Origin of the sequence: Micromonospora sp. NPDC051141, from assembly GCF_044455765.1 — a bacterium.
Classification (GTDB): domain Bacteria; phylum Actinomycetota; class Actinomycetes; order Mycobacteriales; family Micromonosporaceae; genus Micromonospora.
The window spans coordinates 1-54,952 of record NZ_JBITFD010000023.1 but is presented as its reverse complement, the minus strand read 5'-3'; the positions used below and the strand labels follow the sequence as shown (position 1 = coordinate 54,952).

55 protein-coding genes and 1 pseudogene (1 of these 56 cut by a window edge) are annotated in these 54,952 nt (G+C 72.2%); 25 read left to right on the top strand and 31 right to left on the bottom strand.

Annotated features, from left to right (window positions below; translation table 11 throughout):
* Nucleotides 1-1,547, top strand: partial view of a bifunctional phosphoribosylaminoimidazolecarboxamide formyltransferase/IMP cyclohydrolase gene (purH, locus tag ACIA6B_RS30665; RefSeq protein ID WP_396778715.1) — the 3' portion only. 25 nt of this gene lie to the left of the window's left edge; only the last 1,547 of its 1,572 coding nucleotides appear in the window; the start codon falls outside the window, past its left edge; its stop codon occupies nt 1,545-1,547.
* Between the two features lie 306 nt (nt 1,548-1,853).
* The gene (locus tag ACIA6B_RS30660; RefSeq protein WP_396778714.1) at nt 1,854-2,453 is read left to right on the top strand and encodes a hypothetical protein; all 600 of its coding nucleotides are present in this window, start codon (nt 1,854-1,856) and stop codon (nt 2,451-2,453) included.
* A 132-nt stretch (nt 2,454-2,585) separates the two neighbouring features.
* On the opposite strand, the gene ACIA6B_RS30655 is transcribed toward ACIA6B_RS30660, so the two are convergent.
* The 6 genes from ACIA6B_RS30655 to ACIA6B_RS30630 form a co-directional block, all read right to left on the bottom strand.
* On the bottom strand, nt 2,586-3,614 hold the full coding sequence (locus ACIA6B_RS30655) for an ABC transporter ATP-binding protein (RefSeq protein ID WP_396778712.1): 1,029 nt from the start codon (nt 3,612-3,614) through the stop codon (nt 2,586-2,588).
* Nucleotides 3,598-4,635: an ABC transporter ATP-binding protein gene (locus ACIA6B_RS30650; RefSeq protein WP_396778711.1), complete on the bottom strand. Its 1,038-nt coding sequence runs from the start codon at nt 4,633-4,635 to the stop codon at nt 3,598-3,600. The genes ACIA6B_RS30655 and ACIA6B_RS30650 overlap by 17 nt, the downstream gene beginning before the upstream one ends.
* Nucleotides 4,636-4,642: 7 nt before the next feature.
* Complete coding sequence (locus ACIA6B_RS30645) at nt 4,643-5,599, bottom strand: ABC transporter permease (protein ID WP_107158965.1); 957 nt, start codon at nt 5,597-5,599, stop codon at nt 4,643-4,645.
* Complete coding sequence (locus tag ACIA6B_RS30640) at nt 5,592-6,530, bottom strand: ABC transporter permease (protein ID WP_396778709.1); 939 nt, start codon at nt 6,528-6,530, stop codon at nt 5,592-5,594. The genes ACIA6B_RS30645 and ACIA6B_RS30640 overlap by 8 nt, the downstream gene beginning before the upstream one ends.
* A gap of 90 nt (nt 6,531-6,620) precedes the next feature.
* Nucleotides 6,621-8,219 carry an ABC transporter substrate-binding protein gene (locus ACIA6B_RS30635; protein ID WP_396778708.1) on the bottom strand — a complete coding sequence of 533 codons (1,599 nt, stop codon included), beginning with the start codon at nt 8,217-8,219 and terminating at the stop codon, nt 6,621-6,623.
* Between the two features lie 17 nt (nt 8,220-8,236).
* The gene (locus ACIA6B_RS30630) at nt 8,237-8,401 is read right to left on the bottom strand and encodes a hypothetical protein (RefSeq protein WP_396778706.1); all 165 of its coding nucleotides are present in this window, start codon (nt 8,399-8,401) and stop codon (nt 8,237-8,239) included.
* Between the two features lie 64 nt (nt 8,402-8,465).
* On the opposite strand from ACIA6B_RS30630, the gene ACIA6B_RS30625 reads away from it, so the two are divergent.
* Both ACIA6B_RS30625 and ACIA6B_RS30620 read left to right on the top strand, forming a co-directional pair.
* Nucleotides 8,466-9,329: a bifunctional methylenetetrahydrofolate dehydrogenase/methenyltetrahydrofolate cyclohydrolase gene (locus ACIA6B_RS30625; RefSeq protein WP_396778705.1), complete on the top strand. Its 864-nt coding sequence runs from the start codon at nt 8,466-8,468 to the stop codon at nt 9,327-9,329.
* 99 nt (nt 9,330-9,428) lie between these two features.
* The gene (locus tag ACIA6B_RS30620) at nt 9,429-10,379 is read left to right on the top strand and encodes a malate dehydrogenase (RefSeq protein ID WP_281937947.1); all 951 of its coding nucleotides are present in this window, start codon (nt 9,429-9,431) and stop codon (nt 10,377-10,379) included.
* 187 nt (nt 10,380-10,566) lie between these two features.
* Here the strand turns inward: ACIA6B_RS30620 and ACIA6B_RS30615 are convergent, their stop codons facing one another.
* Nucleotides 10,567-11,349, bottom strand: a complete 783-nt coding sequence (locus ACIA6B_RS30615) for an MBL fold metallo-hydrolase (RefSeq protein ID WP_396778703.1) — start codon at nt 11,347-11,349, stop codon at nt 10,567-10,569.
* 100 nt (nt 11,350-11,449) lie between these two features.
* Between ACIA6B_RS30615 and ACIA6B_RS30610 the strand changes: the two genes are divergently transcribed.
* On the top strand, nt 11,450-12,667 hold the full coding sequence (locus ACIA6B_RS30610; protein WP_396778701.1) for an NADP-dependent isocitrate dehydrogenase: 1,218 nt from the start codon (nt 11,450-11,452) through the stop codon (nt 12,665-12,667).
* Nucleotides 12,668-12,964: 297 nt separating this feature from the next.
* Here ACIA6B_RS30610 and galT read toward each other — a convergent pair whose 3' ends face one another.
* The 4 genes from galT to ACIA6B_RS30590 form a co-directional block, all read right to left on the bottom strand.
* A complete protein-coding gene (galT, locus tag ACIA6B_RS30605; protein WP_281937942.1) occupies nt 12,965-14,038 on the bottom strand; it encodes a galactose-1-phosphate uridylyltransferase in 1,074 nt (357 codons plus the stop codon).
* Entirely contained in the window at nt 14,035-14,823 is a 789-nt protein-coding gene (locus ACIA6B_RS30600; protein WP_396778699.1) for a DeoR/GlpR family DNA-binding transcription regulator, read from the bottom strand. Before ACIA6B_RS30600 ends, galT begins: the two co-directional genes overlap by 4 nt.
* Nucleotides 14,824-14,967: 144 nt before the next feature.
* Entirely contained in the window at nt 14,968-16,497 is a 1,530-nt protein-coding gene (gene cysC / locus ACIA6B_RS30595; protein ID WP_396778697.1) for an adenylyl-sulfate kinase, read from the bottom strand.
* Nucleotides 16,498-16,610: 113 nt separating this feature from the next.
* Entirely contained in the window at nt 16,611-17,222 is a 612-nt protein-coding gene (locus tag ACIA6B_RS30590) for a DM13 domain-containing protein (protein WP_396778696.1), read from the bottom strand.
* A gap of 143 nt (nt 17,223-17,365) precedes the next feature.
* Between ACIA6B_RS30590 and ACIA6B_RS30585 the strand changes: the two genes are divergently transcribed.
* Genes ACIA6B_RS30585 through ACIA6B_RS30570 form a run of 4 tightly spaced genes read left to right on the top strand, consistent with a single transcriptional unit; the run spans nt 17,366 to nt 20,820 of the window.
* Entirely contained in the window at nt 17,366-18,280 is a 915-nt protein-coding gene (locus ACIA6B_RS30585; protein WP_396778694.1) for an ABC transporter ATP-binding protein, read from the top strand.
* Nucleotides 18,273-19,154, top strand: coding sequence for an ABC transporter permease (locus ACIA6B_RS30580; protein ID WP_281937936.1), 882 nt, complete (start codon nt 18,273-18,275; stop codon nt 19,152-19,154). Before ACIA6B_RS30585 ends, ACIA6B_RS30580 begins: the two co-directional genes overlap by 8 nt.
* On the top strand, nt 19,151-20,110 hold the full coding sequence (locus ACIA6B_RS30575; RefSeq protein ID WP_107158991.1) for an ABC transporter ATP-binding protein: 960 nt from the start codon (nt 19,151-19,153) through the stop codon (nt 20,108-20,110). The genes ACIA6B_RS30580 and ACIA6B_RS30575 overlap by 4 nt, the downstream gene beginning before the upstream one ends.
* Nucleotides 20,110-20,820 carry an ABC transporter permease gene (locus tag ACIA6B_RS30570; RefSeq protein ID WP_396778691.1) on the top strand — a complete coding sequence of 237 codons (711 nt, stop codon included), beginning with the start codon at nt 20,110-20,112 and terminating at the stop codon, nt 20,818-20,820. Before ACIA6B_RS30575 ends, ACIA6B_RS30570 begins: the two co-directional genes overlap by 1 nt.
* A gap of 94 nt (nt 20,821-20,914) precedes the next feature.
* On the opposite strand, the gene valS is transcribed toward ACIA6B_RS30570, so the two are convergent.
* Both valS and ACIA6B_RS30560 read right to left on the bottom strand, forming a co-directional pair.
* A complete protein-coding gene (gene valS, locus ACIA6B_RS30565) occupies nt 20,915-23,479 on the bottom strand; it encodes a valine--tRNA ligase (protein ID WP_396778690.1) in 2,565 nt (854 codons plus the stop codon).
* Nucleotides 23,476-23,769: a hypothetical protein gene (locus ACIA6B_RS30560; protein ID WP_396778688.1), complete on the bottom strand. Its 294-nt coding sequence runs from the start codon at nt 23,767-23,769 to the stop codon at nt 23,476-23,478. The genes valS and ACIA6B_RS30560 overlap by 4 nt, the downstream gene beginning before the upstream one ends.
* Before the next feature lie 481 nt (nt 23,770-24,250).
* On the opposite strand from ACIA6B_RS30560, the gene ACIA6B_RS30555 reads away from it, so the two are divergent.
* The 3 genes from ACIA6B_RS30555 to ACIA6B_RS30545 all read left to right on the top strand — a co-directional run bounded on the left by ACIA6B_RS30555 (nt 24,251) and on the right by ACIA6B_RS30545 (nt 26,105).
* Nucleotides 24,251-25,018, top strand: coding sequence for a DUF5753 domain-containing protein (locus ACIA6B_RS30555; protein ID WP_396778686.1), 768 nt, complete (start codon nt 24,251-24,253; stop codon nt 25,016-25,018).
* The gene (locus ACIA6B_RS30550) at nt 25,015-25,209 is read left to right on the top strand and encodes a DUF397 domain-containing protein (RefSeq protein ID WP_396778684.1); all 195 of its coding nucleotides are present in this window, start codon (nt 25,015-25,017) and stop codon (nt 25,207-25,209) included. Before ACIA6B_RS30555 ends, ACIA6B_RS30550 begins: the two co-directional genes overlap by 4 nt.
* 221 nt (nt 25,210-25,430) lie before the next feature.
* Entirely contained in the window at nt 25,431-26,105 is a 675-nt protein-coding gene (locus tag ACIA6B_RS30545) for an HAD family hydrolase (RefSeq protein WP_396778682.1), read from the top strand.
* Nucleotides 26,106-26,346: 241 nt separating this feature from the next.
* Here ACIA6B_RS30545 and ACIA6B_RS30540 read toward each other — a convergent pair whose 3' ends face one another.
* Genes ACIA6B_RS30540 through ACIA6B_RS30525 form a run of 4 tightly spaced genes read right to left on the bottom strand, consistent with a single transcriptional unit; the run spans nt 26,347 to nt 32,008 of the window.
* Nucleotides 26,347-28,200 carry an ABC transporter ATP-binding protein gene (locus ACIA6B_RS30540; RefSeq protein ID WP_396778681.1) on the bottom strand — a complete coding sequence of 618 codons (1,854 nt, stop codon included), beginning with the start codon at nt 28,198-28,200 and terminating at the stop codon, nt 26,347-26,349.
* Nucleotides 28,197-30,011 carry an ABC transporter ATP-binding protein gene (locus tag ACIA6B_RS30535; protein WP_396778679.1) on the bottom strand — a complete coding sequence of 605 codons (1,815 nt, stop codon included), beginning with the start codon at nt 30,009-30,011 and terminating at the stop codon, nt 28,197-28,199. The genes ACIA6B_RS30540 and ACIA6B_RS30535 overlap by 4 nt, the downstream gene beginning before the upstream one ends.
* A gap of 36 nt (nt 30,012-30,047) precedes the next feature.
* Nucleotides 30,048-30,560, bottom strand: coding sequence for a methylated-DNA--[protein]-cysteine S-methyltransferase (locus ACIA6B_RS30530; RefSeq protein WP_396778678.1), 513 nt, complete (start codon nt 30,558-30,560; stop codon nt 30,048-30,050).
* Complete coding sequence (locus ACIA6B_RS30525; RefSeq protein ID WP_396778677.1) at nt 30,557-32,008, bottom strand: AlkA N-terminal domain-containing protein; 1,452 nt, start codon at nt 32,006-32,008, stop codon at nt 30,557-30,559. Before ACIA6B_RS30525 ends, ACIA6B_RS30530 begins: the two co-directional genes overlap by 4 nt.
* Before the next feature lie 209 nt (nt 32,009-32,217).
* On the opposite strand from ACIA6B_RS30525, the gene ACIA6B_RS30520 reads away from it, so the two are divergent.
* Nucleotides 32,218-32,694: a hypothetical protein gene (locus ACIA6B_RS30520; RefSeq protein WP_396778675.1), complete on the top strand. Its 477-nt coding sequence runs from the start codon at nt 32,218-32,220 to the stop codon at nt 32,692-32,694.
* Between the two features lie 53 nt (nt 32,695-32,747).
* Here ACIA6B_RS30520 and ACIA6B_RS30515 read toward each other — a convergent pair.
* Nucleotides 32,748-33,566 (bottom strand): annotated as a pseudogene (locus tag ACIA6B_RS30515) (EamA family transporter); the annotation flags it as partial.
* Nucleotides 33,567-33,658: 92 nt separating this feature from the next.
* Between ACIA6B_RS30515 and ACIA6B_RS30510 the strand changes: the two are divergent.
* From ACIA6B_RS30510 to ychF, 3 genes are read left to right on the top strand one after another with little or no spacing between them, the layout of a single operon-like run.
* A complete protein-coding gene (locus ACIA6B_RS30510) occupies nt 33,659-34,189 on the top strand; it encodes a MarR family winged helix-turn-helix transcriptional regulator (RefSeq protein WP_396778673.1) in 531 nt (176 codons plus the stop codon).
* Nucleotides 34,190-34,219: 30 nt separating this feature from the next.
* The gene (locus ACIA6B_RS30505) at nt 34,220-34,972 is read left to right on the top strand and encodes a Type 1 glutamine amidotransferase-like domain-containing protein (protein ID WP_396778671.1); all 753 of its coding nucleotides are present in this window, start codon (nt 34,220-34,222) and stop codon (nt 34,970-34,972) included.
* Nucleotides 34,973-34,992: 20 nt separating this feature from the next.
* Entirely contained in the window at nt 34,993-36,078 is a 1,086-nt protein-coding gene (gene ychF / locus ACIA6B_RS30500) for a redox-regulated ATPase YchF (RefSeq protein ID WP_281937919.1), read from the top strand.
* 248 nt (nt 36,079-36,326) lie between these two features.
* On the opposite strand, the gene ACIA6B_RS30495 is transcribed toward ychF, so the two are convergent.
* Together ACIA6B_RS30495 and ACIA6B_RS30490 are read right to left on the bottom strand one after the other, a co-directional pair.
* Nucleotides 36,327-36,593, bottom strand: a complete 267-nt coding sequence (locus tag ACIA6B_RS30495; RefSeq protein WP_396778669.1) for a superoxide dismutase — start codon at nt 36,591-36,593, stop codon at nt 36,327-36,329.
* Nucleotides 36,590-37,216, bottom strand: coding sequence for a superoxide dismutase (locus ACIA6B_RS30490; protein ID WP_396778667.1), 627 nt, complete (start codon nt 37,214-37,216; stop codon nt 36,590-36,592). The genes ACIA6B_RS30495 and ACIA6B_RS30490 overlap by 4 nt, the downstream gene beginning before the upstream one ends.
* Before the next feature lie 378 nt (nt 37,217-37,594).
* Between ACIA6B_RS30490 and ACIA6B_RS30485 the strand changes: the two genes are divergently transcribed.
* The 7 genes from ACIA6B_RS30485 (at nt 37,595) to ACIA6B_RS30455 (ending at nt 42,712) form a co-directional block, all read left to right on the top strand.
* Nucleotides 37,595-37,924: a helix-turn-helix transcriptional regulator gene (locus ACIA6B_RS30485; RefSeq protein WP_281937909.1), complete on the top strand. Its 330-nt coding sequence runs from the start codon at nt 37,595-37,597 to the stop codon at nt 37,922-37,924.
* Nucleotides 37,924-38,658, top strand: coding sequence for a cation diffusion facilitator family transporter (locus ACIA6B_RS30480; RefSeq protein WP_396778665.1), 735 nt, complete (start codon nt 37,924-37,926; stop codon nt 38,656-38,658). Before ACIA6B_RS30485 ends, ACIA6B_RS30480 begins: the two co-directional genes overlap by 1 nt.
* A gap of 99 nt (nt 38,659-38,757) precedes the next feature.
* Entirely contained in the window at nt 38,758-39,144 is a 387-nt protein-coding gene (locus ACIA6B_RS30475; RefSeq protein WP_396778663.1) for a cyclase, read from the top strand.
* 283 nt (nt 39,145-39,427) lie between these two features.
* Nucleotides 39,428-39,946, top strand: coding sequence for a ribbon-helix-helix protein, CopG family (locus ACIA6B_RS30470; RefSeq protein WP_396778661.1), 519 nt, complete (start codon nt 39,428-39,430; stop codon nt 39,944-39,946).
* A gap of 82 nt (nt 39,947-40,028) precedes the next feature.
* A complete protein-coding gene (locus ACIA6B_RS30465; RefSeq protein WP_396778659.1) occupies nt 40,029-40,868 on the top strand; it encodes a DUF4097 family beta strand repeat-containing protein in 840 nt (279 codons plus the stop codon).
* Nucleotides 40,869-40,880: 12 nt separating this feature from the next.
* Nucleotides 40,881-41,876: an ATP-binding cassette domain-containing protein gene (locus ACIA6B_RS30460; protein WP_396778657.1), complete on the top strand. Its 996-nt coding sequence runs from the start codon at nt 40,881-40,883 to the stop codon at nt 41,874-41,876.
* Entirely contained in the window at nt 41,873-42,712 is an 840-nt protein-coding gene (locus tag ACIA6B_RS30455) for an ABC transporter permease (protein WP_396778655.1), read from the top strand. The genes ACIA6B_RS30460 and ACIA6B_RS30455 overlap by 4 nt, the downstream gene beginning before the upstream one ends.
* A 28-nt stretch (nt 42,713-42,740) precedes the next feature.
* Here the strand turns inward: ACIA6B_RS30455 and ACIA6B_RS30450 are convergent, their stop codons facing one another.
* The 5 genes from ACIA6B_RS30450 to ACIA6B_RS30430 are packed head-to-tail and all read right to left on the bottom strand — an operon-like array spanning nt 42,741 to nt 45,470.
* Nucleotides 42,741-43,235 carry a GNAT family N-acetyltransferase gene (locus tag ACIA6B_RS30450; RefSeq protein WP_396778653.1) on the bottom strand — a complete coding sequence of 165 codons (495 nt, stop codon included), beginning with the start codon at nt 43,233-43,235 and terminating at the stop codon, nt 42,741-42,743.
* Nucleotides 43,236-43,246: 11 nt separating this feature from the next.
* A complete protein-coding gene (locus tag ACIA6B_RS30445; RefSeq protein WP_396778651.1) occupies nt 43,247-43,978 on the bottom strand; it encodes a class I SAM-dependent DNA methyltransferase in 732 nt (243 codons plus the stop codon).
* 50 nt (nt 43,979-44,028) lie between these two features.
* Entirely contained in the window at nt 44,029-44,745 is a 717-nt protein-coding gene (locus ACIA6B_RS30440) for a vancomycin high temperature exclusion protein (RefSeq protein WP_396778649.1), read from the bottom strand.
* 22 nt (nt 44,746-44,767) lie between these two features.
* The gene (locus tag ACIA6B_RS30435; protein ID WP_089155136.1) at nt 44,768-45,130 is read right to left on the bottom strand and encodes a PH domain-containing protein; all 363 of its coding nucleotides are present in this window, start codon (nt 45,128-45,130) and stop codon (nt 44,768-44,770) included.
* 31 nt (nt 45,131-45,161) lie between these two features.
* Nucleotides 45,162-45,470, bottom strand: coding sequence for a 4a-hydroxytetrahydrobiopterin dehydratase (locus ACIA6B_RS30430; RefSeq protein ID WP_396778647.1), 309 nt, complete (start codon nt 45,468-45,470; stop codon nt 45,162-45,164).
* Nucleotides 45,471-45,708: 238 nt separating this feature from the next.
* Here ACIA6B_RS30430 and ACIA6B_RS30425 point away from each other — a divergent pair, with 238 nt between their 5' ends.
* Nucleotides 45,709-46,095, top strand: coding sequence for a (deoxy)nucleoside triphosphate pyrophosphohydrolase (locus ACIA6B_RS30425; protein ID WP_396778646.1), 387 nt, complete (start codon nt 45,709-45,711; stop codon nt 46,093-46,095).
* A 146-nt stretch (nt 46,096-46,241) separates the two neighbouring features.
* Here the strand turns inward: ACIA6B_RS30425 and ACIA6B_RS30420 are convergent, their stop codons facing one another.
* The 6 genes from ACIA6B_RS30420 to ACIA6B_RS30395 form a co-directional block, all read right to left on the bottom strand.
* Nucleotides 46,242-47,312, bottom strand: coding sequence for a succinate dehydrogenase/fumarate reductase iron-sulfur subunit (locus tag ACIA6B_RS30420; RefSeq protein WP_281937886.1), 1,071 nt, complete (start codon nt 47,310-47,312; stop codon nt 46,242-46,244).
* Nucleotides 47,312-49,222, bottom strand: a complete 1,911-nt coding sequence (locus tag ACIA6B_RS30415; protein ID WP_396778644.1) for a fumarate reductase/succinate dehydrogenase flavoprotein subunit — start codon at nt 49,220-49,222, stop codon at nt 47,312-47,314. The genes ACIA6B_RS30420 and ACIA6B_RS30415 overlap by 1 nt, the downstream gene beginning before the upstream one ends.
* Before the next feature lie 11 nt (nt 49,223-49,233).
* The gene (locus tag ACIA6B_RS30410) at nt 49,234-50,055 is read right to left on the bottom strand and encodes a hypothetical protein (protein ID WP_281937884.1); all 822 of its coding nucleotides are present in this window, start codon (nt 50,053-50,055) and stop codon (nt 49,234-49,236) included.
* Nucleotides 50,056-50,235: 180 nt separating this feature from the next.
* The gene (locus tag ACIA6B_RS30405; RefSeq protein ID WP_396778732.1) at nt 50,236-51,663 is read right to left on the bottom strand and encodes a metallopeptidase TldD-related protein; all 1,428 of its coding nucleotides are present in this window, start codon (nt 51,661-51,663) and stop codon (nt 50,236-50,238) included.
* A gap of 149 nt (nt 51,664-51,812) precedes the next feature.
* Nucleotides 51,813-53,246, bottom strand: a complete 1,434-nt coding sequence (locus tag ACIA6B_RS30400) for a TldD/PmbA family protein (protein ID WP_396778642.1) — start codon at nt 53,244-53,246, stop codon at nt 51,813-51,815.
* A gap of 33 nt (nt 53,247-53,279) precedes the next feature.
* A complete protein-coding gene (locus ACIA6B_RS30395; RefSeq protein ID WP_396778640.1) occupies nt 53,280-53,828 on the bottom strand; it encodes a Uma2 family endonuclease in 549 nt (182 codons plus the stop codon).
* Nucleotides 53,829-54,068: 240 nt separating this feature from the next.
* On the opposite strand from ACIA6B_RS30395, the gene ACIA6B_RS30390 reads away from it, so the two are divergent.
* Nucleotides 54,069-54,952: ABC transporter ATP-binding protein (locus tag ACIA6B_RS30390; protein ID WP_396778638.1), on the top strand; the 884-nt coding region annotated here is incomplete at its 3' end.

Below are 54,952 nucleotides of genomic sequence, written 5' to 3'. Positions count from 1 at the left end.
GCCCGATCCGGCGCGCGTTGGTCAGCGTCTACGACAAGACCGGCCTGGTCGAGCTGGCCCGCGCCCTGCACGAGGCCGGCGTGGAGATCGTGTCGACCGGCAGCACCGCGTCGACGATCTCCGGCGCCGGGGTTCCGGTCACCCCGGTCGAGCAGGTCACCGGCTTCCCGGAGATCCTCGACGGCCGGGTGAAGACGCTGCACCCGAAGATCCACGGCGGCCTCCTCGCCGACCTGCGCAAGGACTCGCACGCCACCCAGCTCGACGAGCACGGCATCGCCGGGATCGACCTGCTGGTCTCCAACCTCTACCCGTTCCAGGCCACGGTCGCCTCCGGCGCCGACGCCGACGAGTGCGTGGAGCAGATCGACATCGGTGGGCCGGCGATGGTGCGGGCCGCCGCGAAGAACCACGCCTCGGTCGCGGTGGTGACCGACCCGGCCGCGTACCCGGCGGTGGTGGCCGCGCTCGCCGACGGCGGGTTCACCCTGGCCCGGCGGCGCGCGCTGGCGGCCCGGGCGTTCGCCGACATCGCCGACTACGACGTGGCGGTGGCCGACTGGTTCGCCACCACGGTGGCCCCGGCCGAGGACGGCTTTCCGGAGTTCGCCGGGCTCGCGCTGCGCCGCCAGGCGGTGCTGCGCTACGGCGAGAACCCGCACCAGGCGGCGGCGCTCTACGCCGACCCGGGCGCCCCGGCCGGGCTGGCCCAGGCCGAGCAGCTGCACGGCAAGGAGATGTCCTACAACAACTACGTCGACGCGGACGCCGCGTGGCGGGCCGCGCACGACTTCGCGGACCAGCCGGCGGTGGCGATCATCAAGCACGCCAATCCGTGCGGCATCGCGGTCGGCGCGGACGTGGCCGAGGCGCACCGCAAGGCACACGCCTGCGACCCGGTCTCCGCGTTCGGCGGCGTGATCGCGGTCAACCGGCCGGTCAGCGTGGAGCTGGCCGGGCAGGTCGCGGAGATCTTCACCGAGGTGCTGGTGGCGCCCGGCTTCGACGAGGGCGCGCTGGAGCTGCTGCGGGCCAAGAAGAACCTTCGGCTGCTGCGGGCGCCCGCGTTCGCCAGCCGGCCGGCGGAGTGGCGGCAGGTCAGCGGCGGCGTGCTGGTGCAGATGCGGGACGCGGTCGACGCGCCCGGCGACGACCCGTCCGGTTGGACGCTGGCCACCGGCGACCCGGCCGACGAGGCGACGCTGCGCGACCTGGCATTCGCCTGGCGGGCGGTGCGCGCGGTGAAGAGCAACGCGATCCTGCTGGCCCGCGACGGCGCCACCGTCGGCGTCGGGATGGGCCAGGTCAACCGCGTGGACTCGGCACGGCTGGCGGTCAGCCGGGCCGGCGACGAGCGGGCCCGCGGCTCGGTCTGCGCCTCGGACGCGTTCTTCCCGTTCGCCGACGGCCCGCAGCTCCTGATCGACGCCGGCATCCGGGCGATCGTGCAGCCCGGGGGCTCGATCCGCGACGAGGAGACCATCGCGGCCTGCAAGGCGGCCGGCGTGACGATGTACCTCACCGGCACCCGCCACTTCTTCCACTAGGGCTGTTCCGCCCGGATTGCCCTCGCCGCTGGTTACCGTGCGTAGCCGCGGCGGCGAGGTAATCAGGTTTGCGCGGTATACCTCAGAGGCATATTTATGACTCTGAGGTATACCGCTTCACGCTTCACTGGTGCCGCTGCCCCGACACGCCGGAAGCCGGTGGCGGAACGCGCCGCACGCGGGTGGGCCCCCCGTCGCGCGTCGTTGCCGGCCGCGTCGTTGCCGGCCGCCGGGGGCGGTTGCTAGCGTGTGCCGGCGACGTTCGATCGACCGTCTCCACTGTCCGTGAGCCCCGGCAGGTGTGCCATGCGCGTGCGCGACCGGTTGACCGCCGTCGTCGTCATGCTGGCGTTCGTCCTGGCCGCACTCGGCTCCGCTGCCGGTCCGTCCGCTGCCGGTCCGTCCGCTGCCGGTCCGTCCGCTGCCGGTCCGTCCGCTGCCGGTCCGTCCGCTGCCGGTCCGTCCGCCGCCGCCGGTCCGTCCGCCGCCAGCCCGCCCGCTGTCGCACTGCCCGCAGTCGACCCCACCGCAGTCGGCGCGCGCACCCTCGGCCCGTCCGCAGCCGGCCTCTCCGTCGTCGGCGCGCACACGCTCGACCCGTCCGTCGACGGCGGGAACGCCGTCGGGCCGGCTGCCGTCGTACCCGCCTCGGGGTGCCGGGCCGGGCCGGTCGCTTCGCTCGGCGCGTACCCACAACGGCGGTGCGCGGAGCTGTCCGGCGGGTGGTGGGGTGAGCGGCGCGGCGGCCTCGCCTACGGCGACGGGCCGGACGAACCGCTCCCGACCGCGCCCCCGAGCGTCGCCGGCCCGGTGGTGTCGGCGCGGCTCGCGCCGGGACACCGGTCACCGACCCTGCCGCTGCCGCCGCGTGGCGCGCTGGCCGCGCGGGCGCCGCCCACCGTCTGAGTCGCGCCGGAGCCTGCCGCGTCGACCCGGCGGCTCCACCGCGCGCTGCCGTCGCCGACGGGGGGCGCTCCTCACGCACCCCGTCCACGTCCCGCTGCGGCCCCGCCCCTCCTTCCTCCGGGGGACGGGGCCTCAGACGTCCGGGCGCACCTCGGCGAAGTGGCAGGCGCTGGGGTGCGGGTCCGCGGCGCGGGGCACGGTCTGCGGGTCCTGGACGGCGCAGACCTCCTCCGCCTTCCAGCACCGGGTACGGAACCGGCAGCCCGACGGCGGGTCGGCCGGACTGGGCACGTCGCCGCTGAGCCGGATGATCGTCCGGCGGTCGCGGGCCTCCGGGTCGGGCACCGGCACCGCCGAGAGCAACGCCTGGGTGTACGGGTGGGTGGCGCGCTGGTAGATCTGCTCCTCGGTGCCGATCTCCACGATCCGGCCCAGGTACATCACCGCCACCCGGTCGCAGATGTGCCGGACCACGGACAGGTCGTGCGCGATGAAGATGTACGACAACCCGAACTCGTCCTGGAGCTGCGCCAACAGGTTGATCACCTGGGCCTGGATGGAGACGTCAAGCGCCGACACCGGCTCGTCGCAGACGATGATCTCCGGGCGCAGCGCGAGCGCGCGGGCGATGCCGATGCGTTGCCGCTGGCCGCCGGAGAACTGGTGCGGGTAGCGGTTCACGTGCTCCGGGTTGAGCCCGACCACGTCCAGCAGCTCCTGCACCCGCTGCCGCCGGCTGCCCTTCGGTGCGGCGTCCGGGTGGATGGCGAACGGCTCGCCGATGATGTCGCCGACCGTCATCCGCGGGTTCAACGAGGTGTACGGGTCCTGCATCACCATTTGCATGTTCCGCCGCAGCCGCCGCAGCTCCCCGCCGGAGGCCCGGAACAGGTCCCGCCCCTCCAGCGTGGCCCGGCCGGCGGTCGGCGTCTCCAGCCGCATCAGCAGCCGGGCCAGCGTGGACTTGCCGCAGCCGGACTCGCCGACCACGCCGAGCGTCTCGCCCCGGCGCAGCTCGAAGCTCACCCCGTCGACCGCCCGCACCGCGCCGATCTGCCGTTTGAACAGCACGCCCTGGGTGATCGGGAAGTGCTTGACCAGCTCGTCGACGGCGAGGACGGTCTCGCCGCGGACCTTGGCCGGGCTAGCGGGCGCGGTCATCGTGGACCTCCTGCGCGAAGTGGCACGCGCTGGTCCGGCCGTCGCCGAGCACCAGGTCGTGCGGCACCTCGTCGACACAGACCTGCTGCGCGTACGGGCAGCGGGGGTGGAACGGACAGCCGGGCGGGATCCGCATCAGGTTCGGCGGCAGCCCCGGGATGGTCGACAGCGCCTGCCCGCGCACGTCGAGCCGGGGGATCGACTCCAGCAACCCCTTGGTGTACGGGTGGGCCGGCGCCCGGTACAGCGAACGCACGTCGGCGTGCTCGACGATCCGGCCGGCGTACATGACCGCGATCCGGTCCGCCACGCCGGCGACCACGCCGAGGTCGTGGGTGATCAGGATGAGCGCCATGCCGAGGTCCCGGCGCAGGTCGGCCAGGAGGTCCATGATCTGCGCCTGCACGGTGACGTCGAGCGCGGTGGTGGGCTCGTCGGCGATCAGCACCTTCGGGTCCAGCGCCAGCGCCATGGCGATCATGACGCGTTGCCGCATCCCGCCGGAGAACTGGTGCGGGTAGTCGCCGAGGCGCTTCGCCGCGGCCGGGATGCGGACCAGGTCCATCAGCTCGACCGTGCGGCGGCGTGCGTCGGCGCGGGACAGTCCGGCCCGCTGCCGCAGCGACTCGCCGATCTGCCAGCCGACCGGGAAGACCGGGTTCAGCGCGGACAGCGCGTCCTGGAAGATCATCGCGATCTCCGTGCCCCGGACCTGCCGCCGTTCCTCCTCCGACCGGGTGAGCAGGTCCCGCCCCCGGTAGCGGATCTCACCGCCCCGCACGTACGCGGGCGGGGTGTCCAGGATGCCCATGATCGCCTGGGCGGTGACCGACTTGCCGGAGCCGGACTCGCCGAGCACGGCGAGCGTCTCGCCGGCGTCCAGGTGGTACGTCACCCCGTTGATCACCCGGGCCACGCCCTCCCGGGTGCGGAACTCGACGTGCAGGTCCCGTACCTCCAGCAGGTGCCCGTCGGGCGGGGTGGGGGAGGCCGGCGTGGGCCGGACCGCGGACTCGGTCATGGGGAACTCACCGCAACTTCGGGTCGAAGGCGTCGCGGACCGCGTCGCCGAGCATGATGAACGCGAGCACGGTCAACGCGAGGAAGACCGACGGCACGATCAGCGGCGTGGCCGACTCGCGCATGTGCACCCGGCCGGCGTCGATGTCGATGCCCCAGGAGATGGTCGGTGCCTTCAGCCCGATGCCGAGGAAGCTCAGCGTCGCCTCGGCCGCGATGAACGACCCGAGCGCGATGGTGAGCACCACGATGGCCGGCGCGAGCGCGTTCGGCAGGATGTGCCGCCACATGATCCGGCCGTCGCCGGCGCCGAGCATCCGGGCCGCGGCCACGTAGTCCTGCTCGCGGGCGGTGATCACCGAGGAGCGCACCACGCGGGCCGCGGTGGTCCAGCCGAGCAGCGCCAGGACCAGGATGACCGCGAACAGGCGTACCGTCTCGCCGCTGGTGCTCACGCGCTTGAGCAGCACGATCGCGGCCAGCAGCAGCGGGATGCCGAGCACGATGTCGATGACCCGGGAGAGCACCGCGTCGACCCATCCGCCGAAGAAGCCGGCGAGCATGCCGACGACCAGCGCGATCACCCCGGTGATCACCGCGGAGAACGCGCCCACCAGCAGCGAGGCCCGGGCGCCGTAGACCGCTCGGGCGAACGTGTCGCAGCCCTGGAAGTCGTACCCGAAGATGGCCCCGCCGGACGGGCCGGCGTGCTGCCGGGAGAGCACGCAGTCGCGCGGGTCGTTGGCGGTGAACAGCCCGGGGGCGACGGCCATCGCGGCAACCAGCAGGACCAGCAGGAGGCTGAGCCAGAACACCGGGTTGCGGCGCAGGTCCCGCCAGGCGTCGCCGGCCAGGCTGCGGGACCTGCCGGGCCGGCCGGCCCGGTCCGGGGTGCCGGGCTCGCCGGAGACGCCGCGCCGTGCCGACTGGTCCTCCGTCGCCGCCACCGTCTCGAAGTCACTCATATCTGATCCTCGGGTCGAGTACGGCGTAGAGCACGTCCACCACCAGGTTGGACAGCAGGTAGACCACGACGAGCACGCTGACGATGCCCACCACCAGCGGGCCGTCCTCGGTGCGGATGCCGCGGAACAGGTTGAAGCCGACGCCGGGGATGTTGAACACGCCCTCGGTGATGATCGCGCCGCTCATCAGGTTGCCCAGCTCGACGCCGAGGAACGTGACCACCGGGATGAGCGAGTTGCGCAGCACGTGCACGCCGACGATCCGGCGACGCACCAGGCCCTTCGACCGGGCGGTGCGCACGTAGTCGGCGCGCAGGTTCTCGGTGACCGAGGTCCGGGTCAGCCGCAGCGCGGTGGCCAGCGACAGCGAGCCGAGCACGATGCCGGGCAGCAGCAGCGCCCGGAACGAGGGCTGGGCGCCGGCGGTGGGCGGGAAGATCGGCCAGCGTACGCCGAGGAAGTACTGCGCCAGCGGGGCCAGCACGATGGTGGGGATGCCGAGCACCAGCAGCGTGAGCACCAGCGTGGCGTGGTCGAAGACGCCGGAGCGGCGGATGGCCGCGACGACGCCGGCGGTCACCCCGAAGAGCACGGTCACGGCCAGCGCGATCAGCGCCAGTTTCACGGTGACCGGCCAGGCGGCGGCCAGGATGTCGCCGATCTGCCGGCCGGTGAGCGACTGGCCGAGGTCACCGCGGAGCAGGCCGCCGAGATAGTTCAGGTAGCGGTAGAAGAAGCCGCCGACCCCGGTCGCGTCCAGGTGGTACTTCTCGGTCAGGTAGGCGCGTTGGGCGGCGGTGACCGGCCGTTCCCCGGCGAGCGCCTGGATCGGGTCGCCCTGCCCGGCGAACATCAACGCGTAGACGATCAGCGTGGTCCCGAAGAACGCGAGGACCATCTGGAGCAGTCGCCGCAGGATGAACCGGAACATGCCTGCGAGTCTGCCGAAGATGGGGCAAATGCGGGCCAATGCCAAGGCCGGGCCACCCGGTGGGGGTGGCCCGGCCCTGTCGGGGGTGGGTCAGGCGCGTTCGATCTTCAGCAGGTCCACCCGGTCGAAGAGGTCCACGTGGACGTTCTTGACCTTGGTGGAGTGGCCGAAGTTGTTCTGCCCGTACCGCAGCGGGATCACCGGCAGGTCCTGCGCGAGCAGGTCCTCCGCCGCCTGGTACTTCTTGACCGCCTCGTCCGCGCTCGCCGCGCGGGCGCCCTCGGCGAGCAGCTTGTCGAACTCCGGGTTCGAGTAGCCGTAGTAGTTCGACGAGCCGTTGGTGCTGTACAGCGGGCCGAGGTAGTTCTCCATGGACGGGTAGTCCATCACCCAGCCCATCCGGAACAGGCCCACCGACTGCTTCTGCTTGAGCTTGGTCAGCAGGTCGGCGAACTTCGGCTCGGCGTTGCCCACGCACTCCACGCCCAGGTTGGCCTTGAGCTGGTTGCAGGTGGCGTCGATCCAGTCCTTGTGGCCGCCGTCGCCGTTGTAGGACAGCTCGATCTTCTTCGGGCCGCCCGCGGCCTCGTACATCGCCTTGGCCTTGGCCGGGTCGAACGCGCCGGCGGTGCCGATGGTGTTCTCCCGGTAACCGGCGACCACCGGCGAGACGAACGAGCGCGCCGGCTGCTGCGAGTCCTTGAAGATCGACTTGGTGATCTCGTCCCGGTCGATCGCCATCGAGATGGCCTTGCGCACCTCGGGCTTGCTGAACTCCTTCTGGAACGTCGGGAACGCCAGCACCTGGAGCGACGAGGCCGGGCTCTGCTGGAACCGGTCGCCGAGGTCGGTGGCGGCGGTCGACAGGTTCTCGGTCGGGATCGTCTTGATCACGTCGAGGTTGTCCGACAGCACGTCCGCGTACGCGGCGGTCGGCTGCTGGTAGATCCGGAACTCGACGCCGCCGACCTTGGGCTGCTCGCCGGTGAACGCGTCGTAGCGCTCCACCTCGACCTTGGCGTCGTGCTGCCAGGAGCCCTTCATCTTGAACGGGCCCTGACCGATCGGCGCCTGCTCGTACCCCTCGGCCAGCACGCCCGGCGCGGAGAACGCCGCCTTCGGCAGCGGGTAGAACGCGGTGTAGCCGAGCATGGTCTTGAAGTCCACGTACGGCTCGGTGAGCGTCACGGTGAACGTCAGGTCGTCGACCTTCGTCAGGCCGCTGAGCGTCTGCGCCTTCGGCTTCTCGCCCTGGAGGTCCTCGTAGCCGGCGATCTTCTCGAAGAAGTAGCTGGAGTTCTGGCCGTTCGGCGCGTACGCGCCGTAGTTCCAGGCGTCGAGGTAGTTGTCGGCGGTGACCTTCTCGCCGTTGTGGAACGTGTAGCCGGGCTTCAGCTTGATCGTCCAGACCTTGTTGTCCGACGACGTCACCGACTCGGCTGCCACCTCGTGCGGCTTGTTCGCCTCGTCGTAGTCGACGAGCGGGCTGAACAGCGCCGACAGCACCTGCGAGCCACTCGTCTCGTTGGTGTTGGTCGGCACCAGGTGCTGCGGCTCGGCGATCTCGATCCGCACGGCCGCGTCGGGGTCGCTTGCGCCGCCGCCTCCACCGCCGGAGCCGCAGGCCGTCAGGCCCAGGGTCACCGCGAGCGGCAGAGCGGCCCAGGCCGCGAGCCTACGAACACGCATGGAGTCTCCTCATCTCCTCACGCTGCGCGGTCGGCCCGACGCTGGGTGACGCTGCGCAACGAGCCGTAACGGTAGGTCGCGCTGCGGCGGATCGACAACGGATGCGTTGCGAGCTGGTAACGGAACGTGCCGTCGAGTCCCGTTTCGTGGCCCGCACGACCACTCTCAGTGACGGAAACCACGTTGCGGAGCGTGATCGGTGCCCGTCGTCGTCCGGCTCGCCGAGGAACATGAGACGATCACGACGTGACGGCGACGATCCTGGACGGCAAGGCCACCGCGGCGGAGATCAAGGACGAGCTGCGAGCGCGGGTCAAGGCGCTCGCCGAGCGCGGCATCACCCCCGGGCTCGGCACGGTCCTGGTCGGGGAGGACCCCGGCTCCCAGGCGTACGTCAACGGCAAGCACCGCGACTGCGCCGAGGTCGGCATCGCCTCCCTGCGCGTCACGCTGCCGGCCGACGCCACCCAGGAACAGCTCGACGCGGCACTGGCCGAGCTGAACGCGGACCCGGCCTGCCACGGCTACATCGTCCAGCTCCCGCTCCCGGCCCACCTGGACACCCAGCGGGCGCTGGAGTCGATCGACCCGGACAAGGACGCCGACGGCCTGCACCCGGTCAACCTGGGCCGGCTCGTGCTCGGCTACGACGCCCCGCTGCCCTGCACCCCGCGCGGCATCGTCGAGCTGCTGCGCCGGCACGACGTGCCGCTGCGCGGCGCGAACGTCGCGGTGGTCGGTCGGGGCAACACGGTCGGCCGCCCGCTCGGCCTGCTGCTCACCCGGCGCAGCGAGAACGCCACCGTCACGCTCTGCCACACCGGCACCCTGGACCTCGCCGGCCACACCCGCGCCGCCGACATCGTCATCGTGGCGGCCGGCGTGCCGGGGCTGCTCACCGCCGACATGATCACCCCCGGCGCGACGGTGGTGGACGTCGGCATCACCCGGGTGATCGGCGGCGACGGCAAGGGGCGCTACACCGGCGACATCGACCCCGAGGTGGCCGAGGTGGCCGGCAAGATGGTCCCGATGCCCGGTGGCGTCGGCCCGATGACCCGGGCGATGCTGCTCACCAACGTGGTCGAACGCGCCGAGCGGGACGCCTGACCACCCAGACAGGTCATAACCGTCCGCCCCTCGCCCGATCGGTGCCAGGATGGCTGATACGGTCCGGAAAACCGACTGGTATCAGGGAGTGGGACGACCATGGGTAAGAAGGTCACTGTCGTCGGGGCCGGCTTCTACGGCTCCACCACCGCACAGCGCCTGGCCGAGTACGACATCTTCGAGACCGTCGTGATCACCGACATCGTGGAGGGCAAGCCGGCGGGCCTCGCCCTCGACCTCAACCAGTCGCGGGCGGTCGAGGGCTTCGAGACCAAGCTCGTCGGCGTCACCACCGGCCCGAACGGCGAGGGCTACGAGGCCATCGAGGGCTCGGACGTCGTCGTCATCACCGCCGGCCTGGCCCGCAAGCCGGGCATGAGCCGGATGGACCTGCTGGAGACGAACGCCAAGATCGTCCGGCAGGTCTCCGAGAACGTCGCCAAGTACGCCCCGAACGCCGTCGTCATCGTGGTGTCGAACCCGCTCGACGAGATGACCGCGCTGGCCCAGATCGCCACCCAGTTCCCCAAGAACCGGGTGCTCGGCCAGGCCGGCATGCTCGACACCGCCCGGTTCACCAACTTCGTCGCCGAGGCGCTGAGCGTACCGGTGAAGTCGGTCCGGACCCTCACGCTCGGCTCGCACGGCGACACCATGGTCCCGGTGCCGTCGAAGAGCACCGTGAACGGCAAGCCGCTGCGCGACGTCATGCCGGCCGAGCAGATCGAGGAGCTGGTCGTCAAGACCCGCAACGGTGGCGCCGAGGTGGTCGCGCTGCTCAAGACCGGTTCCGCCTACTACGCGCCGTCCGCCGCCGCGGCCCGGATGGCGAAGGCCGTGGCCGAGGACTCCGGCGACGTGATGCCGGTCTGCGCCTGGGTCGACGGCGAGTACGGCATCTCCGGCGTCTACCTGGGCGTCGAGGCCGAGATCGGCGCCGAGGGCGTCAAGCGGGTCGTGGAGACCGAGCTGGACGCCGACGAGCTGGCCGCGCTGAAGGAGGCCGCCGAGGCCGTCCGTGCCAAGCAGGGCGACGTCGCCTCCATGTGACCCGAGCACCATCCGCCACGAGGGGCGGCCGGCTTCCGCCGGCCGCCCCTCGCGCGTCCCACCCACCCACCCAGCCCCCGCAGATTCACGGAAAGAGTGGCCATTCCTCCCGGGACAGCCACTCTTTCCGTGAATCTGCGGGCGGTGGGGGTTGAGGATTGAGGTGGTGGGGTGGGTGGGGTGAGGGTCAGGGGTGGGGGGTGAAGGGGGCGCCCAGGTGGGGGGTGGCCAGGAGGAGCGGGGAGAGGGTCGACAGGACGCGCTCGCGGGTCCGGCCGGCGCCGGCCCGGTCCTCCTCGTGGACGTAGCACAGTGCCGGGTCGATCAACTGGATCGCGTGCACCAGCAGGTCGCCGGTGACCAGGAGGCGGTCGTCGCCGGACTCCACCAGCACGGACTGGTGCCCGGGGGTGTGGCCGGGCGTGCTCAGCACGCGTACCCCCGGGGTGAGGTCGGTGTCACCGTCGAGCACCCGCAGCCGGCCGTCGGCGCGCAACGGCCCGAGCAGCCGGGCCGGCAGTTCCGGGTGGAACAGCTCCAGCGCGTCCAGCTCGGCGCGCTGCACCAGGTGGTCCGCATTGGGGAACAGCGAGCCGGCCCAGCCCACGTGGTCGCTGTGCAGGTGGGTGAGGACCACCGTGCGGACGTCCGCCGGGTCGATGCCGGCGTCGGCCAGCTCGGCCGGCAGCCGGCCGGGCACCGGCGCCCAGCTCGCCGCCAGCGCGTCCGCCGGGCCGATGCCGGCGTCGACCAGGGTGACCGGCCCGTCACCGGTACGCAGCGCGAACGCGCGGAACGGCAGCCGCCAGCCGCCGTCCGGCCCGACCGCGTCCGGGTCCCGCCGGTCCGCCTCGCGCCAGTTCGCTTCGGTGGCGTCGGGGAACGCCTCCTCGCGCGGCATGAAGAAGGGGCCCGCTCCGTCGAGCAGCGAGGTGATCGTGATGGACCCGAGCGTGTGCGTCAGCGGCATGCGGGAAGGATGTCACCGCGAGGCCGGCTGGGTCACCTCCGACGGTTTCCAGTACGCTCGTACTGCTTGAGCACGTGTCCCCCGAGAGGAGCGCCGGCCGATGGCGAAGATCAAGGTAAACAACCCGGTCGTGGAGATCGACGGCGACGAGATGACCCGGATCATCTGGAAGCAGATCCGGGAGCAGCTGATCCTGCCGTACCTCGACGTCGACCTGCACTACTACGACCTGTCGATCCAGTACCGCGACGAGACCGACGACCAGGTCACCGTCGACGCCGCCAACGCCATCAAGGAGCACGGCGTCGGCGTCAAGTGCGCCACCATCACCCCGGACGAGGCCCGGGTGGAGGAGTTCGGCCTGAAGAAGATGTGGCGGTCGCCGAACGGCACCATCCGCAACATCCTCGGCGGCGTGGTGTTCCGTGAGCCGATCATCATGTCGAACGTGCCGCGGCTCGTCCCGGGCTGGACCAAGCCGATCATCATCGGCCGGCACGCGCACGGCGACCAGTACAAGGCCACCGACTTCGTCGTCCCCGGCCCCGGCAAGGTCACCATCACGTACGCCCCGGCCGACGGCGGCGCGCCGATGGAGATGGAGGTCGCCAACTTCCCCGGCGGCGGCATCGCCATGGGCATGTACAACTTCGACGAGTCGATCCGGGACTTCGCCCGCGCCTCGTTCCGGTACGGCCTGGACCGCAACTACCCGGTCTACATGTCGACCAAGAACACCATCCTCAAGGCGTACGACGGCCGGTTCAAGGACATCTTCGCCGAGGTGTTCGAGGCCGAGTTCAAGGCCGAGTTCGACGCCGCCGGCCTGACCTACGAGCACCGGCTGATCGACGACATGGTCGCCGCCGCGCTCAAGTGGGAGGGCGGGTACGTCTGGGCCTGCAAGAACTACGACGGTGACGTGCAGTCCGACACCGTGGCGCAGGGCTTCGGCTCGCTCGGCCTGATGACCTCGGTGCTGCTCTCCCCGGACGGCCGGACCGTCGAGGCCGAGGCCGCCCACGGCACTGTCACCCGGCACTACCGGCAGTACCAGAGGGGCGAGAAGACCTCGACCAACCCGATCGCCTCGATCTACGCCTGGACCCGGGGCCTGGCCCACCGGGGCAAGCTGGACGGCACCCCGGCGGTCACCGAGTTCGCCAACACGCTGGAGCAGGTCATCGTGGAGACCGTCGAGGGCGGCCAGATGACCAAGGACCTCGCGCTGCTCATCTCACGGGACGCCCCGTGGCTGACCACCGACGAGTTCATGAACGCGCTCGACGAGAACCTGGCCCGCAAGCTCGCGGCCTGAGCCTCCTCGCCGATCACGACGGAGCCCGCCGGTACGCGCCGGCGGGCTCCGTCGTGTCCGGGCGTCGTCATTGCCCGGCGTCCTCGTTGTGGTGCGGGGTGCACGCGGTGGGGCGTCACCCGGGCCCGACCGGGCTCGTTGTTCCGGGTGGACGCGATGCCAGTCCCGTCCACCCGTCCCTTCCCAGCGGGGGCCCGGTCACCGGGCCCCCGCGCCCTGTTTCCGGGGCGCGGGCGACCGGCGGTGTGAAGAAGGGGCCCCGCCTCTACCGGGGGCGTGAAGAAGGGGCCCCGCCTTTCACGCGGCGCGCAGGAGTTCGGCGGCCCGCTCGGGGGCGATGTCGTTGATGAACACACCCATGCCGGACTCCGAACCGGCCAGGTACTTCAGCTTGTCCTTCGCCCGGCGGACGGTGAACAGCTGGAGGTGCAGGTGCCCCAGCTCCCGGTCGACGCGCACCGGCGCCTGGTGCCACGCCGCGATGTACGGCATCGGCAGGTCGAACAGCCCGTCGAAGCGGCGCAGCAGGTCCAGGTAGAGCGGGCCGAAGGCGTCCCGCTCGGCGTCGTCGAGCGCCGGGATGTCCGGCACCGGCCGGTGCGGGGCCACGTGCACCTCGAACGGCCAGCGGGCCGCCGCCGGCACGTACGCGGTCCAGTGCTCGTTGCTGGTCACCACCCGGTCACCGGCGGCGCGCTCGGCGGCCAGCACGTCGGCGTACAGGTTGCCGCCGGTGCGCTCGGCGTGCCGGCGGGCGGCGGCCAGCATGCTCCGGGTCCGCGGCGTGACGAACGGGTACGCGTAGATCTGGCCGTGCGGGTGGTGCAGCGTCACCCCGATCTCCACGCCCCGGTTCTCGAACGGGAACACCTGCTCGACGCCGGGCAGCGCGCTCAGCGCGGTGGTGCGGTCGGCGAGCGCGTCCAGCACGGTCCGCACCCGGCCGGGGGAGAGGCGGGCGAACGAGGCGTTGTGGTCGTCGGTGAAGCAGACCACCTCGCACCGGCCGAGCCCGGGGCGCACCGGGGTGAACGGCGTGATCTCGGCCGGCTCCTCGGCGACCCGCTGGCTCAGCGACGGGAACCGGTTCTCGAAGACCACCACGTCGTAGTCCGGCGCCGGGATCTCGCTGTGCCGGTCGCCGCGCGACGGGCACAGCGGGCACTGGTCGGCCGGGGGCAGGAACGTGCGGGTCTGCCGGTGCACCGCCACCGCCACCCACTCGTCGGTCAGCGGGTCGTACCGCAGTTGCGAGGCGGGCGGCGGCGGGGGCAGGTCCCGCCGGTCCGGTTGGTCCCGCACCGCGTCGTCCCGCTCGTCGAAGTAGATCAACTCCCGGCCGTCGGCCAGCTCGATCTGCGTACGCTTCACTCCGCTCCCTCCGTCGCGGGCACGGTCACCAGCTCACCCACCCGGTCCTCGAGTACCCCTCGCGCGTCGGGTGTCAACCGGTCGTCGGTGACCAGCACGTCCGCCGCGTCGAGGCCGACGATCGACGAGATGCCGACCGTGCCCCACTTGGTGTGGTCGGCGAGCACCACCAGCCCGTCGGCGGCGGCCACCAGCGCGCGGTTCGTGTCCGCCTCCATCAGGTTGGGCGTGGTGAACCCGGCCCGCTCGCTGATCCCGTGCACACCGAGGAAGAGCAGGTCCAGGTGGAGCGCGGCGATCGCGGCCACGGCCAGCGGGCCGACCAGCGCGTCCGACGGGGTGCGGACCCCGCCGGTGAGCACCACGGTCTGGTCCGGCCGGCCACCGACGTGCAGGATCTCGGCCACCGGCAGCGAGTTGGTGACCACCGTCAGGCCGGGCACGTCCACCAGCCGGCGGGCCAACGCGGCGGTGGTGGTGCCGGCGGAGAGCGCGATCGCGGCGCCGGGGCGGACCAGCCGCGCGGCGTGGTCGGCGATGGCGGCCTTCTCCGCGGCCTGGCGGACCGACTTGGCCCGGAAGCCGGGCTCGTCGGTCGAGCCGGGCCCGGCCAGCGTCGCCCCGCCGTGCACCTTGGCGAGCAGACCCTGGTCGTGCAGCGTTTCCAGGTCCCGCCGGATGGTCATGTCCGACACGCCGAACTCGGCGGCCAGCTCGGTGACCCGGACCCCGCCGGCGGCGCGGACCCGCTCCAGGATGGCGGTCTGCCGCTGTCGCGCGAGCATCCCCGGTCACCTCCCGAGCCTTCCCCCACCGCGAACGCGGTCGAACGTGTTCCAACAAAGACGAACACTACCGCTCGGCGGGGGCGGACGCGACACCGCCGCCGTCCCGGGACGGAACGGCGGCGGTCGGCGGATCCGTGCCGGTCAGGCCGGCTGCATGCGTGGCTCCACCCAGCCGGTCTCGGTGAGGTGCTCCAGCACCCGCTGGACCGCCTCCTCGACGGTCAGGTCCGAGGTGTCCACCACCAGATCGGCGTCGGTGGGCTCCTCGTACGGGTCGTCGATGCCGGTCATGCCGGTGAGCAGGCCGGCCCGGGCCCGGGCGTAGAGACCCTTGCGGTCGCGCTGCTCACAGACCGCCAGCGGCGTCGCCACGTGCACCAGCAGGAAACCCGCGCCGGCCGCCTGGGCCATCTCCCGGGCGGTCGACCGGGCCGCCGCGTACGGCGCGATCGGGCAGCAGATGCCGACCCCCCGGTGTCGGGCGATCTCGGCGGCCACCCAGCCGATCCGGCGCACGTTCAGGTCCCGGTCGGCCTTGCTGAAGCCCAGCCCGGCGGAGAGTTCCCGCCGCACCACGTCGCCGTCGAGCAGCGTGATCGTCCGGTCGCCCTGCTCCCGGAGCACGTCGGCGAGAGTCCGGGCGATCGTCGACTTGCCCGAGCCGGAGAGGCCGGTCAGGAAGATCACCAGACCGCGGTGCCGCCGGGGCGGGCGGGCCCGGGCCAGCTCCCGCGCCACCGCGGGCGGGGTGTGCCACTCGGGCAGCGGGAAACCCCGGTCCAGCAGGTCGTCGATCTCGTGCTGGCCGAGCGCCAACCGGCGGTTGCGCGGCGGGATGTCCTCCCGCCAGCGCCACTGCCCGTCCCGGTTGTCGTACGCCAGCTCGCGTGGCACCAGCACCCGCAGGCCCGCGCCGGAGAGCATGCCCTCGGTGGAGAGCAGATGGGTCACGCCGTACGCGGCGGCGACCCGCGCCCGCAGCAACGCGTCGCTGATCTCGTCGCTGCGCCGCGCCAGCGGCACCGCCACCAGCGTCGCCGGCGGCATCCGGTCGCGGGCCGCGAACACGCTGCGCACCAGCGCCTCGGCCGGCAGGCCACCGCTGGACTCCTCGCCCACCGGGATCAGCACCAGCAGGTGCGCGCCGAGCGTCCGGGCCGCGTGCGCGATCTGGGCCAGCTGCGGGCGGTGCAGCGCACGGTCGGCGAAGACGCCGAGCACCCGGCCCGGCGGCAGCAGCCCGCGCACCTCGTCCGGACCGCGCCGCAACCGCTGGAACGGCCCGTGGCCGCCGTCGCCGAGCCGGCGTACCGCGCCGCCCACGCCGACCGTGCCGTCGCGGGCCGGCCAGACGTCGCTCACGTCCATCGCCGCCACCGGGGCGCCCTCGCCGTCGGTGAGCACCAGCGCCCGACGCGCCGGGTCGGCCAGCTCCAGCCCGTCGGCGAGCGCCGCCGGCACCTGGAGCGTCACCGGCACCGGCCACGGAGTGCCGTCGGCGAGCCGGCCACGCCGGCCCAGCGAGGCCAGGTCCGCCCGGGTCATGAAACCGCTCAGCGGCGCGTACGCCCCGGTCAGCAACAACTCCAGATCGGCCAGCTCAGCGGGTCTTGGCGCGTACGACGGCGCATCCCGCAGCACATCCTCGGGCAGGATCCACCCGTTGCTCATCGAACCCCCAACTCGCCGGCCGGCACACAGTTTCGCAGCCCACCGGCGATCGGTCGAGAGCGCCACTCCACCTCCCGGTCACCCGCAGGTCGGCCGGGTGTCGCCGGGCGGGTTCAGCCGGCGGTCGTCAGCGCCGCCGCGCCGAACGAGACAGCGAACCGCTCGCACCAGATGGAGACGCTGGTCAGCCCGGTGAGATCGGTTCCGGCGGGGATCTCGTACGCCTGGTCGCCCCGGTTTCCCTTGAGCGGACCGAGCGCCACGTGCCGCCCGTCGTCGAAGACCCGCCACCCGGACGGCCCGGTCCGAACCGGCTGGTCGGTCAGCCAGACCTGAAGATCCGGACCGTTCGAGGTGTCCAGCCCGACCAGTTCCAGCCGGTGCCGCCCGTCGGCGGTGCGGACGATCCGGGCCGCGCCCCGGGTGTCGTGCTCGTGGCTGACGAACTCGCCGCCGCCGAGCAGCACCGGGCCGGCGGGCGTCGGCGACGGCGCGGCCGGACGTGACGGCGCGGCCGGACGTGACGGCGCGGCCGACCCCGTGGACGACGCCGTGGACGGCACCGCGGAGGGCGTCGCGGACGGCACCGCCACCAGTTCCTCGTGCACCTCCCTGTCGGTGACCAGCTTCCAGGGCTGGAACCAGTACAGCGCGGTCGCCGCCCCGACCACGAGGACGGCGACTGCGATCCAGGTCAGCGGCGCACGCAGCAGACGCATCGGCATGCGTCGAGTGTCCCGGCCCCGGGCGCGGCGGGCACCGGTCCGGCCGCTTACGGAAGCCTTACCGGCGGTGTCCGGGCCGAATCAGGGACAACCCCGAGCGTTTCCCGGTGCAAAGGCGGGCCCCCGCTTCCTAGGCTGGCAGCGTGACACTGCTCGCGACCGAGTCGCTGACCAAGACGTACGGAGGCCGGGTCACCGCGTTGGCCGACCTCACCGTGTCGGTCGAGCCGGGGATCATCGGGCTGGTCGGCGCCAACGGCGCCGGCAAGTCCACCCTGATCAAGATCCTGCTGGGTCTGCTCCCGCCGACCAGCGGCCGGGTGCAGGTGCTCGGCCTCGACCCCACCACCGATCCGGCGCAGGTCCGCGCCCGGGTCGGCTACATGCCCGAGCACGACGCCCTCCCGCCGGACCTCTCCGCCGCCGAGCTGGTCACCCACCTGGGCCGGATGAGCGGGCTGCCGCGCACGGTGGCCCGGGAACGCGCCTCCGAGGCACTGCGCCACGTCGGCCTGCACGAGGAGCGGCACCGGGCGGTCGGTGGCTACTCCACCGGCATGAAGCAGCGGGTCAAGCTCGCCCAGGCCCTGGTGCACGACCCCGACCTGCTGCTGCTCGACGAGCCCACCAACGGCCTCGACCCGGCCGGCCGGGACGCCATGCTGGCGCTCATCCACCGGATCGGCACCGAGTTCGGCATCTCGGTGGTGGTCTGCTCCCACCTGCTCGGCGAGGTGGAGCGGATCTGCGACACGCTCGTCGCCATCGACGGCGGCCGGCTGCTGCGCGCCGACCGGGTCGCCGCCATGACCACCGCCACCGACGTGCTCGCCGTCGAGGTGAGCGAGGGCACCGAGGAACTGGCCGCCCGGCTCGCCGCGCTCGACCTGCCGGTGTCCCGGGACGGGCGGCTGCTGCTCGTCCCGCTCGCCGACGACCACACCTACGACCTGATCCTCGGCGCGGTCGCCGAGCTGGACCTGCCACTGCACCGGCTGGACCAGCGACGGCACCGGGTGGCCGAGCTCTTCGCCCCGAGGGAGCCCAGCCATGTCTGACGCGACGGGCGTCATCCACGACATCGGATACCAGCGCTACACCGGCCCGCGGCTGGGCCGGCGGCAGGTCTTCGGCGCGCTCTACGGGCACGGCGTGCGTACCGTCTTCGGGTTGGGGCGCAGCGCCAAGGCGAAGATCTTCCCCTGGCTGGTGGTCGCCGTGGTCACCGTGGTGGCCGCCGGGCTGACCGCGGTCCGCAGCCAGCTCGGCCAGGTGGTGCTGACGTACGCGCAGTTCGCCGACGCGATGAGCTGGCTGGTCATCTTCTTCGTCGCGGTGGCCGCGCCCGAGCTGGTCTCCCGCGACCTGCGCAGCGGCGTGCTCCCGCTCTACTTCTCCCGTCCGCTGCCCCGCGGCGACTACGCGCTGGCCAAGCTGGCGGCCCTGATGACCGCGCTCTGGCTGCTGCTCGGCGGTCCGCAGCTGGTGATGTTCCTCGGCGCCGCGTTCACCACCTCACGCGGCATGCGCGGGGTGTGGGACGAGCTGCTCGACCTGCTGCCCGGCCTGCTCTACGCCGGGCTGTGGGCGGTGGTCTTCGCCTCGATCGGCCTGCTGGTCGCGTCGTTGACCGGCAAGCGCGCCTTCGCCGCCGGCGGCATCGTCGCGGTGTTCCTGATGACCACGCCGGTGGTCGGCGTGCTGTCCATCATGCCCTCCCGGACGGTCAACGAGCTGGCGTTCCTCGCCTCCCCGTCGTCGCTCGTCAGTGGCGTGGGCACCTGGGCGCTGGGCGACCTGCTGACCCAGGGACAGGAGGGGGGCATCCCGATCGGCGGCTTCGGGCCGGTCTACGCGGTGGTCGCCGTCCTGCTGGTCGCCGCCTGCGTCAGCCTGCTGCTCCTGCGATACCGGAAGGTGGCCGCCCGATGACGGCGCTGCACACGCAACCGGCGGCCGACGCGCCCGCCGCCACGACCAGCACCCTCGACCTGGCCGGCGTCTCCCGCTGGTACGGCAACGTGGTGGCGGTCAACGACGTCACCATGCGGCTCGGCCCCGGGGTGACCGGCCTGCTCGGCCCGAACGGCGCCGGGAAGACCACGCTGCTGCACATGATGGCCGGGTTCCTCGCCCCGTCCCGGGGCGCGGTGACGCTGGACGGGGAGCCGACCTGGCGTAACCCCGGCGTCTACCGGCGGCTCGGCCTGGTCAGCGAGCGGGAGGCGGTGCACACGTTCCTCAGCGCGTACGAGTTCGTGCTGGCCAGCGCGAAGCTGCACCGGCTGCCGGACCCGGAGGCGGCGGCCCGGCGGGCGATCGAGCTGGTCGAGCTGGAGGGCGCGCAGGGCCGCCGGATCGGCACCTACTCCAAGGGCATGCGGCAGCGCACCCGGGTGGCCGCCGCGCTGGTGCACGACCCGCAGGTGCTGCTGCTCGACGAGCCGTTCAACGGGATGGACCCGCGACAGCGGCTGCACATGATGGCGCTGCTGCACCGGCTCGGCGACGCCGGCCGGACCATCCTGTTCAGCTCGCACATCCTGGAGGAGGTCGAGCAGGTCTCCGGCACGGTCCAGGTGATGGTGGCCGGTCGGCTGGCCGCCTCCGGCGACTACCGCACCATCCGCCGCCTGATGACCAACCGGCCGCACGTCTTCGCGGTGCGCTCCACCGACGACCGGGCGCTGGCGGTGGCGCTGATGGCCGAGTCCTCGGTCTCCGGCGTCGAGCTGGGCCGCACCGGCCTGACCGTCAAGGCCGGCGACTACGGCGCGTTCACCCGGGCCCTGCCCCGGATCGCCCTCCGCCACGGCATCCGGGTCCGGCAGCTCCTGCCGGAGGACGAGTCGCTGGAGAGCGTCTTCTCGTATCTGGTGGAGGCCTGATGTCGACCGTTACCTGGATCACCGCCCGCGGCCTGTTCGGCCGGAGCCGGTTCCTCATGCTGTTGCCGTTGCCGCTGGTCCTGATCGGCCTGGCGGTGCTCTGCCGGTCGCTCGGGGTGGACCCGGGCCAGTGGGGGCCGCCGGTGCTGGTCGGCCTCGGCCTGGCCGTGGTGCTGCCGGTGGTCGCGTTGATCGTCGGCACCGGCGTGCTCGGCGCCGAGATCGACGACGGCACCGTGGTGCACATCCTCACCAAGCCGCTGCCCCGCTGGCAGATCGTGCTGCCGAAGCTCGCGGTGGCGGCCGGCGTCAGCGCGGTCACGGTCGCCGTCCCGCTCTACGTGGCCGGCGTGCTGGCCGACTCGGTACGCCTCGGCCTGGCCCTGGTCGCCGCGTCGGTGGCCGGCGCGTTGGCCTACTCGGCGCTGTTCCTGGCGCTCAGCCTGGTGAGCCGGCGACCGGTGCTGCTCGGGCTGGTCTACGTGCTGATCTGGGAGGGGCTGCTCGGCCGGTTCGTCGACGGCACCAAGGTGCTCTCGGTCCAGCAGTGGGTGATCGCGCTGGCCGACCGCATCGCGCCGACCGCGCTGCTCGGCACCACCGTCTCGGTGCCGGTGGCGGTCGTGCTGACCGCCCTGGTGACGGTCGGCTTCACCGCGCTGGCCGTCGACCGCCTCCGCTCGTTCAGCGTCGCCGGCGAGACGAGCTAGAAGGAGGGGCCCCTGCTTAACACCCTTGGGTGAGAAGGGGCCCCTTCTCTACCGGAGGCGTCAAGAAGGGGCCCCTCCATTACCCGACAGCGGGTTAGAACGCGCAGGCGATGACCAGCTCGGGGGTGCGGTCGGGCAGCAGGTCGAGCTTGGCGATCCGCCCCGCCGCGCGCACGTCGTCGGCCACGGTGGTGAGCTGGTCGAGCAGGGCCGCCGGCCCGAGCGCCTCGGCCAGCGGCACGTCCGCCTTCATCGACAGCTTCCGCTCCGACTTGGCGCGGCGCACCTGCCCCAGCGCGTCGGCGGCCAGCCGCAGCAGCTCCGGGTCGCCAGGCGCGGCCAGCGCGCGGTCCACCTCGTACGTGGTCGGCCACGTCGCCCGGTGCACCGAGCCGTACCGCCACCAGGACCAGACCTCTTCGGTGACGAACGGCAGCACCGGCGCGAAGAGCCGCAACTGCACCGACAGCGCGGTGGCGAGCGCCGCCCGCGCCGAGTCGGCCGCCGGCCCGTCACCGTAGGCGCGTTCCTTCACCAGCTCGATGTAGTCGTCGCAGAACCGCCAGAAGAACGCCTCGGTGGCCATCAGGGCGGCGGTGTGGTCGTACCCGTCGAGGGCCGACGTCGCGGCCCCGACCAGGCCGGACAGTTCGGCGAGCATCGCGGTGTCGAGTGGTTCCGTCGCCGGGGCCCGCAGCGCGTCGGCGGCGCCCAGCCCCAACGCGAAGCGGGACGCGTTGAGCAGCTTGGTGGCCAGCCGGCGGCCCACCTTGACCTGGGCCGGGTCGAAGGCGAGGTCCATGCCCGGCTTGCCGTTGGCGGCCCAGTAGCGGACCGCGTCGGAGCCGTGCTCGGCCAGCAACCCCATCGGGGTGACGACGTTCCCCTTGGACTTGGACATCTTCTTCCGGTCCGGGTCGAGGATCCAGCCGGAGAGCACCGTCGTGCGCCAGGGCAGCACACCGTGTTCCAGGTGCGAGCGGGCCACGGTGGCGAACAGCCAGGTGCGGATGATGTCGTGTCCCTGCGGGCGCAGGTCCATCGGGAAGACCCGGGCGAACAGGTCCGGATCGGTCTCCCACCCGCCGACGAGCTGCGGGGTCAGCGACGAGGTGGCCCAGGTGTCCAGCACGTCCGGATCGCCGGTGAAGCCACCGGGCCGACCGCGCTGCGACTCGTCGAAACCGGGCGGCGGCTCGCTTGTCGGATCGATTGGCAACATCGCCTCGTCCGGTGTGAGAGGGTGGGTCCAGTCCGGCTCGCCAGTGTCGTCGAGCCGGTACCACACCGGCACCGGCACGCCGAAGAACCGCTGCCGGCTGACCAGCCAGTCACCGGTGAGGCCGCCCACCCAGTGCTCGTAGCGGTGCCGCATGTGCTCCGGCACCCAGCGCAGCTCGCGCCCGCGGGCCAGCAGCTCGTCGCGCAGGTCGGCGTCGCGACCGCCGTTGCGCAGGTACCACTGTCGGGTCGAGACGATCTCCAACGGCCGGTCGCCGCGCTCGTAGAACTTCACCGGGTGCGTGATCGGGCGCGGCTCGCCGACCAGGTCGCCGGCCTCGCCCAGCAGCTCCACCACCGCGCGCCGGGCACCGTTGACGCTCTGCCCGGCCAGCGCCGCGTAGGGCCCCGCCGGCACGTCCGCCGGCGGCTCCGGCAGCAGCCGCCCGTCCCGGCCGATCACCACCCGGGTCTCCAGCCGCAGGTCCCGCCACCAGGTCACGTCCGCCAGGTCACCGAACGTGCAGACCATCGCGATGCCCGTGCCCTTGGCCGGGTCCGCCAGCGCGTGCGCGCGCACCGGCACCGCCACCTCGAAGACGGGGGTACGCACAGCGGTGCCGACGAGGTCGGCGTACCGCTCGTCGTCGGGGTGGCAGACCAGCGCCACGCAGGCCGGCAGCAGCTCCGGCCGGGTGGTGTCGATCAGCACCTCGCGCCCGTCCGGCCCGGTGAACCGCAGCCGGTGGTACGCGCCGGGCCGGACCCGGTCCTCCAGTTCCGCCTGCGCGACCGCGGTGCCGAACCCGACGTCCCAGAGCGTCGGCGCCTCGGCCTGGTACGCCTCACCGCGGGCCAGGTTGCGCAGGAACGCGCGCTGGCTGGCCGCCCGGGCCGCCGGCCCGATCGTGGTGTACGTCAACGACCAGTCCACGGAGAGGCCGAGCCGCCGCCACAGCGCCTCGAACGCCTGCTCGTCGGTCACGGTCAACGTTTCGCACAGCTCGATGAAGTTGCGTCGGGAGATCGCCGTCGGGTTCTTTCGGGCGTCGGCGCTCACCGGCGTGGCCGGCGGTCGCCAGTCGGTGTCGTACGGCAACGCCGGGTCGGGGCGCACGCCGTAGACGTTCTGCACCCGGCGCTCGGTGGGCAGCCCGTTGTCGTCCCAGCCCATCGGGTAGAAGACGGTCCGCCCGCGCATCCGCTGGAACCGGGCCACGACGTCGGTGTGCGTGTACGAGAAGACGTGCCCCATGTGCAGCTCGCCCGACACGGTCGGCGGCGGGGTGTCGATGGAGTACACGTCCGCGCGTTCCTTCGTGCGGTCGAACGCGTACGTGCCGTCCGCCTGCCAGCGGCCGGCCCAGGTCTCTTCCAGGCCGTCCAGGCTCGGACGCTCGGGGACCCCGGAGCGCCCCGTCCTCGTCGTGTCACTCATCCGCCGATGGTAGGCGGGTGCGGCGGGGCCGCTCCACGGCTTTCACGGGTCCAGCCGACGAACCGGGCGAACAGCGCTTGTGGTGATGGTGCCTCGTTCGGGCTCAGGCGATACAGGTCGATCGCTGCTTCGTAGAGCTGCCCGCACAGGTAGACCGACATGCCCAGCCGATCATCCGCGTACTCGGTGACCAGGGCCAGGCGGGCGATCGCACACGGCCATGGTTGGGCGCAGCGCTTGCAGAGCCAGATCGGGCGCATCGGTAGGTGCGGGCGGGCGGCGCTGCTCATGCCGGCGCCGGAGCCGTTACGCGGGATCGACGACGGTTGACCGGCGCTGCCGGTGTGGGGGTAGTGAGCCAGCGCAGTCCGGCCGGCTGTACGAACAACTCCCGTTTGGCGACTGCCTCGCCCCTGGCGTTCAGCTCGTACGCCTCGATCCAGGTCCAGCCGTCGTAGCAGTGCCGGTCCGTGAGTTCTCGAATGACGCGGACGATGATCGGACGAACGAATTGGACGCTCGCGGAGCGGGTCAGATGCAGGACGTCTCCGCCCCTGATCGATGCAGTGGTCGCCGGCACGTCTCCCCCTCGGTGGTTGGGAAGGGGCCGCCCCTGGTTACCCGCCCACGAGCGGCCCCGGCCGCGCTCCCGCCGGGCATCGGTCCTCCACCAGGTAGCGCCGCACGCACCACCTTCCTCGGAGCTACGGGATCAATACACAGCGTTAAGGTATGGTGCCGAGGTATCCGGGACGTCCACAGGGAGACGGGATGAACCACGTACTCCAAGCGGCGATGGTTGAGGCTGGCGAGACGGCCGAGAGCCTTGCAGATCAGACCGGTGTAGATCCGAAGACGGCTGCGCGCTGGATCTCCCCTGGGCGTGTGCCGCAACCACGGAGACGCGCGCAGGTGGCCGCGCTCCTTGGACGGGACGTTCAGGACCTATGGCCCGATGTCCTCAAGCGTCGCGAGCCGCAATGGCTACGCGCATGGGTCGACTGGGAACGGGAAGCGGTAGCGCTCCGCTGGTTCGAGCATTGCTGGATACCTGGCTTGCTCCAGACCGAGGCGTATGCACGGGCGACGCTCGCCGGTGAGGCGCTCACCTCGATGGAGGCAGACGATCTGGTTGCCTCCCGTATCGAGCGCCAAGCAATCCTGCGCCGGGAGCGACCGCCTCTGTTCGTCGCCGTCATCTTCGCAGGAGTGCTGTACCAGTCGGCGTATGGCGACCGTGAGCTGATGCGCGAGCAGGTCGAGCACGTTGCCCGCTGCGCGGCTCTTCCTATGGTGCAGGTGCACATCGTGCCGAAGGACGTGGGCATGTATCCGGGGCTCGGCGGCGGTTTCATCATCGCCGAACTACCCAGCGGTGAGCACGTCGCCCATGTCGACAGTCAGGGGCCAGCGCAGATCGTCAATGAGGCTGCGCCCGTTGCTACGCTCGGCCGTAGATGGGAGCGCATCAGGGGTGAGGCCCTCTCCCGCAACCAGTCCCTAGACCTGATCAGAGAAGCGGCAGGATCATGGACATGACCGGTGCGCAGTGGCGCAAGAGCACGAAGAGCGGCAACAACGGTGGTTCGTGTGTCGAGGTGGCGGACAACCTCCCGGGTGTCGTCCTGGTCCGGGACACCAAGGACCGTGACGGCGGCACGCTGACCTTCGGGCCAGCTTCCTGGCAGGGCTTCGTCAACCTGGCCAAGAAGCTCGGCCCCGTGGGCTGACCCGACATGACCCAGAGCCCCGGCTACCCGAAGTGATCGCAGTGCATGCGCCCAGCCTGGCTGGTGCACTCCTGGCGGCCAAGATGGCCGGCCACCCGCACGTGATTATCGACGGCACGCTGATCGACCACATGATCACGAAACGTTACCGAGGCTTTTGCGCGGAATAGCTCACTGCGTCGCGGTCCACAGAACTCGTCGTGTTGATCTAGGGTGATGCGATGACCGCCAAGCCCGTGACGACAGTGCTGTTCGACTTCGCCTGGACTCTGTTCGCCAGGGACTCGGAGCGCTGGGCGGGCAACGCGGCGGCATCGATCGACCGGACATTGGCTGCCGGCGAGGCGCACCGTATTGCTGGCGACTTCGCGGAACTGTTGCGGGAGACGGCCACGGATCCGGCACACATCGCCCGAGATCTGGATCCGCGAGTCTGGGATCGGGCGATCCTCGCCGTGCTCGAAAAGATTCCTGGGGTGGACCAGGCGCTTGCATCGGTCTTGCACGAAACACACGCCGAAGCGATCGAGCCGTACGCCGACACCGTCGCCACCCTGTCCGCACTGCGTGATAGCGGTGTTCGCATCGGCGTCGTCAGCAACGTCGGCTGGGATATCCGAAAATGCTTCGCGCGGCACGGACTCGACGGCTATGTCGATGCGTTCGTACTGTCCTATGAGGTCGGCTTCGTCAAACCGGACCCTCGTATCTGGGGCGCCGCCCTCGAAGCCCTCCATGCCGCGCCGGATCAGACCCTGATGGTAGGTGATCATCCCGCCAGCGACGGCGGATCGGTTTCCGCCGGCATACCAGCGCTGATCCTGCCAATGGTGGATTCGCCCGCGCAGAAACGCGGCTTCGAATACGTGCTCAGGCTTGCCCAGGTTCCGTCCTGACAGGTCGGTCGCAAAAGATATCCAAGGCCATCGGGAACCGTGGTCACCATGTTGCGCGTAAAGGTTCATTGACTTGACCGAAAAGGATGCGGGCCGAAGTGACGACCGTCAGCTAGGCCCACATCGAGCGGGAAGTTCCTACGAACAGATCAGCTCTCCGCGCTGTTTCTTCAGTCATGAACGGACGGTCGACCGGCTCCGGCGTGAGCGGTGCGACGAGGCTGCCCGATCACCAGCCGACTCAGAGCAGCGAGTCGCGCCACTGGCGGTGCAGGGCGGCGTACCGGCCGCCGGCGGCGGCCAGTTCGGTCGGGGGGCCGTCCTCGACTATTCCGCCCGTGTCGAGGACCAGCACCCGGTCGGCGATCTCCACGGTGGAGAGCCGGTGGGCGATCACCAGCGCGGTGCGGTCGCACAACACGTTGCGCAACGCGTGCTGCACCAGCCGCTCGGTCGGCACGTCCAGCGACGAGGTGGCCTCGTCGAGGATCAGCACCCGGGGGTCGGCCAGGAACGCCCGGGCGAACGCGACGAGTTGCCGCTGCCCGGCGGAGAGCCGGCCGCCACGCCGGTGCACGTCGGTGGCGTACCCGTCGGGCAGCGCGGCGATGAACTCGTGCGCGCCGATGGCCCGGGCGGCGGCCACCACGGCGGCGTCGTCGGCGTCCGGGCGGCCGAACCTGATGTTCTCCGCGACGGAACCGCTGAACAGGTGGGTCTCCTGGGTGACCAGCACCACCGCCCGGCGCAGTTCGGCGTCGGCCAGGTCGCGCAGGTCCACCCCGTCCAGGTGGACCGAGCCGGCGTCCGGGTCGTGGAAGCGGGCCAGCAGCTTCGCCAGCGTGGACTTGCCGGCCCCGGTCGGCCCGATCAACGCCACGGTCTGCCCGGCCGGGACGGTCAGCTCCAGCCCGGACAGGATCGGCGTCTCCGGCCGGTAGCCGAAGGAGACCGAGCGGAAGGCCACGGCGCCGCGCGGCGGCCCGGTGGGCAGCGGCACCGGCCGCGCCGGCTCGGCCACCGCCGGGCGCTCGTCCAGCACCCCGGCCAGCTTCTCCAGGGCTGCGGTCGCCGACTGGAGCGAGTTGTAGAACTGGCTCAGCTCCTCCATCGGCTCGAAGAACCGCCGCAGGTAGAGCAGGAACGCGGCGAGCACGCCGACCTCGGTGTGGCCGCCGAGCACCCGCCAACCGCCGTACGCGAGCACCGTGGCGGCGGTCAGGTTGCCGATCAGCCGGATGCCCGGCGAGTAGATCGCGATCAGCCGGAACGCCCGCAGGCTGGCCCGCCGGTAGTCGTCGTTGACCGCGGCGAAGATGCGCTGGTTGCGGGGCTCGCGGCGGAACGCCTGCACGGCGCGGATGCCGCGCAGCGACTCGACGAAGTGCACGATGACCAGCGCCACCGCCTCCCGGGTGCGCCGGTACGCCCCGGCGGAGGCCCGCGCGAACCAGCGGGACAGCCCGAACAGGAACGGGAACGCGAACAGCGTGACCGCGGCCAGCGGCAGGTCCAGCCAGAGCAGGATGCCGGCCACCGACAGCACCGACAGCACGGCCATGACCAGCCGGTCGATCCCGCCGTCGACCAGCTCGCCGATCGATTCCAGGTCGCTGGTCAGCCGGGACACCATCCGGCCGGACGTGTAGCGCTCGTGGAAGCCGACGTCGAGGCGGAGAAAGTGCGCGTACACCCGCTGGCGCAGGTCGAGCAGGACGGCCTGGCCGATCCGGGCGGCGAGGGCGAGGAACGCGCGCCGGGCCGCGTACTCGACGGCGGTCGCCACGACGAACGCGGCGGCGACCGCGACCAGTGGGCCGGCGTCACCGGCCCGCAGCGGCCCGATGCCCCGGTCGATGCCGAGCATGACCAGGTACGGACCGGTCATCGCCGCCGCGTTCTGGGCCAGCAGCAGCGCCACGGCCAGCCCGAGCGGCGCCCGGTGCGGGTGGAGCAGCGTCCGCAGCAGGAGCCGGCTGCGGACGCGGAGCCGGGTCACCGCCGCCGGTGACGAGCCCTCCGCGCGGCTGCGGTCGGCGTCCGGGTCGGTGGCCCGGCCCCGCCACCGGGTCAGGTCGGCGTCCGGCGCGGTCACGACCGCACCAGGCCGACGCCGCCCGGCCGCCCCTCCGGCTCGGCGGAGAGCACCGCCCGGTACGCGGGCACCCCGGCCAGCATCTCGGAGTGGGTGCCGACGGCCACCACCCGACCGGCCTCCAGCAGCGCCACCCGGTCGGCCAGCGCCACGGTCGAGGGCCGGTGCACCACCAGCAGCGCCGTGGTGTCCCGCAGCACCCGGCGCAGCGCGGCCTCGACAAGCGCCTCGGTGTGCACGTCCAGCGCGGAGAGCGGGTCGTCGAGGACCAGCAGGGCGGGCCGGCCGAGCACCGCCCGGGCCAGCGCGAGCCGCTGCCGCTGCCCGCCGGAGAGCGACAGCCCCTGCTCACCGATCCGGGTGGCCAACCCCCACGGCAGCTCGTACGCGAACTCCGCCTGCGCCAGCGTCAGGGCGGCCCGGATCTCCTCCTCGCCGGCCTCGGGCCGGCCCAGGGTGAGATTTTCCCGGACCGACATGGAGAACAGCGTCGGCTCCTCGAAGGCCACCCCGACCAGCCGGCGCAGCGAGTTGAGGCGCAGGTCGCGTACGTCGTGCCCGTCGAGCGTGAGCCGGCCGCCGGTCACCTCGTGCAGCCGGGGGACCAGCGAGAGCACCGTGCTCTTGCCGCACCCGGTGGCGCCGACCAGGGCGAGCGTCTCGCCCGGCTCGACGGTCAGGTCCAGGTCGTGCAGCACCGGGGCGGGCGCGCCGGGGTAGCGGAAGCTCACCCGCTCGAAGCGGAGCCGGCCGTGGATCTCGCCGCGGCCCAGCGACCGGGCGTGCGGGGCGTCCACGATGGTCGGCGGCGTGTCGAGCACCTCCTGGATCCGGTCGGCGGCGGTGGCGGCCTCCTGCCCGTTCGCGATGATCCAGCCGAGTGACTGCACCGGCCAGATCAGCATGAGCTGGAGGCTGACGAACGCGACAAGTTGCCCGATGGTGAGCGCGCCCCCGGCCACGGCGGCGGCACCGGCCACCAGGACCGCGCCGAGCGTCAGATTGGGGACCAGGTCGAACAGCGCGGAGGTGCGGGCCAGCAGGCGGGCCTTGCCGATCCCGGTGTCGTGCAGCCGGCGGGCCCCGGCGGCGAACCGGGCGGCCAGTTCCGGGCCCCGCCCGTACGCCCGCATGGTGCGCAGCCCCTGCGCGGTCTCCTCGACCAGGGTGGCCACGTCGCCCTGCTGGTCCTGCATGCGACGGGAGGCCGCGTGGTAGTGCCGGGCGAACCGCCGGCTGATCAGGAACAGCGGGACGGCGCTGGCCGCGACCAGCAGCCCCAGCCAGGGGTGCAGCCGGATCAGCAGCACCACCACGGCGGCGTAGGTGATCAGGTTGAGCACCAGGAAGAGCAGGCCGAAGGAGAGGAACCGGCGGATCACCGAGAGGTCGCTGGTGATCCGGGAGAGCAGTTGACCGGACTGCCAGCGGTCGTGGCAGCCGACCGGGAGCCGTTGCAGGTGCGCGTAGATGTCGGCCCGGATGGCCGCCTCCATGCCCACCGAGGAGGACGACTGCGTCCACCGCCGGATGAAGATCAGCACGGCTTCGGCGAGCCCGAGCAGCAGCGCGAGCGCGCCGAGCCGGAGCAGGCCGGAGGCGTCGTGCCGGGCCACCGGCCCGTCCACCACCCGCTGCACCACCAGCGGGACGGCCAGGCTCGCCGCGGTCGCGGCCAGCGCGGCGAGCAGCAGCCAGGCGAACTCCGTCGCGTACGGGCGCAGGTAGGGCCGCAGCCGCCAGAGGTTGTGCAGCGGCTGGGACCGGGCGTCGGTATGCGCCGCGGGATTGCCGTCGCTGGGCGCGGGCACCAACCGACGGTAGCGGCCGGGTGTGTCGGCGCGGGGTCAGCTACCCGTCACCCGTCCCTCATGCCCGAGAAGCCACTTTTTCACGTCCAGCCCCCAGCGGTAGCCACCGAGCGCGCCGTCGGTGCGCAACACCCGGTGGCAGGGCACGAAGAGTGCCGCGGCGTTGCGGGCACAGGCCGCCGCCGCGGCGCGGACCGCGGCCGGCCGGCCGGCCAGCGCGGCGAACCCGGTGTACGTCACCGGATCACCCGGCTTCACGTCGCGCAGCACCCGCCAGGCGTGCGCCAGAAAGACGCCGTCGGTGTGCTGCTCCACCTCGACCGCGTCGATCGCGGTCAGGTCGCCGTCGAGGTAGGCCCGGACGGCCGCGGTCACCGGCCCGAGGTCGGCCCGCTCCCGCAGGTCGCCGCGGAGGCTCGGGTGCGTCAACGGCACCAGGGTCGTCGGGTCGGCGGTGAAGCCGGCCGCACGCACCGCGCCGCCGGGCCCGGCGAGCACGCTCAGCGGCCCGGCCGGAGTGTCGATGACGGTGCTGTCCAGAGTGGTCATGCTGCTCTCCAGAGTCGGATCGTCGCGTACGACCGCCAGGGGCGCCAGCGGTCCGCGTACGCGGTCAGGGTCTTGGGGGTGTCGGGCAGGCCGAGCGCGGCTGCGCCGCGGCGGACGCCCAGGTCGGTGGCGAGGATGACGTCGGGGTCGCCGAGCGCGCGCATGGCCAGGTAACCGGCGGTCCACGGCCCGACGCCGGGCAGCGCGACCAGCCGCCGGGCGGCCTCCTCCCGGTCGCCGCCCGCGTCCAGGTCCAGCTCCCCGTCGACGACGGCGCGGGCCAACGCCCGGATCGTCTCCCGTCGGGCCCCGGGCATGCGGAACGCCGGGTCCGGCGCGGCGAGCACCTCTGCCGCGCTCGGGAACGCCCGCAGGCCACCCGGTGCCCCGTCGGCGGCCCCGTCGTCGTCGGACCGGGTGGCGGCGATCAGGCGGGTGAGCGTGGTCCGGGCCGAGCGGAGCGAGACCTGCTGGGTGGTGACGGCGCGGACCGCGGTCTCGAAGCCGTCCACCGCGTGCGGGAGCCGGACACCGGGCTCCGCCGTGACCGCCGGGGCCAGCGCCGGGTCGTCGGCCAGGACGGCGTCCACCGCGACCGGGTCCGCGTCCAGGTCGAGCAGGCGGCGGCAGCGGGCCACCGCGGGTGCCACGTCGCGCATGTCGGCCAGCCGCAGCGTGGCGGCCACGTGTCCGCCGGCCGGGGTCAGCGCCGCCGTGCCGGGGCCGTGCGGCAGGCGCAGCCCGCGATGGTACGTCCGGTCGCGGACCTCCTCGATGCCGGGCAGCGCGCGCAGGGCGAGGAAGTCCAGCAGCGCGTCCGCGTGCAGGGGCTGCCGGTAGGCCAGTCGCAGCGTGATGGTGCCCGCCCCGCCGGCCGTCGCCCCGCCGCTCCGGCCGCCCCGCAGCTCGGACGGGGTGACGCCGAACACCTCGCGGACCGTGTCGTTGAACTGCCGCACGCTGCCGAACCCGGCGGCGAAGGCCACCTCGGCCAGGCCCAGGTCGGTGGTCTCGACCAGGATGCGGGCGGTCTGCGCACGCTGCGCCCGGGCCAGCGCCAGCGGGCCGGCGCCCAGCTCGGCCTGGAGCATGCGGTGCAGGTGGCGCTCGGTGTAGCCCAGCCGGGTGGCCAGCCCGGGGACGCCGTCCCGGTCGACCACGCCGTCGGCGATCAGCCGCATCGCGCGGCCGACCAGATCGGCCCGGACGTCCCACTGCGGGGAGCCCGGGGCGGCGTCGGGCCGGCACCGGCGGCAGGCCCGCAGCCCGGCGCCCTGCGCGGCGGCGGCGGACGGGAAGAACCGGACATTCTGCCGCTTCGGCGTCGTCGCCGGGCAGGACGGCCGGCAGTAGATCCCGGTCGACGTGACGCCGGTGTAGAACCAGCCGTCGAACCGCGGGTCGCGGCTGTCGACGGCCCGGTAGCACCGCTCGAAGTCCAGCTCCATGCCCCGATCCTGCCTCCCGGACCGGCCGCTCGGCTGGCGGGATTCGGACCTGACGTGCGGCAGTCGCGCCAGCTCGGCGAGGTGGCGGTATGCCCGGCCGTCGGATACCGCCACCTCGGCGTAGTGGTGTGGATCTTGCCGGTGCGGCGGAGAAAGTGTCGTAAGTGGTCGGTACCGTCCCGCCACCAACTCAAGAAAAGGTGCGGGGCATGGCGAGCGTGGCCGGGCGGGGGCGAGCACCACTCGACGCCGCGGTGGTGCAGGGCTTCTACGACCGGATGCGGGCGGTGGCGCCGGCCGCCTACGGCGCGATCGAGCGGGACCGCGCCGACGACCCGACGCGGCCCTTCGCCGAGACCGCCTGCGGCCGGCTGGTCGGCTCGCTCGACGCGTCCGGTCTCCGCGCGCTCGGCATGTGGGCGCACCACTGGTGCATGCGCTTCTACGACGACGACACCCGGGTCGGCGTGCGGCTGGTCGGGGAGATCGCCGGCCGGCGCGGCCTCGGCTGGACCGCCGACGAGGCGCGCTGGCTGCTCGACCGCTCACACGAGGCCGGGCCCGCCGCCGGCCACCGGTTCACCCTGCCGCTCGCCGCCGCCGCGGAGCTGCCGTCCGGCGCGCTGCCCGAGGACGTTCCGGTCGACACGGTGCCGGCCGACTGGCGACGGCTGCGAGCCGGCTGAGCGGCGGTCACGCCCCGAGTGTTTCGGTCCGGGAGCTGCCCGAGCACCATGGCGGCGACCGCCACCGCGAAGCCGGCGAGCTGGATCGGGCCGAGCGCCTGGCCGAGCACCAGCCAGCCGAGCGCTGCGGCGGTCAGCGGGCTGAGCGCGCCGAGCATCGACACCCGGGCCACCGGCAGCCGGGCCGCGCCCCGGAACCAGAGCGCGTACGCCAGCGCGGTGCCGACCAGCCCGAGCCACGCGTACCCGAGCAGGGCCGGCCCGTCCGGCGCGGGCGGTGCCCCCTCGACGACGACGGCGACCGGGGTGATCAGCAGGCCGCCGGCGACGAGCTGCCAGCTCGTGGCCGCGAGCGTGCCGACCCCGGGCGGGCGCCCCCAGCGGCGGGTGAGCACCAGGCCGGCGGCCATCGCGGCGGTACCGGCCAGGCCGGCGGCGACGCCGAGCGGGTCGAGGCCGGCGCCCGGCCGCAGCACCACCAGGGCGACGCCGGCCGGGGCGGCGACGGCGGCGAGCAGCGCGGTGCGGCCGGGCCGGTCCCGGAGCAGGGCGACCGTGAGCACCGCGACCAGCAGGGGCTGGGCCGCGCCGAGCACGGCCGCGGTGCCGCCGGGCAGCCGGTAGGCGGCGACGAAGAGCAGCGGGAAGAACGCCCCGATGTTGAGCGTGCCGAGCAGGGCGGCCCGGCCCCACCAGATGTCGTGCGGTCGGCGGCGGGTCACCGCGAGCAGCAGCAGGCCGGCCGGGAGGGCGCGGATCGCGCCGGCCCAGAGCGGCCGGTCGGCGGGCAGCAGCTCGGCGGTCACCAGGTAGGTGCTGCCCCAGGTGACAGGCGCGATCGCGGTCAGCGCGACATCGGTCCGGCGGGTCATGCTGCCTCTTCTCACGATGGCAAGTATCTTAGAGCTAAGCTACTTGGCGTCGAGTGAAAGCGGAAGGGCGACGTGCGGCACAATCGACAGCCGTGGCAGCGGACGAGGTGGACCTGATCGTCGAGCAGTGGCGTCGGGAACGGCCCGGCATGCGGCCCGAGCCGATGGCCGTCTTCGGCCGCATCTACCGGCTGTCCCGGCTGGTCGGCGACCGGCAGGAGCAGGTGTACGCCCGCTGGGGCATCGGTCGTGGCGAGTTCGACGTGCTCGCCGCGCTGCGCCGCTCCGGTCCGCCGTACACGCTGGCGCCGAAGGCGCTCACCGCCGCGCTGATGCTCACCTCCGGCGGGATGACCGGCCGGCTCGACCGGCTGGAACGCGCCGGGCTGGTCCGCCGCGCGCCGGACCCGGGCGACCGGCGGGCGCTGCGGGTCAGCCTCACCGACGCCGGCCGTCGGATCGTCGAGGAGTCGGCGGAGGCCGGGCTGGAGGTGCAGCGGCGGATCCTCGACGCGCTGCCGCCCGCCGACCGGGACCGACTGGCCGACCTGCTGCGCGCGCTGCTCGCCGCCGCCCAGACGGCGGACGGGCCGCCGGTCGGGGTGGCGGACGAGGCACAATGATCTCCACCGTCGCCGGCCGGAAGGACACCCATGCCCGCCACCGAACCGACCATCGTCGCCACCAGCATGGGCTACTTCAGTCGCCGGCGCGGCCCCTGGGACGCCCGGCCCAGCCAGCTCTTCGACCACATGGCCGAGCTGGCCGGCGCCGGTGACGCGCCCCGGGTCTGCTATCTCGGCCAGGCCGTCGGCGACCAGCCGACCGGGCTCACCGTGTTCTACGGCGCGTTCGCCGACACCCGGTTCCGCGCGTCCCACCTGGCGCTGTACCCCATGCCCAACGTCGACGACATCCGTGCCCACCTGCTGGCGCAGGACGTCATCTGGGTCGGCGGCGGCAGCGTCGCCAACCTGTGCGCGGTGTGGCGGGTGCACGGCCTGCCGGAGATCCTGCACGAGTGCTGGCAGGCCGGCGTGGTGCTCGGCGGCGTCTCCGCCGGCTCGATCTGCTGGCACACCGGTGGCGCCACCGACAGTTACGGCCCGGAGCTGCGTCCGTTCACCGACGGGCTGGGCTGGCTCCCGTACGGCAACGGCGTGCACTACGACAGCGAGGAGCAGCGCCGGCCCCTGATGCACCGGCTGGTCGCCGACGGGACGCTGCCGACCAGCCACTGCACCGACGACGGCGTCGGGCTGATCTACCGGGGGACCCGGCTGGTCGAGGCGGTGGCGGACCGGCCGGACGTGGCCGCGTACGAGCTGGTGCGCGGCGACGACGGCACGGTGCGGGAGACCCGGATCGAGCCCCGCCTGCTGCCCGCCGGGCCGGACGGCCGGTAGACCGCGTAAGCTGGCTCGTCGTGAGTCTCACCATCGGCATCGTCGGCCTGCCCAACGTGGGCAAGAGCACCCTGTTCAACGCGCTGACCAAGAACGACGTGCTCGCCGCGAACTACCCGTTCGCCACCATCGAGCCGAACGTCGGCGTGGTCGGGCTCCCCGACGAGCGTCTGGGCAGGCTGGCCGAGATCTTCTCCTCGCAGAAGGTGCTGCCCGCGCCGGTCTCGTTCGTCGACATCGCCGGCCTGGTCCGGGGCGCCTCGAAGGGGCAGGGCCGGGGCAACGCGTTCCTGGCCAACATCCGCGACGCCTCGGCGATCTGCCAGGTGGTGCGCGCCTTCTCCGACCCGAACGTGGTGCACGTCGACGGCAAGGTCTCGCCCGCCGACGACATCGAGACGATCAACACCGAGCTGATCCTGGCCGACATCCAGACGCTGGAGAAGGCGCTGCCCCGGCTGGAGAAGGAGGCCAAGCTCCGCAAGGACCGGGCCGCCGCCGTCGAGGCCGCCAAGAAGGCCGTCGAGGTGCTCGACAACGGCGTCACGCTGTACGCGGGCGCCGCCGCCGCGAAGGTCGAGCTGGAGCACCTGCGTGAGCTGCACCTGCTCACCACCAAGCCGTTCATCTACGTCTTCAACGTCGACGAGGCCGAGCTGGGCAACGCCGCGTTCCTCGACGAGCTGCGCGCCCTGGTCGCGCCCGCCGAGGCGGTCTTCATGGACGCCAAGATCGAGTCCGAGCTGGTGGACCTGCCCGAGGACGAGGCCCGCGAGCTGCTGGAGTCGATCGGGCAGTCCGAGCCGGGCCTGGACCAGTTGGTCCGGGTGGGCTTCCGGACGCTGGGGCTCCAGACGTACCTCACGGCCGGCCCCAAGGAGGCGCGGGCCTGGACCGTCCCGATCGGGGCGACCGCGCCGGAGGCCGCCGGGGTGATCCACAGCGACTTCCAGCGCGGCTTCATCAAGGCCGAGGTGGTCTCCTACGCCGACCTGGTCGCGGCCGGATCGATGGCGGCGGCGAAGGCCGCCGGCAAGGTCCGGATCGAGGGCAAGGAGTACGTCATGCAGGACGGCGACGTGGTGGAGTTCCGCTTCAACGTCTGACCGATCCTGTTTCCGCAGTCAGAGGGTGGACGCTGCGCGAGGGATTGGCCCTGTCGGAGCCGGCGCCGCGAACTGCGAGCCGAGTGCGACGGCGCCCCGGCACCGCTGGTGGTCTACCTGGCCGCGCAATTCGTCGATGCCATCCGGGACCTTGACCAGGTTCCCACCGGCGACCTGCACCGCCGAGTTCAGCCGATGGGGGACAACCTGGGCAACGGGCCGTGCGGCAGTCGAGTTCGGGCGGGCGTCTAGGTGCTGAGCGGGGGCTCGCTGGCGGCGGCGATGTGCAGGGTGAGTTCCTGGACAAGATCGTCCATGGTTTGGCCGGTCTGGGTGCGGATGAGGGTGAGGGCGAGTTCGGCCAGGAGCATGAAGCCGCGCGTGCGGGCAGCCTCGTCAGGGAAGGCTGCGAGCAGTTGCTCGGCGCCGCCGAGGTCGCCGCGGTGCTTGGCGGCGATGACCCCGGCGGCGCGTTGCGCAGCGGTGAAGGCCGACGCGGGGTCGGCTGTGGTCACGGTGCGACGAGGATCGGGTTGCCGGCGGCGCGGGCGGCGTCGAAGCGCCGGGTGACGTCGCCCCAGTTGACGAGGTTCCACAGCCGGTCGACGTAGTCGGGCCGGACGTTCTTGTATTGCAGGTAGTAGGCGTGTTCCCAGGCGTCGAAGACCAGGATCGGGGTGGAGCCCTGACCGACGTTGCCGTGATGGTCGTAGACCTGTTCCACGATGAGGCGCTGGGACAGCGGCTCCCAGGCCAGGACGCCCCAGCCGGAGCCCTGCACGCTCTTGGTGGCGGTGGAGAGCTGAGCGGCGAAGGCATCGAAGGAGCCGAAGTGCTCGTCGATGGCTGCGGACAGCTCACCGTCGGGGCGGTCGCCGCCCTCGGGCGAGAGGTTGTTCCAGAAGATCGAGTGCAGGACGTGGCCGGAGAGGTTGAACGCGAGGGTCTTCTCCAGGCCGACGAGCGTGGTGTAGTCGCCCTTGTCGCGGGCCTCGGCGAGCTGGTCGAGGGTGTCGTTGCTGCCCTTGACGTACGCGGCGTGGTGCTTGCTGTGGTGCAGCTCCAGGATCTGACCGCTCATGGCGGGTTCGAGTGCCCCGTAGTCGTAGGGCATGTCAGGAAGCGTGTAGACGGCCAACGGAACCCTCCCGCGTGATGGAGATCGTCTCGGCCAGTATGCCTTATTGCAAAAAGTTGGCAACTACGGAACTCTGGCGACTGGACGGGTGATCACGATGGCTCCTTTGCCGGTCGGCCCGTCAGTGGGCGTGCCTCCCCGCTGCGATGATCCTGGTGGAGGCACGCCCACAGCTCGCTTGGCCAAACCGACCGACACGCCGTGCCGGGGGAGCCCCTGAACGCACTCGGCGGCCAGCCGGAGGGTAAGCAGGCGTCTGGCACGTCCCGGCCGGCCGATCGCGCCTCTTGGTTCCGCTTCACTGTCCGACCCGCCCTGCCGGGATGACCGGGTCGGTACGACTGGAGCTGAATTCAGCGGTCGCTGTACTGTCGTCGCGTGGAGATCCTGACGCACGGGCATGTGCTGGCCCGGTTCGGCCACGCGTTGTCCGATCCCATCCGCGCGCGGTTGCTCCTGGCGCTGCGGGACGCCCCGGGCTATCCGGCGGAGCTGGCCGACCTGCTCGGAACGACTCGCCAGAACCTGTCCAACCACCTTGCCTGCCTGCGCGGCTGCGGTCTGGTCGTGGCGGTGCCCGAGGGGCGGCGGACCCGCTACGAGCTGACCGACGCGCGGCTGGCGCATGCTCTCGGCGACCTGCTGAACCTGGTGTTGACGGTCGATCCGACGATGTGCGCGGACGCCGACGAGAAGGGTTGCTGTTGATGTCCGCCGCTCTGCTACAGGTCCAGTCCGGTAGCGGCGCGGCCCGTCGCGCGGTGCTCGCACGACGGGTGCGGTTCCTGGTGGCGACAACGATCACCTACAACGTGATCGAGGCGGTGGTGGCGATCACGGCCGGTGCTGCGGCCTCCTCCACCGCCCTGATCGGCTTCGGTCTGGACTCGGTGATCGAGGTTTCCTCGGCGGCGGCGGTGGCGTGGCAGTTCGCCGGCCGTGACCCCGAGGCGCGGGAGAAGGCCGCCTTGCGGATCATCGCCGTGTCGTTCTTCGCGCTGGCCGCGTACGTCACCGTGGAGTCGGTGCGAGCGCTGGCCGGCGGCGGAGAGGCCGAACACTCCTCCGTCGGCCTGGTGCTGGCTGCCCTGTCGTTGCTGATCATGCCGGTGCTGTCCTACGCGCAGCGGCGGGCCGGGCGCGAGTTGGGCTCCCGATCAGCGGTGGCCGACTCCAAGCAGACCCTGCTCTGTACCTATCTGTCCGCCGTGCTGCTCGTCGGCCTGGGTCTCAACAGCCTCTTCGGCTGGAGCTGGGCCGACCCGATCGCCGCGCTCGTCATCGCCGTGGTGGCGATCAAGGAGGGGCGAGCGGCGTGGCGCGGGGACGCGTGCTGCGCGATGCCGGTCAACGGCTCGGCTCCCCCTGCCGGTCAGCGTGGGAGCGCCGACACCTGCGCGTGCGAACCCGGCTGTTCCTGCTGCTCGGGCGAGACGAAGTGATCTTCCGGCGCTGCGGGTGCCAGTTCGACGGCTGACCGTGCAACAGGTCGAGAGCATCGCGCTGTCGCTGCGTCAAACGCGGGGCCTACCGTTGGCGGTGTGCCGCGCATCGAGTTGACCACTGACGTTCGGGCATCGCCGGATGCCGTCTTCGACGCTTGCCTCGACGTTGGCACGCACACCGAATCCATGGGGAACAGCGCCGAACGGGCGGTCGCCGGTGTGACGACCGGTCGGCTGGCGGCCGGCGACACCGTGACATGGGAAGCCCGGCACTTCGGCCTGCCCTGGCGGATGACGGTCCGGATCACCGACTACCGACGACCGCACGGCTTCACGGACGAGCAGACCAGCGGCCCGTTTCGCCGATGGCGCCACGAGCACACGTTCACCCGGAACCCGGCCGACCGCGCGGCGACCGTCATGCACGACGTCATCGACTTCACGGCGCCGATGGGCCCCTCGGTCGCCTGGTGGCCCACGTGATCCTGCGGCCGTATCTGCGACGCCTCATCGCCCGCCGTAACGCCTACCTCGCGGACACCCTGGCCCGGCCACAACGCCAAGCTGAGGGGGCGGAGTGAAACCGCCTGGCGGGGATCGGGTCAGCGCTTGCGGCCGGGCGCCAACCCGGGTGGCGTGGCATCACGGTGATGCCACGCTTTGGATCGCTTCTGAGCAGGGTTGATGCGGGATTCAACGTAGGGCGCGTGCCGTGGTGGCATCATTGGGGCTTGCAGTGATGCCATCCGTGTGCCACAGTAGTGCCATGGACTTGACCTCGTATGTGAGCAACCTCGGGCGGGAGTTCGCCTCGCTCGCCGAAGCCGGCGGTGAAGAGTCGCGTGCGCTGGTCGAGCGCCTGACCGGGCCACTGGAGTCGGCGATCCGGATGACGCTGCTGGACGCGCTGTCGGCCGCCGCCGACGAGATCACCCGGGAGCTCGCCCCCGGCTCGGTGGAGGTGCGGCTGCGCGGCCGGGACCCCGACTTCGTGGTGACCCCGCCACCGGCCGAGCCGCTCCCGGTGGCCTCCGACCAGGGCACGGCGCCGGACATCGACCTGCCGATCAGCGAGGACGGCCCGGTCGCCCGGATCAACGTACGCATGCCGGAGCAGCTCAAGGCCGCGGTCGAGGAGGCTGCCGCCGCCGAGGGGCGTTCGGTCAACGCCTGGCTGGTCCGGGCCGCCGCCGCCGGCCTGCCCCGAGCCGACCGGGAGCCGCGTCCCGAGTCACGCGGCGGCGGGAAGCGGTCGCAGCAGCGCTTCACCGGCTGGGTGCACTGACCGCACCGCGCCACCCGGCTTTTCTTCTCACGTCCCCCTGACCTGCGGGGACGACTCACCGACCCAGGATGTGGGGACCACCATGCCTGTTTTCGACACACCCGAATCGATCTCCGTCACGTTGGAACTCGGTGTCGCCGCCCTGCGGGTGGCCGCCGGCGACCGCGCCGACACCGTGGTGGAGGTCCGCCCGAGCAACGGTGACGACGAGTCCGACGTCCAGGCCGCCGCCCAGGTACGCGTCGAGTTCACCAACGGCACGCTCCACGTGACCGGCCCGAAGCGCACCTTCGACTTCTCGAAGAAGAGCAGGTCGGTGGACGTCTCCATCGAGCTGCCCAGCGACTCCCGGCTGGCCGCGCACCTGCTGCTGGGTGACGTGCACGCCACCGGCCGGCTCGGCGAGACCCGGGTGAAGACCACCGGCAACGTCCGGCTGGAGCGCAGCGGCCCGCTGCGTCTGCACACCGGCGTCGGCCACGTCACCGTCGACGAGATCACCGGCGACGCCGACATCTCCACCGGCTCCGGCACGGTGCGGGTGGGCAGTGTCCAGGGCGCCGTGGCGGTGAAGAACTCCAACGGCGACACCACGATCGACGCGGCCACCGGTGACGTGCGGGTGCGTAATGCCAACGGCGCCATCGAGGTGGCGCACGCCGGCGCCGGCGTCGACGCGAAGACCTCCAACGGCGGCATCCGGGTCGCCGAGGTGACGCGCGGCTCGGTGGTGCTGGGCACCGCCATGGGCGACCTGGACATCGGCGTCGCGGCGGGCACCGCCGCGTGGCTGGAGGTCAACACCGGCTTCGGCCAGGTGCACAACCACCTGGAGAGCACCGCGCGGCCCGGCGGCACCGAGGAAACCGTCGAGGTACGCGGCCGGACCTCCTACGGCGACATCACCATCCACCGGTCCTGACGGGAGCACATCGTGACCACACACCAGATCGCCGTGACCGGGCTCCGGAAGTCGTTCGGCGAGCATGTCGTGCTCGACGGCGTCGACCTGCGCGTACCCGAAGGCACGGTCTTCTCGCTGCTCGGCGCGAACGGCGCCGGGAAGACCACCACCGTGCGGATCCTGTCCACGCTCCTCGCCGCCGACGCCGGTGAGGTCCGGGTCGCCGGGCACGACCTCGCCCGCGAGCCGGACGCGGTACGCGCCGCGATCGGTGTCACCGGTCAGTTCTCCGCGGTGGACAAGCTGCTCACCGGCGAGGAGAACCTGCGGTTGATGGCGGACCTGCACCACCTCGCCCGCCAGGAGGGCCGGCGGCGGGCCGCCCGGCTGCTCGAACGGTTCGACCTGACCGGGGCGGCCGGGAAGCCGGCGTCGACCTACTCCGGGGGGATGCTGCGACGACTCGACCTGGCGATGACGCTGGTCGGCGACCCCCGGGTGATCTTCCTGGACGAGCCGACCACCGGGCTCGACCCGCGCAGCCGCCGGGACGTGTGGCAGATCGTCCGCGAGCTGGTGGCCGGCGGCGTGACCATCTTCCTGACCACCCAGTACCTGGCGGAGGCGGACGAACTGGCCGACCGGATCGCGGTGCTCGACCACGGCCGGGTGGTCGCCGAGGGCACCCCCGAGGAGTTGAAGCGCCGCATTCCGGGCGGGCACGTCCGGCTGCGGTTCGCCGACCCGGCGGGCCTCGACGCGGCGGTACGCGTGCTCGACCGGACCACCCGCGACACCGACGCGCTCACCCTGCGGGTGCCCGGCGACGGCAGTCTGCGGTCGCTGCGGGCGCTGATCGGCCGGCTCGACGACGGTGGCGTCGAGGTCGACGAGTTGTCCGTGCACACCCCCGACCTCGACGACGTCTTCCTCACCCTGACCGGCGGACCCACCGACACCCTGACCGGCGGACCCACCGACATCCGCACCGACCAGCCCACCGACGGGAAGGTGACCACGCGATGAGCGTCTCCACCCATGCCGACCTCCGGTTCCACCCGCTGCGCGACTCGGTGACGATGCTGCGCCGCAACCTCCGCCGCATGCTGCGCTACCCGTCGATGACCGTGATGCTCATCGGGATGCCCGTGGTCTTCCTGCTGCTCTTCGTCTACGTGTTCGGCGGGACGCTGGGCGCCGGGCTCGGGAGCGGCGCCGGGGGGTCGACGGCCGGCGGCGCGGCCGGTGCGGGAACCCGGGCCGCGTACGCCAACTACGTGGCGCCGGCGATCATCCTGATGACGGTGGCGGCCACGGTCCAGGGGACCGCCATCTCGATCGCGATGGACCTGACCGAGGGCATCATCGCCCGGTTCCGCACCATGCACATCGCCCGCGTCTCGGTGCTGACCGGGCACGTCCTCGGCAGCATGATCCAGGCGGCGTTGAGCCTGGCCGTGGTGATCGGCGTGGCGCTGCTGGTCGGCTTCCGTCCCACCGCCGGGCCGGTCGGCTGGCTGGGCGCGGTCGGCCTGCTCGCGGCGGTGACGTTCGCGCTGGTCTGGCTGGCGGTCGCGCTCGGCCAGGTCAGCGAGAGTGTGGAGACCGCGAGCAACCTGCCGATGCCGCTGATCCTGCTGCCGTTCCTCGGCAGCGGGTTCGTGCCCACCGACTCGATGCCGGCCGGCCTGCGCTGGTTCGCCGAGTACCAGCCGTTCACGCCGATCATCGAGAGCCTGCGCGGCCTGCTGATGGGCACGCCGCTCGGCAACGACGGCTGGATCGCGCTCGGCTGGTGCGCCGTCGTCGCGCTCGGCGGGTACCTCTGGTCCAGGCGGCTGTTCAACCGCGAGTCCCGCTAGCTGCGGCGCCCGCCCCCGGTCCGCGAAGTCAGCGGATCCGGGGGCTGCGGCGTTCGATGAGCGTGACGTCCCGCCAGACGCCGTGGTGCCGGCCGATCCGCTCCCGGGTGCCGACCACCCGGAAGCCGCGGGCCGCGTGCAGCGCCAGGCTGGCGGTGTTCTCCGGGAACACGCCGGACTGGATGGTCCAGACGCCGGCCGCCTCGGTGGAGTCGATCAGCGCGTCCAGCAGCAGCCGGCCGACACCGCGGCCCCGCGCCTCGGGATGCACGTAGACGGAGTGCTCGACCACCCCGGCGTAGACGCAGCGGTCGGAGACCGCCGAGCAGGCCACCCAGCCGAGCAGCCGTCCGTCCGCGTCGAGCGCCACCCACCGGTGGCCGGGCAGCCGGCCGGCGGTGAACCGGGGCCACTCCGGCGGCTCGGTCTCGAACGTGGCGTCGCCCTCGGCGATTCCGAGCCGGTAGATCTCCAGCACGGCGTCGGCGTGCGAGTCGTCCATCGCGACGACGGTCACTGTCATCGGGGGAGACGTTACCGGAGGCGGTAGACCGAGATGTGCGTGCGGCTGTCCGCGTCGAACGGCGTCCGGTCCCAGTCGGCGTACCGCTCGGCCAGGTGGAGCCCGGCCCGCTCCGCCATCTCGTCGATCTGCTCCGGCCAGGCGTAGCGCATCGCGAACGGCTTGAGGTGCACGCCGTCGGCGTCGAACGTGATGGTCTGCCGCACGAACGTCTGCGCCGCCCGGTCGTACCGGTGCAGCCGGATGGTGGCCGAATCCTCGGTCACCTCCCGGACCTGAACCTGCTCGTCGCGGTCGAAGCCGGCCGGGTCGGGCACGAACGTCTCGATGACGAACGCGCCGCCGGGCGCCAGCACCCGCGCGACGTTGCCGAAGCACGCCGCCTGACGCTCCGCGTCGACCAGGTTGAACAGCGTGTTGAAGACCAGGAACACCAGCCGGTACGGCCCGGACACCGGGACGTCAGCCATGTCGCCGATGGTGACCGGCAGATGCTCGCCGCCCGGCTTGGCGCGTAGCTGCGCGACCATCTCCGGGGACGCCTCGACGCCCTCCACGGCCAGGCCGCGCGCGGCCAGCGGCAGGGCCACCCGGCCGGTGCCGATGGCGAGTTCGAGCACCGGGCCGCCCTCGGCGACGGGCGCGAGGAAGTCGACGGCCGGCGTCGGGTCGGGATTACCGGGGCTGTCGTAGTTCGCGGCCCAGAGTCGGCCGAACAGGCCGGGATCATCGAAGACGGACATTGCGTCAGCAGACCAGTGCTCGTCCCGGCACCACAACCGGATTACCGCGGTCAGCCCGCCCGGAGCGCGTCCTCCACGCCGGTCTCGCGCCGGCCGAGGTGCACCGGGTCCCGGCCGGAGAGCACGTCCACCGCGGCCTTCACGCTGGCGCCGTACTCCCGGGCGCTGCTGATCCGCCACTGCCGGGCGTACCGGCGGGCGGTGTCGTCGCCCACGCCGTCGGCCGTCACCCCGACGTGCCGGCAGAGCGCCACCGCGCGGGGCAGGTGGAAGGACTGGGTGACCACGATGGCCCGCCGCACGCCGAAGATCCGCCGGGCCCGGACGCACGAGTCGTAGGTGTCGAAGCCGGCGTGGTCGAGCACCACCTTCTCCGCCGGCACACCCCGGTCGACCAGCCAGCGCCGCATCGCGTCCGGCTCGTCGTAGTCCCAGTCCATGTGGTCGCCGGAGACCAGCACCACAGTGACCCTGCCGGCCGCGAACAACTGCCGGGCGATCTCCAGCCGGGCGGCCAGGAACGGTGACGGCGTGCCGTCCGGCTCGACCTTGGCGCCGAGCACCAGCGCCACCGGCGCGTCCGGCACGTCGGCGACGGTGAACACGTGCCCCTCGGCGTCGCCGCGGACCCAGACCACGCTGGCCGTCGTCGCCACCGCCAGCAGCACCGCGCCGGCGGCGCCGACCAGCAGCAGCCGGCGGACCAGGCGTACGGCCCGTCGGTGCCCGTCGCGCCAGGCGCGCCAGCGTGCCGTCAGCCCCCGCATGGCGGCGATTGTGCCAGGCCGCTCAGGAGATGTGGTGCAGGATGACGTTGTGCACGTGGTGGCTCTTCTCCGCGCCCCGGAACTCCACCTCGTAGGTGTGCGTGCCGACGTGCACCGCGATCGCCCCGGTGGAGAAGAACGAGCCACCCCAGGACTTGTTGCTCACCACGCTCACGCTGGTGATCTTCGAGTACGGGATGCTCGTGATGGCGTACCGCTTGCCGACGAACGAGCGGTCCTGGACGATCACCCGCCGGTCGGTCAGTCCGATGAAGCCGGTGCCGGTGCCGATCGCGTCGTAGACGGCGATGATCTGCTCCCCGGGCAGCAGCCCGCTCTGGATCTGCTGGAACTGTTCCTTACGGTCGTACGTCGGGCCAGACATGTCCTCGACGGTAGGGCAGGCGCGCCAGTGTTCAGGGCGCGGTGACCGCCCGGACCGCGTCCTCGATGCGGGCCGCGAGCAGCACCTCACCCTCGGTGAGCGGCTCGCCGTCGTCGTGCCCCAGCCTGATCCGGGTCCGCCCGGCCTGGCGACTGATCTCGGGGCGCAGTCGCAGCGCGTCGGCGACCACCGCCACCCGCTCGGTGAGCGCGGCGTGCTGGGTGTCGTCCAGGGCGAGCATGCGGCTGAGCTGCTCGCCCTCGCGCGCCCACCCGGGCAGCAGGGCGAGCGCGTCGCTGAGGTAGTCGTGCTTCGCCCGGCTGCTGAACAGCACGCGCATCACCGCACCTCCCAGGCGTCGTTGCCGGCTTGTGGCCAAATCGTCGCCATCCCGTGTCCCAGTCGACGCCCTCTAGTCTGTCGTCGCACAGATGGTGTGTCCACGCCCACACTTCCGTGTTCTGCTGGCCTGATGGCCGACTCAGCTACCCAAACCGCCGATTGATCTGGCACGCTGGTGGTCCGTGCGGACCGAACGGGTTAGCGGAAATGGGCAGGCCGACCGGCGGGAGCCGAGGGTGGTCGTCGGAGCGGCGATCATCGTGGCCGGGCGGGTCCTCGCCTGCGAGCGCGCCGCGCCGCCCGAGGTGGCGGGGCGCTGGGAGTTCCCCGGCGGCAAGGTCGAGCCGGGGGAGACCGAGGTCGACGCGCTGACCCGGGAGTGCGCCGAGGAGTTGGGCGTCCGGGTCGCGGTCGGCACCCGGGTCGGACGGGACGTCCGGATGGCGCACGGCCGGTCCGTCCTGCGGGTCTACGCGGCCCGCCTGTTGCACGGCGACCAGCCGACCGCGCTGGAACACGCCGAGCTGCGCTGGCTCTCCGCGACCGAGCTGGACACCGTCGACTGGCTGCCGGCTGACGTGCCGATCGTGCCCGCGCTGCGCCCGCTGCTCGCCAGGTCCTGAGCCGCGCTGGTCGACGCGCTGCCCCGCAACGCCATGGGCAAGCCCGCCGCCGGCAGGATCTGACCCGCCGCACCGGACAGCCGGACGCGAACGGGACGGGGGCCGTCGGCGTGTGCCGCTGGCCCCCGTCATCGTCGCGCCGCTGGTCAGTGCTTCGGCTCGTCCTGCTGCGGGTGGGCGAAGTTGAGGTGCTCCGCCGGCAGCGGGAACTCCACGTCGTCGCCGAACGGCGACGGCGCGGCGGCCCGGTCGAAGGTCAGCTCGGTCAGCGGCAGCTTGCCGTTGGCGTCCACCGCCGGAGCGGTCGGGTGCGGCACCTCGCGCTGCCAGTTGACGCCCTGCTGGGCCTGGCGCTCGGCACCGCTGTCGTGCGAACCGCCGGCGTGCGAGTGCACCCCACGGTGAGCCGCACCGGTGGTCACCGCACCGCTGGAATGCCCGCTGGTCGCGCTGGTCTGAGGCACCTGACCCCTCCGGAAGATCTTGTTACCGAGCCACACAAGGGGATCGTACCTGCGGTCCACGACCCGTTCCTTCATGGGGATGATCCCGTTGTCGGTGATCTTGATGTGCTCGGGGCAGACCTCCGTGCAGCACTTCGTGATGTTGCAGAACCCGAGCCCCATCTCCGACTGCGCGTACTCCTTGCGGTCGGTACGCGTGTCGAGCGGGTGCATGTCCAGCTCGGAGGCCCGGATGAAGAACCGGGGACCGGAGAACGCCGGCTTGTTCTCGTCGTGGTCGCGGATCACGTGGCAGACGTTCTGGCACAGGAAGCACTCGATGCACTTGCGGAACTCCTGCGAGCGCTCGACGTCGACCTGCTGCATCCGGTAGTCACCGGGCGCCACGTCGGCCGGCGGCGCGAACGCCGGGGTCTCCCGGGCCTTCTCGTAGTTGAAGGACACGTCGGTGACCAGGTCCCGGATCACCGGGAAGGTCCGCAGCGGCGTGACCGTGACGGTCTCCGTCTCCTCGAACGTCGACATCCGCGTCATGCAGCCCAGCCGCGGCTTGCCGTTGATCTCCATCGAGCAGGAGCCGCACTTGCCGGCCTTGCAGTTCCACCGGCACGCCAGGTCCGGCGCCTCGGTGGCCTGGAGCCGGTGGATGACGTCGAGGACGACCTCGCCCTCGTTCACCTCGACCGCGTAATCCTGGAGGTCGCCGCCGGTCTCGTCACCCCGCCAGATGCGGAACTGTCGCTTGCTTCCCATCAGCGCTCCTCCTCGGTGCGGGCGTCGAACTCGGCGAGCTCCTCGTCGGTCAGGTATTTCGACAGCTCGGCCCGGTCGAACAGCCCGATCAGCTCCGGCCGCATCGTCGGCAGCGGCTTGTGGGTCAGCCGGACCGCGTCCCCGTCGAGCGAGCAGACCAGGTTGACCCGCCGCCACTTCGGGTCCATCGCCGGATAGTCCTCCCGGGTGTGCCCGCCGCGCGACTCCTGCCGCTCCAGCGCCGCCTTCGCGGTGCACTCCGAGACCACGAGCATGTTGCGCAGGTCGAGCGCGAGGTGCCAGCCCGGGTTGTAGCGTCGGCCGCCGACCGCGCTCACCTTCGCCACCCGCTCCCGCAGCTCGGCCAGCCGGCCGAGCGCGTCGGCCAGCTCACCCTCCCGCCGGATGATGCCGACCAGGTCGCCCATCACCACCTGGAGATCCTGCTGGAGCTGGTAGGGGCTCTCCCCGGTGTCGCGCTGCAACGGCGCCAGCGCCGTCTCCACCGCGGCCTCCACCGCCGCCACCGACACCGCCGGGCGGGCGGTGAGCTGGTCGGCGTACGTCGCGGCGTGCCCGCCCGCCCGCTTGCCGAAGACCAGCAGGTCGGACAGGGAGTTGCCGCCGAGCCGGTTGGAACCGTGCATGCCGCCGGAGACCTCACCGGCGGCGAAGAGCCCACGTACCGTGCCGGCCGCCGCACCGGAATCCGGGTCCACCTCCACGCCACCCATCACGTAGTGACAGGTCGGGCCGACCTCCATCGGCTCCTTGGTGATGTCGACGTCGGCCAGCTCCTTGAACTGGTGGTACATCGACGGCAGTCGGCGCTGGATCTCCTCCGCCGACTTGCGGGAGGCGATGTCCAGGTAGACGCCGCCGGCCGGCGTACCCCGACCGGCCTTGACCTCGCTGTTGATCGCGCGGGCGACCTCGTCGCGGGGCAGCAGCTCCGGCGGACGCCGGTTGTTGTCCGGGTCGGTGTACCAGCGGTCCGCCTCGTCCTCCGTCTCCGCGTACTGCTTGCGGAAGACGTCCGGGACGTAGTCGAACATGAACCGCTTGCCGTCGGAGTTCTTCAGCACGCCGCCGTCGCCCCGCACCGACTCGGTGACCAGGATGCCCTTCACCGAGGGCGGCCAGACCATGCCGGTCGGGTGGAACTGGAGGAACTCCATGTTGATCAGCGTGGCCCCGGCGCGCAGCGCCAGCGCGTGGCCGTCCCCGGTGTACTCCCAGGAATTGGAGGTGACCTTGTAGGACCGGCCGACGCCGCCGGTGGCCAGCACCACGGCGGGCGCCTCGAAAAGGATGAACTCGCCGGACTCCCGGTAGTAGCCGAACGCGCCGGCCACCCGGTCGCCGTCCAGCAGCAGCTCGGTGATCGTGGTCTCGGAGAACACCCGGATCCGCGCGTCGTAGCTGCCGAACTCGCGCTTGTCCTCCTGCTGGAGGGAGACGATCTTCTGCTGGAGCGTGCGGATCAGCTCCAGGCCGGTCCGGTCGCCGACGTGCGCCAGGCGCGGGTACTCGTGGCCACCGAAGTTGCGCTGCGAGATCTTGCCGTCCTTGGTGCGGTCGAAGAGCGCACCGTACGTCTCCAACTCCCAGATCCGCTGCGGCGACTCCTTGGCGTGCAGCTCGGCCATCCGGAAGTTGTTCAGGAACTTGCCGCCGCGCATGGTGTCCCGGAAGTGCACCTGCCAGTTGTCCCGCGAGTTCACGTTGCCCATGGCCGCCGCGGCGCCACCCTCGGCCATCACCGTGTGCGCCTTGCCGAACAGCGACTTCGAGATGATCGCGGTCTTCTTGCCGGCCAACCGGGCCTCGATCGCCGCGCGCAGGCCGGCGCCGCCGGCTCCGATCACGACGACGTCGTAGTGGTGTCGTTCGATTCGCGTTTCAGTCATGTCAGGGGCCCTCAGTTGATGAACCGCAGGTCGTTGAACCAGCCGGCGGCGATCGCCATCACGTAGAAGTCGGTGAACGCCAGGGTGCCGAGCGTGATCCAGGCGAGCTGCATGTGCCGGACGTTCAACCAGGACACGCCGGTCCACGCCTTGTACCGCACCGGGTGCTTGGAGAAGTGCTTGAGCCGGCCGCCGATGATGTGCCGGCAGGAGTGGCAGGAGATCGTGTACGCCCAGAGCATCACCACGTTGACCAGCAGGATGATGTTGCCCAGACCGAAGCCGAAGCCCTCGGGGGAGTGGAAGGCGAGGACGGCGTCCCAGGTGTTGATCAGCGAGATGATCGCGGCGGCGTAGAAGAAGTAGCGATGCAGGTTCTGCCCGAGCAGCGGGAACCGCGTCTCGCCGCTGTACGTCTGGTGCCCGTCCGGCACCGCGCAGGCCGGCGGCGACAGCCAGAACGACCGGTAGTACGCCTTGCGGTAGTAGTAGCAGGTCAGCCGGAACAGCAGCAGGAACGGCAGGGTCAGCGCCGCGTCCGGGATGATCCACCAGCCGGGCAGGAAGCTGCCGAAGTGCGAGGAGCCCTCGACGCACCGCTCGGTCACGCAGGGGGAGTAGAACGGGGTCAGGTAGTGGTACTGCTCCACCCAGTACCACTTGTGCATGAAGACCCGGACGGTCGCGTAGATGACCCAGGCGCTGAGCCCGACCACGGTGATCAGTGGAGCGAGCCACCATCGGTCGGTCCGCAACGTCTTCGCCGCGATGGCGGCACGTGCCCGCGCCCCCCGCGGCTGCGACCTCGGCCCCCTGGCCGACGTAGTTGTCATTCGAGTCATCTCCCTGACGTCACTGTCACGTCCTGCGCACGCGTGGGACCACGCCGGTGAACCGGCGCGGCTAAGTGACACACGTTACGCCGATCTTCACGGCCCGGCCGCGCAACGCAGTGTCCCGTGTGTCCCGCTGGTTGGAAAGACCCGACTCATGATCAATATGTGTGGCGTCGCTCAGCCGGACGCGCCGCCGGTGAAGTGCCACGACGACAGTCGCAACGCCGGGCCCTCCCACCACGACCCGTCGGACCGGGCCGGCTGCCGGACCGGCCGCCGGCCCAGGTCGAGCACCCGGCCCGGCCCCAGGGCACGCGGATAGGACTCGGTGAACCGGAAGTCGCGCACCGCCCGCACCGGTACGCCGTCCTCGACCAGCCAGACGCCGTTGCGGGTCAGGCCGGTGACCACGAGCTGCTTGGGGTCCAGCACCCGCGTGTACCAGAAGTCGCTGACCAGCAGCCCACGCCGTACGCCGGCCACCAGGGCCGCCGTGTCCGGGTCGCCCACCGCACCGGTCACGCCCGCGCCCACCGCACCGGCCGGGCCGTCGACGGTCGCCACCGGCGCGGCGTCCGCCGGCAGCAGGCGGAGATTGCTGGGGATCGGGCCGAACGTGGACCCGCCGGCCATGCCGTGCCCGGTGGACCCGGCACCCGCCCCGGCGCCGCTGCGCCGGTCGTGCGCCACCGCCTCGGTGGTGCCGGCCCGCACCAGGGTGAGCGCCCGCCGGGGGGTGCCCTCCAGGTCGAACGGCAGCGTGGAGGCGTGCAGCGGGTCGTCCACCAGCGTCACCGCCGGGTCGAACTGGGCCGCGCCCGGCTCGGCGAACGACTGGCGTTCGGCGTGCCGCTTGCCGTTGAAGCCGTACCAGGCGAGGTTCTGGAGCAGGTCGGCCACGGCGGCCGGTTCGAGCACCACCTCGTAGTGCCCCGGCGGCAGCTCGACCGGGTCGGCCGCGGCCCGCGCCTTGGCCGCCGCGCGGGCGCCGAGCGCGCCGCCGTCCAGGTCGGCCAGGCGGTCCGTGCAGTGGCGGGCCACCCCGTCCGCGCCGCCGGTCCGGGCGATGCCGTCCATCGCCGCCTCGGCGGACCGGCCCACCGCCGAGTGCCCGGCCGAGTTGACGAACGCGCCGGAGAGGTACAGCGTCCGGCAGTAACCGGCCGCCCCCAGCCCGTCGACCGCGTCCACGAACGCGCGGACCCGGGCGGCCCGCTCGTCGGGCGACGCGAACGCGGTGGCCTCGTCGACGGCGGGGCCGGTCGGCGTCGACGTCGGCGCGGTGAGGCCCGGCCAGGCCGGGTCGGGCGGCGCGAGGCGGGCCGCCGCCCGGGTGCGTTCGACGAGCGCGGTCAACCCGTCGGCGTCCACCCGGTTGCCGCCACCCGCGGCGGTCCGGCCGTCGACGTGCAGCCGCAGCCGCACGGCGGTGCCGGTCTCGGCCACGTTCTGGTGGATGAACGAGTTGGCGAACCGGGTCAGCGCCAGATCGGACCGGGTCACCACCACCTCGGCCTCGGCGCCCGGCCCGGCCGCGCGCCGGACCAGCTCCACCACCCGGGCGGCGAGATCCCGCTCGTCACTCATGGCGTGCCGACCGGGCATGCGCTCACGGCCCTCGCTCCGCTCGGTGCGTTCGCTCATGCCGTGCCGACCGGGCATGCGTTCACGGCCCTCGCTCCGCTCGGTGCGTTCGCTCATGCCGTGCCGACCGGGCATGCGCTCACGGCCCTCGCTCCGCTCGGTGCGTTCGCTCATGCACGCACCCCCACCCGCACGCCGCGGAACCGGGCCGGCGCGGCCGGGTGGCCGGTGTGCCCGATCTGGCCGGGCTGGCCCTTGCCACAGTTGGGCGTGCCCCAGGCGACGGTCTCCGAGGAGAGCATGTCCATCGAGCGCCAGAAGACCGGCCCGATGCCGGTGTAGGTCGGGTTGCGCAGCATCCGGCCCCGACGCCCCTTCTTCACCTCCCAGCCGACCTCGCAGCCGAACTGGAAGTTGAGCCGCTTGTCGTCGATCGACCAGGACCTGTTGATGTCCATCAGCACCCCGTCGTCGGTGGCCGCGATGATCTCGTCGAGCGTGTGCGGGCCCGGTTCCAGGCCCACGTTCGTCATCCGCACCATCGGCAGCCGGGCCCAGCCGTCGGCGCGTACGCTGCCGCCGTGGTCCAGACCGGCGACGGCGGCCGAGTCCCGGCCGGCGAGCACCCCGACCCACCGCCCCTCGCGGACCGCGTCCCGTCGGACCGCGGGCGACCCCTCGTCGTCGAAGCCGAAGCTGCCCAGCGCGCCGGGGATGGTCGGGTCGATCGTCACGTTCATCAGCTCCGAGCCGTAGCGCAGCGAGCCGAGCCGGGCCAGGTCGAGCCAGGACGTCCCGGCGAACGCCGCCTCCCAGCCGAGGATGCGGTCCAGCTCGATGGCGTGCCCGACCGACTCGTGGATCTGCAACGCGAGCTGCTCCCCGCCGAGGATCAGGTCGGTCTCGCCGGAGGGGCACTCCGGCGCGGTGAGCAGCGCGCGGGACTCCTCGGCGACCCGGGCGGCGTGCGCGGCCAGGTCGAGCGCGGTGACCAGCTCCCAACCGGTGGTGCCGTACTGCCCGCGATAGCTCGGGTAGGACCGGCGCTGCGTCTCGCCGTCGCCGATCGAGGTGGCGGAGATGCCGCCGCCGCACTCGCGGATGTGCTGGTCGATCCGGTGGCCCTCGCTGGAGACGAACCACTTCGTGGTGTCCCAGATCTGGTAGAGCCCCTCGGCCAGGTCGGCCCCGTGCTCGCGCATCGTGGCGGTGGCGCCGACCAGCAGGTCGCCCTTGTCGGACAGCGGCACCCCGAGCGGGTCGACCGCGCACTCGGAGGCCCAGCTCGCCACCGCCGCCTCCACCGGCACCAGGTCCACCGGCGGGCCGGGAACCCGCGCGCTCGCGGCGGCGATCGCCGCGGCGCGCCGGCCGGCGTCGCGGGCCGCGGCGTCGGACAGCTCGGGTACGGCGTGGAAGCCCCAGCCGGAGCCGACGAGCGCGCGCACCCCCAGGCCGACGCTCTCGTGCTGGGCCAGCTCCTCGATGTCGCCGTTGCGCGCCGACATCGACTCGTACCGGCGGTGCATCACCCGGGCGTCGGCATAGCGGGCTCCCGCGTCGAGGGCGGCCTGCACGGCGGCGGTCGCCGCGTCGAATCCCATGCGTCCGACCCTAGGCGAGCACACCGACATCCGTCAGGGGACGAGATCCTCGGGCCGGATCGTGGCCCGGATGGGCTCGGTCAGCTCCAGCACGTCACCGGGTTTGGTCACCGACTGCTCCCGGTAGTGCCCGCCCTGCCGCCGGTAGAGGTGCAGCGTGCCGTTCTCCTGCTCGACGAGCAGGTACCACTCGATGCCGTCGGCGGCGTAGTAGTGCATCTTGAGCACCTTGTCGGTCGACGCGTTGCTCGGCGAGATGACCTCGCAGACGAGCCGCACGTCCCGCGCCTCGATCATCGGCTCGTCGAAGTCGATCGGCTCGGTGACAACCAGGTCAGGGATGGGGATCCGGCCCGGTCGGAGGCGGACGTTGACCGTCTCCAGCAGTTCCAGGCCCACGCGCCGAGCCGCAGCCTCGAGCAGGTTGCCGAGGTTTCGCTGGATCCGCTGGTGTCGTGGGGTGGGTGCGGGCGTCACGTGGAGGCTCCCGTCGAAGAGTTCGATGCGCTGCCGCGTCTCGCCGAGGGCGAGGTACTCCTCTTCGGTCCATGGGCCGTCGTGGCCGAACACCGCCGCGGTCATGGTCACCTCCACCTCGTGTCGGCGGGAATCCTCCTGGGGTCGCCGCGACCATGGTCGCACCTAGCGTGCGACGGCGGGACGATGATGCCCAGTCGCGTCGGTGAATGTCCCAGGTGAGGGCTGTTCAGGTCGGAAACCGAGTCGTTACGCTCTGACCGCTGACAGGCCGCTCGATGTAGCTTATTTTCGCCTCCAGAGGTTTCCTGTAGGTTCTCTTCATCACCGAAGGGGAGGCGGTCAATGGGCAGGTCGGAGGCGGTGCCGTCCGGGGAGCCGGACCGCCCGGAGGTGCCGGAGCAACGCGCCGGCGACGCGCCCTATCTCCAGGTCAGAGACCTGCGGGTGCGGTTCGACACCGAGGACGGTGTGGTGCGGGCTGTGGATGGTGTGTCGTTCGCGGTGGAGCGGGGTCGCACGTTGGGGATCGTGGGGGAGTCCGGTTCCGGTAAGAGCGTCACGTCGTTGGCGATTCTGGGTCTGCACGGCACGTCGAGGCGGGCGACCGTGACCGGGGAGATCTCGGTGGGTGGGCGTCAGCTTGTCGGCCTGCCGGAGGAGGAGGTGCGGCGGCTGCGCGGTCGGGACATGGCGATGATCTTTCAGGATCCGTTGTCGGCGTTGCACCCGTACTACTCGGTGGGGCGGCAGATCGCGGAGGCGTATCGGGTGCATCATCCGGGGGCCGGGAAGCGGGAGGCCCGTACGCGGGCGGTGGACATGTTGGGTCGGGTCGGGATCCCGCAGCCGGCCAAGCGGTTCGCGCAGTATCCGCATGAGTTCTCGGGTGGGATGCGGCAGCGGGCGATGATCGCGATGGCGTTGGTCAATGATCCGGATCTGTTGATCGCGGACGAGCCGACGACCGCCCTTGATGTGACGGTGCAGGCGCAGATCCTGGACCTGCTCGCTGATCTCCAGGAGGAGTTCCGGTCGGCCATCATCCTGATCACGCACGATCTGGGTGTGGTGTCGCAGGTGGCCGATGACGTCCTGGTGATGTACGGGGGGCGGGCGGTGGAGCACGGCAGTGTGGCGCGGGTGTTGCGTTCGCCGCAGCATCCGTACACCTGGGGGTTGTTGTCGAGCGTGCCGTCGTTGCACGGTGACGCGGACGCGGACCTGGT

Bases quoted from the DNA above. Each gene is read 5' to 3' on its own strand.
- ACIA6B_RS30660 (WP_396778714.1), top strand. From the start codon at position 1,854: ATGCGCGTGCGCGACCGGTTGACCGCCGTCGTCGTCATGCTGGCGTTC.
- ACIA6B_RS30655 (WP_396778712.1), bottom strand. From the start codon at position 3,614: ATGACCGCGCCCGCTAGCCCGGCCAAGGTCCGCGGCGAGACCGTCCTC.
- ACIA6B_RS30650 (WP_396778711.1), bottom strand. From the start codon at position 4,635: ATGACCGAGTCCGCGGTCCGGCCCACGCCGGCCTCCCCCACCCCGCCC.
- ACIA6B_RS30645 (WP_107158965.1), bottom strand. From the start codon at position 5,599: ATGAGTGACTTCGAGACGGTGGCGGCGACGGAGGACCAGTCGGCACGG.
- ACIA6B_RS30640 (WP_396778709.1), bottom strand. From the start codon at position 6,530: ATGTTCCGGTTCATCCTGCGGCGACTGCTCCAGATGGTCCTCGCGTTC.
- ACIA6B_RS30635 (WP_396778708.1), bottom strand. From the start codon at position 8,219: ATGCGTGTTCGTAGGCTCGCGGCCTGGGCCGCTCTGCCGCTCGCGGTG.
- ACIA6B_RS30620 (WP_281937947.1), top strand. From the start codon at position 9,429: ATGGGTAAGAAGGTCACTGTCGTCGGGGCCGGCTTCTACGGCTCCACC.
- ACIA6B_RS30615 (WP_396778703.1), bottom strand. From the start codon at position 11,349: ATGCCGCTGACGCACACGCTCGGGTCCATCACGATCACCTCGCTGCTC.
- ACIA6B_RS30610 (WP_396778701.1), top strand. From the start codon at position 11,450: ATGGCGAAGATCAAGGTAAACAACCCGGTCGTGGAGATCGACGGCGAC.
- ACIA6B_RS30600 (WP_396778699.1), bottom strand. From the start codon at position 14,823: ATGCTCGCGCGACAGCGGCAGACCGCCATCCTGGAGCGGGTCCGCGCC.
- cysC (WP_396778697.1), bottom strand. From the start codon at position 16,497: ATGAGCAACGGGTGGATCCTGCCCGAGGATGTGCTGCGGGATGCGCCG.
- ACIA6B_RS30590 (WP_396778696.1), bottom strand. From the start codon at position 17,222: ATGCCGATGCGTCTGCTGCGTGCGCCGCTGACCTGGATCGCAGTCGCC.
- ACIA6B_RS30580 (WP_281937936.1), top strand. From the start codon at position 18,273: ATGTCTGACGCGACGGGCGTCATCCACGACATCGGATACCAGCGCTAC.
- ACIA6B_RS30575 (WP_107158991.1), top strand. From the start codon at position 19,151: ATGACGGCGCTGCACACGCAACCGGCGGCCGACGCGCCCGCCGCCACG.
- ACIA6B_RS30570 (WP_396778691.1), top strand. From the start codon at position 20,110: ATGTCGACCGTTACCTGGATCACCGCCCGCGGCCTGTTCGGCCGGAGC.
- valS (WP_396778690.1), bottom strand. From the start codon at position 23,479: ATGAGTGACACGACGAGGACGGGGCGCTCCGGGGTCCCCGAGCGTCCG.
- ACIA6B_RS30560 (WP_396778688.1), bottom strand. From the start codon at position 23,769: ATGAGCAGCGCCGCCCGCCCGCACCTACCGATGCGCCCGATCTGGCTC.
- ACIA6B_RS30555 (WP_396778686.1), top strand. From the start codon at position 24,251: ATGAACCACGTACTCCAAGCGGCGATGGTTGAGGCTGGCGAGACGGCC.
- ACIA6B_RS30550 (WP_396778684.1), top strand. From the start codon at position 25,015: ATGACCGGTGCGCAGTGGCGCAAGAGCACGAAGAGCGGCAACAACGGT.
- ACIA6B_RS30545 (WP_396778682.1), top strand. From the start codon at position 25,431: ATGACCGCCAAGCCCGTGACGACAGTGCTGTTCGACTTCGCCTGGACT.
- ACIA6B_RS30530 (WP_396778678.1), bottom strand. From the start codon at position 30,560: ATGACCACTCTGGACAGCACCGTCATCGACACTCCGGCCGGGCCGCTG.
- ACIA6B_RS30525 (WP_396778677.1), bottom strand. From the start codon at position 32,008: ATGGAGCTGGACTTCGAGCGGTGCTACCGGGCCGTCGACAGCCGCGAC.
- ACIA6B_RS30520 (WP_396778675.1), top strand. From the start codon at position 32,218: ATGGCGAGCGTGGCCGGGCGGGGGCGAGCACCACTCGACGCCGCGGTG.
- ACIA6B_RS30505 (WP_396778671.1), top strand. From the start codon at position 34,220: ATGCCCGCCACCGAACCGACCATCGTCGCCACCAGCATGGGCTACTTC.
- ACIA6B_RS30480 (WP_396778665.1), top strand. From the start codon at position 37,924: ATGTCCGCCGCTCTGCTACAGGTCCAGTCCGGTAGCGGCGCGGCCCGT.
- ACIA6B_RS30470 (WP_396778661.1), top strand. From the start codon at position 39,428: ATGGACTTGACCTCGTATGTGAGCAACCTCGGGCGGGAGTTCGCCTCG.
- ACIA6B_RS30465 (WP_396778659.1), top strand. From the start codon at position 40,029: ATGCCTGTTTTCGACACACCCGAATCGATCTCCGTCACGTTGGAACTC.
- ACIA6B_RS30455 (WP_396778655.1), top strand. From the start codon at position 41,873: ATGAGCGTCTCCACCCATGCCGACCTCCGGTTCCACCCGCTGCGCGAC.
- ACIA6B_RS30450 (WP_396778653.1), bottom strand. From the start codon at position 43,235: ATGACAGTGACCGTCGTCGCGATGGACGACTCGCACGCCGACGCCGTG.
- ACIA6B_RS30445 (WP_396778651.1), bottom strand. From the start codon at position 43,978: ATGTCCGTCTTCGATGATCCCGGCCTGTTCGGCCGACTCTGGGCCGCG.
- ACIA6B_RS30440 (WP_396778649.1), bottom strand. From the start codon at position 44,745: ATGCGGGGGCTGACGGCACGCTGGCGCGCCTGGCGCGACGGGCACCGA.
- ACIA6B_RS30435 (WP_089155136.1), bottom strand. From the start codon at position 45,130: ATGTCTGGCCCGACGTACGACCGTAAGGAACAGTTCCAGCAGATCCAG.
- ACIA6B_RS30430 (WP_396778647.1), bottom strand. From the start codon at position 45,470: ATGCGCGTGCTGTTCAGCAGCCGGGCGAAGCACGACTACCTCAGCGAC.
- ACIA6B_RS30420 (WP_281937886.1), bottom strand. From the start codon at position 47,312: ATGGGAAGCAAGCGACAGTTCCGCATCTGGCGGGGTGACGAGACCGGC.
- ACIA6B_RS30415 (WP_396778644.1), bottom strand. From the start codon at position 49,222: ATGACTGAAACGCGAATCGAACGACACCACTACGACGTCGTCGTGATC.
- ACIA6B_RS30410 (WP_281937884.1), bottom strand. From the start codon at position 50,055: ATGACAACTACGTCGGCCAGGGGGCCGAGGTCGCAGCCGCGGGGGGCG.
- ACIA6B_RS30405 (WP_396778732.1), bottom strand. From the start codon at position 51,663: ATGCCCGGTCGGCACGCCATGAGTGACGAGCGGGATCTCGCCGCCCGG.
- ACIA6B_RS30400 (WP_396778642.1), bottom strand. From the start codon at position 53,246: ATGGGATTCGACGCGGCGACCGCCGCCGTGCAGGCCGCCCTCGACGCG.
- ACIA6B_RS30395 (WP_396778640.1), bottom strand. From the start codon at position 53,828: ATGACCGCGGCGGTGTTCGGCCACGACGGCCCATGGACCGAAGAGGAG.